The sequence below is a fragment of the Streptomyces sp. NPDC057939 genome, from assembly GCF_042887545.1.
Taxonomy (GTDB): domain Bacteria; phylum Actinomycetota; class Actinomycetes; order Streptomycetales; family Streptomycetaceae; genus Streptomyces.
Map to the genome: position 1 here is coordinate 1 of NZ_JBHVPG010000023.1, position 56,532 is coordinate 56,532.

The 56,532-nt window shown below is 71.5% G+C and carries 53 protein-coding genes and 1 pseudogene (1 of these 54 only partly in view); 26 read left to right on the forward strand and 28 right to left on the reverse strand.

Translation table 11 applies throughout. The features are described from left to right. Both ACFVS6_RS23770 and ACFVS6_RS23775 read right to left on the reverse strand, forming a co-directional pair. Nucleotides 1-781, reverse strand: a 781-nt coding sequence (locus ACFVS6_RS23770; protein ID WP_389706641.1) for a DNA glycosylase AlkZ-like family protein, incomplete at its 3' end; no start/stop codon positions are given. Nucleotides 782-1,068: 287 nt separating this feature from the next. Continuing rightward, a complete protein-coding gene (locus ACFVS6_RS23775) occupies nt 1,069-1,482 on the reverse strand; it encodes an arsenate reductase ArsC (RefSeq protein WP_389706643.1) in 414 nt (137 codons plus the stop codon). 87 nt (nt 1,483-1,569) lie between these two features. Here ACFVS6_RS23775 and ACFVS6_RS23780 point away from each other — a divergent pair, with 87 nt between their 5' ends. From ACFVS6_RS23780 to ACFVS6_RS23795, 4 genes are all read left to right on the forward strand, one after another. Further along, complete coding sequence (locus ACFVS6_RS23780; protein WP_389706645.1) at nt 1,570-1,878, forward strand: ArsR/SmtB family transcription factor; 309 nt, start codon at nt 1,570-1,572, stop codon at nt 1,876-1,878. After that, nucleotides 1,875-2,996: an ACR3 family arsenite efflux transporter gene (gene arsB, locus ACFVS6_RS23785; protein ID WP_389706647.1), complete on the forward strand. Its 1,122-nt coding sequence runs from the start codon at nt 1,875-1,877 to the stop codon at nt 2,994-2,996. Before ACFVS6_RS23780 ends, arsB begins: the two co-directional genes overlap by 4 nt. Nucleotides 2,997-3,147: 151 nt before the next feature. Further along, nucleotides 3,148-3,330: a hypothetical protein gene (locus ACFVS6_RS23790; RefSeq protein WP_389706649.1), complete on the forward strand. Its 183-nt coding sequence runs from the start codon at nt 3,148-3,150 to the stop codon at nt 3,328-3,330. Between the two features lie 3 nt (nt 3,331-3,333). Continuing rightward, nucleotides 3,334-4,125 (forward strand): sulfite exporter TauE/SafE family protein, encoded by a 792-nt coding sequence (locus ACFVS6_RS23795; protein ID WP_389706651.1) that lies wholly within the window; start codon nt 3,334-3,336, stop codon nt 4,123-4,125. Here the strand turns inward: ACFVS6_RS23795 and ACFVS6_RS23800 are convergent. Beyond that, on the reverse strand, nt 4,101-4,499 hold the full coding sequence (locus ACFVS6_RS23800; RefSeq protein WP_389706653.1) for an ArsR/SmtB family transcription factor: 399 nt from the start codon (nt 4,497-4,499) through the stop codon (nt 4,101-4,103). The two genes, ACFVS6_RS23795 and ACFVS6_RS23800, sit on opposite strands and share 25 nt — an antisense overlap. Nucleotides 4,500-4,614: 115 nt before the next feature. Here ACFVS6_RS23800 and ACFVS6_RS23805 point away from each other — a divergent pair, with 115 nt between their 5' ends. After that, nucleotides 4,615-5,976, forward strand: a complete 1,362-nt coding sequence (locus tag ACFVS6_RS23805; protein ID WP_389706654.1) for an NAD(P)-binding domain-containing protein — start codon at nt 4,615-4,617, stop codon at nt 5,974-5,976. Nucleotides 5,977-6,121: 145 nt separating this feature from the next. Here the strand turns inward: ACFVS6_RS23805 and ACFVS6_RS23810 are convergent, their stop codons facing one another. Continuing rightward, complete coding sequence (locus ACFVS6_RS23810; protein ID WP_389706656.1) at nt 6,122-6,502, reverse strand: hypothetical protein; 381 nt, start codon at nt 6,500-6,502, stop codon at nt 6,122-6,124. Further along, nucleotides 6,499-7,086, reverse strand: coding sequence for a TetR/AcrR family transcriptional regulator (locus tag ACFVS6_RS23815; RefSeq protein WP_389706658.1), 588 nt, complete (start codon nt 7,084-7,086; stop codon nt 6,499-6,501). Before ACFVS6_RS23815 ends, ACFVS6_RS23810 begins: the two co-directional genes overlap by 4 nt. Before the next feature lie 186 nt (nt 7,087-7,272). Here ACFVS6_RS23815 and ACFVS6_RS23820 point away from each other — a divergent pair, with 186 nt between their 5' ends. Continuing rightward, entirely contained in the window at nt 7,273-8,604 is a 1,332-nt protein-coding gene (locus ACFVS6_RS23820) for a hypothetical protein (RefSeq protein WP_389706660.1), read from the forward strand. A 115-nt stretch (nt 8,605-8,719) separates the two neighbouring features. On the opposite strand, the gene ACFVS6_RS23825 is transcribed toward ACFVS6_RS23820, so the two are convergent. Next, on the reverse strand, nt 8,720-10,774 hold the full coding sequence (locus ACFVS6_RS23825) for a transglycosylase domain-containing protein (protein WP_389706661.1): 2,055 nt from the start codon (nt 10,772-10,774) through the stop codon (nt 8,720-8,722). A 346-nt stretch (nt 10,775-11,120) separates the two neighbouring features. On the opposite strand from ACFVS6_RS23825, the gene ACFVS6_RS23830 reads away from it, so the two are divergent. Continuing rightward, on the forward strand, nt 11,121-12,260 hold the full coding sequence (locus ACFVS6_RS23830) for an amidase domain-containing protein (RefSeq protein WP_389706662.1): 1,140 nt from the start codon (nt 11,121-11,123) through the stop codon (nt 12,258-12,260). Between the two features lie 101 nt (nt 12,261-12,361). On the opposite strand, the gene ACFVS6_RS23835 is transcribed toward ACFVS6_RS23830, so the two are convergent. Next, complete coding sequence (locus ACFVS6_RS23835) at nt 12,362-12,640, reverse strand: hypothetical protein (RefSeq protein WP_389706664.1); 279 nt, start codon at nt 12,638-12,640, stop codon at nt 12,362-12,364. A 492-nt stretch (nt 12,641-13,132) separates the two neighbouring features. After that, a complete protein-coding gene (locus tag ACFVS6_RS23840; RefSeq protein ID WP_389706666.1) occupies nt 13,133-14,011 on the reverse strand; it encodes a SigB/SigF/SigG family RNA polymerase sigma factor in 879 nt (292 codons plus the stop codon). Nucleotides 14,012-14,277: 266 nt separating this feature from the next. On the opposite strand from ACFVS6_RS23840, the gene ACFVS6_RS23845 reads away from it, so the two are divergent. Continuing rightward, nucleotides 14,278-15,153 (forward strand): alpha/beta fold hydrolase, encoded by an 876-nt coding sequence (locus ACFVS6_RS23845; RefSeq protein ID WP_389706667.1) that lies wholly within the window; start codon nt 14,278-14,280, stop codon nt 15,151-15,153. A 41-nt stretch (nt 15,154-15,194) separates the two neighbouring features. After that, complete coding sequence (locus ACFVS6_RS23850) at nt 15,195-15,608, forward strand: TraR/DksA family transcriptional regulator (RefSeq protein WP_389706669.1); 414 nt, start codon at nt 15,195-15,197, stop codon at nt 15,606-15,608. Nucleotides 15,609-15,633: 25 nt separating this feature from the next. Here ACFVS6_RS23850 and ACFVS6_RS23855 read toward each other — a convergent pair whose 3' ends face one another. The 5 genes from ACFVS6_RS23855 to ACFVS6_RS23875 form a co-directional block, all read right to left on the reverse strand. Beyond that, complete coding sequence (locus tag ACFVS6_RS23855; RefSeq protein ID WP_389706671.1) at nt 15,634-16,680, reverse strand: fatty acid desaturase family protein; 1,047 nt, start codon at nt 16,678-16,680, stop codon at nt 15,634-15,636. 258 nt (nt 16,681-16,938) lie between these two features. Next, a complete protein-coding gene (locus tag ACFVS6_RS23860) occupies nt 16,939-17,211 on the reverse strand; it encodes a GlsB/YeaQ/YmgE family stress response membrane protein (protein ID WP_389706673.1) in 273 nt (90 codons plus the stop codon). A 150-nt stretch (nt 17,212-17,361) separates the two neighbouring features. Continuing rightward, nucleotides 17,362-18,081 (reverse strand): hypothetical protein, encoded by a 720-nt coding sequence (locus ACFVS6_RS23865; protein ID WP_389706675.1) that lies wholly within the window; start codon nt 18,079-18,081, stop codon nt 17,362-17,364. 139 nt (nt 18,082-18,220) lie between these two features. Beyond that, the gene (locus tag ACFVS6_RS23870) at nt 18,221-18,640 is read right to left on the reverse strand and encodes a hypothetical protein (protein WP_389706677.1); all 420 of its coding nucleotides are present in this window, start codon (nt 18,638-18,640) and stop codon (nt 18,221-18,223) included. 197 nt (nt 18,641-18,837) lie between these two features. Then, nucleotides 18,838-19,011 carry a CsbD family protein gene (locus ACFVS6_RS23875; RefSeq protein ID WP_389706678.1) on the reverse strand — a complete coding sequence of 58 codons (174 nt, stop codon included), beginning with the start codon at nt 19,009-19,011 and terminating at the stop codon, nt 18,838-18,840. Nucleotides 19,012-19,219: 208 nt separating this feature from the next. Between ACFVS6_RS23875 and ACFVS6_RS23880 the strand changes: the two genes are divergently transcribed. The 9 genes from ACFVS6_RS23880 to ACFVS6_RS23920 all read left to right on the forward strand — a co-directional run bounded on the left by ACFVS6_RS23880 (nt 19,220) and on the right by ACFVS6_RS23920 (nt 29,125). Continuing rightward, nucleotides 19,220-19,381 (forward strand): hydrophobic protein, encoded by a 162-nt coding sequence (locus ACFVS6_RS23880; protein WP_389706679.1) that lies wholly within the window; start codon nt 19,220-19,222, stop codon nt 19,379-19,381. Between the two features lie 145 nt (nt 19,382-19,526). After that, nucleotides 19,527-19,880, forward strand: coding sequence for a PRC-barrel domain-containing protein (locus ACFVS6_RS23885; protein WP_389706681.1), 354 nt, complete (start codon nt 19,527-19,529; stop codon nt 19,878-19,880). A gap of 164 nt (nt 19,881-20,044) precedes the next feature. Beyond that, entirely contained in the window at nt 20,045-20,482 is a 438-nt protein-coding gene (locus tag ACFVS6_RS23890) for an ATP-binding protein (RefSeq protein WP_389706682.1), read from the forward strand. A gap of 658 nt (nt 20,483-21,140) precedes the next feature. After that, nucleotides 21,141-21,638 carry a hypothetical protein gene (locus ACFVS6_RS23895; protein WP_389706684.1) on the forward strand — a complete coding sequence of 166 codons (498 nt, stop codon included), beginning with the start codon at nt 21,141-21,143 and terminating at the stop codon, nt 21,636-21,638. Nucleotides 21,639-22,036: 398 nt separating this feature from the next. Continuing rightward, nucleotides 22,037-23,611 carry an FG-GAP-like repeat-containing protein gene (locus ACFVS6_RS23900; RefSeq protein WP_389706685.1) on the forward strand — a complete coding sequence of 525 codons (1,575 nt, stop codon included), beginning with the start codon at nt 22,037-22,039 and terminating at the stop codon, nt 23,609-23,611. Between the two features lie 187 nt (nt 23,612-23,798). Further along, entirely contained in the window at nt 23,799-25,355 is a 1,557-nt protein-coding gene (locus ACFVS6_RS23905) for a GDSL-type esterase/lipase family protein (RefSeq protein WP_389706687.1), read from the forward strand. After that, nucleotides 25,352-26,971 carry an FG-GAP-like repeat-containing protein gene (locus ACFVS6_RS23910; protein ID WP_389706689.1) on the forward strand — a complete coding sequence of 540 codons (1,620 nt, stop codon included), beginning with the start codon at nt 25,352-25,354 and terminating at the stop codon, nt 26,969-26,971. Before ACFVS6_RS23905 ends, ACFVS6_RS23910 begins: the two co-directional genes overlap by 4 nt. 345 nt (nt 26,972-27,316) lie before the next feature. Continuing rightward, nucleotides 27,317-27,838: a hypothetical protein gene (locus tag ACFVS6_RS23915; RefSeq protein WP_389706691.1), complete on the forward strand. Its 522-nt coding sequence runs from the start codon at nt 27,317-27,319 to the stop codon at nt 27,836-27,838. A gap of 135 nt (nt 27,839-27,973) precedes the next feature. After that, nucleotides 27,974-29,125 carry an RICIN domain-containing protein gene (locus ACFVS6_RS23920; RefSeq protein ID WP_389706692.1) on the forward strand — a complete coding sequence of 384 codons (1,152 nt, stop codon included), beginning with the start codon at nt 27,974-27,976 and terminating at the stop codon, nt 29,123-29,125. A gap of 125 nt (nt 29,126-29,250) precedes the next feature. Here the strand turns inward: ACFVS6_RS23920 and ACFVS6_RS23925 are convergent, their stop codons facing one another. Then, nucleotides 29,251-29,676 carry a hypothetical protein gene (locus ACFVS6_RS23925; RefSeq protein WP_389706694.1) on the reverse strand — a complete coding sequence of 142 codons (426 nt, stop codon included), beginning with the start codon at nt 29,674-29,676 and terminating at the stop codon, nt 29,251-29,253. 740 nt (nt 29,677-30,416) lie between these two features. Between ACFVS6_RS23925 and ACFVS6_RS23930 the strand changes: the two genes are divergently transcribed. Together ACFVS6_RS23930 and ACFVS6_RS23935 are read left to right on the forward strand one after the other, a co-directional pair. Then, nucleotides 30,417-33,761 carry an ALF repeat-containing protein gene (locus tag ACFVS6_RS23930; RefSeq protein ID WP_389706696.1) on the forward strand — a complete coding sequence of 1,115 codons (3,345 nt, stop codon included), beginning with the start codon at nt 30,417-30,419 and terminating at the stop codon, nt 33,759-33,761. Nucleotides 33,762-33,991: 230 nt separating this feature from the next. Then, nucleotides 33,992-34,473, forward strand: a pseudogene (locus ACFVS6_RS23935) (nucleoside deaminase). On the opposite strand, the gene ACFVS6_RS23940 reads toward ACFVS6_RS23935, so the two are convergent. Together ACFVS6_RS23940 and ACFVS6_RS23945 are read right to left on the reverse strand one after the other, a co-directional pair. After that, on the reverse strand, nt 34,433-34,762 hold the full coding sequence (locus tag ACFVS6_RS23940; RefSeq protein WP_389706698.1) for an STAS domain-containing protein: 330 nt from the start codon (nt 34,760-34,762) through the stop codon (nt 34,433-34,435). The pseudogene ACFVS6_RS23935 and the gene ACFVS6_RS23940 sit on opposite strands and share 41 nt — an antisense overlap. A 401-nt stretch (nt 34,763-35,163) precedes the next feature. After that, on the reverse strand, nt 35,164-35,481 hold the full coding sequence (locus ACFVS6_RS23945; RefSeq protein ID WP_389706700.1) for an STAS domain-containing protein: 318 nt from the start codon (nt 35,479-35,481) through the stop codon (nt 35,164-35,166). A 306-nt stretch (nt 35,482-35,787) separates the two neighbouring features. On the opposite strand from ACFVS6_RS23945, the gene ACFVS6_RS23950 reads away from it, so the two are divergent. Next, complete coding sequence (locus ACFVS6_RS23950; RefSeq protein ID WP_389706702.1) at nt 35,788-36,693, forward strand: CDP-diacylglycerol diphosphatase; 906 nt, start codon at nt 35,788-35,790, stop codon at nt 36,691-36,693. Between the two features lie 46 nt (nt 36,694-36,739). Here the strand turns inward: ACFVS6_RS23950 and ACFVS6_RS23955 are convergent, their stop codons facing one another. Then, nucleotides 36,740-37,126 (reverse strand): ASCH domain-containing protein, encoded by a 387-nt coding sequence (locus tag ACFVS6_RS23955; RefSeq protein ID WP_389706704.1) that lies wholly within the window; start codon nt 37,124-37,126, stop codon nt 36,740-36,742. Between the two features lie 226 nt (nt 37,127-37,352). On the opposite strand from ACFVS6_RS23955, the gene ACFVS6_RS23960 reads away from it, so the two are divergent. Continuing rightward, entirely contained in the window at nt 37,353-40,184 is a 2,832-nt protein-coding gene (locus ACFVS6_RS23960) for a LuxR C-terminal-related transcriptional regulator (protein ID WP_389706706.1), read from the forward strand. A 146-nt stretch (nt 40,185-40,330) separates the two neighbouring features. Here the strand turns inward: ACFVS6_RS23960 and ACFVS6_RS23965 are convergent, their stop codons facing one another. After that, on the reverse strand, nt 40,331-42,076 hold the full coding sequence (locus ACFVS6_RS23965) for a putative Ig domain-containing protein (protein WP_389706708.1): 1,746 nt from the start codon (nt 42,074-42,076) through the stop codon (nt 40,331-40,333). Nucleotides 42,077-42,530: 454 nt separating this feature from the next. On the opposite strand from ACFVS6_RS23965, the gene ACFVS6_RS23970 reads away from it, so the two are divergent. Further along, complete coding sequence (locus ACFVS6_RS23970; protein WP_389706710.1) at nt 42,531-43,379, forward strand: aldo/keto reductase; 849 nt, start codon at nt 42,531-42,533, stop codon at nt 43,377-43,379. Nucleotides 43,380-43,467: 88 nt separating this feature from the next. Here ACFVS6_RS23970 and ACFVS6_RS23975 read toward each other — a convergent pair whose 3' ends face one another. Then, nucleotides 43,468-44,001 carry a DUF4232 domain-containing protein gene (locus ACFVS6_RS23975; RefSeq protein ID WP_389706712.1) on the reverse strand — a complete coding sequence of 178 codons (534 nt, stop codon included), beginning with the start codon at nt 43,999-44,001 and terminating at the stop codon, nt 43,468-43,470. Nucleotides 44,002-44,252: 251 nt separating this feature from the next. On the opposite strand from ACFVS6_RS23975, the gene ACFVS6_RS23980 reads away from it, so the two are divergent. The 3 genes from ACFVS6_RS23980 (at nt 44,253) to ACFVS6_RS23990 (ending at nt 48,723) form a co-directional block, all read left to right on the forward strand. Continuing rightward, a complete protein-coding gene (locus ACFVS6_RS23980) occupies nt 44,253-45,422 on the forward strand; it encodes a 4-hydroxybenzoate 3-monooxygenase (RefSeq protein WP_389706829.1) in 1,170 nt (389 codons plus the stop codon). A 186-nt stretch (nt 45,423-45,608) separates the two neighbouring features. Further along, nucleotides 45,609-47,399, forward strand: coding sequence for a methyltransferase (locus ACFVS6_RS23985; RefSeq protein WP_389706714.1), 1,791 nt, complete (start codon nt 45,609-45,611; stop codon nt 47,397-47,399). 292 nt (nt 47,400-47,691) lie between these two features. After that, entirely contained in the window at nt 47,692-48,723 is a 1,032-nt protein-coding gene (locus tag ACFVS6_RS23990; RefSeq protein ID WP_389706716.1) for a hypothetical protein, read from the forward strand. Nucleotides 48,724-48,813: 90 nt separating this feature from the next. Here ACFVS6_RS23990 and ACFVS6_RS23995 read toward each other — a convergent pair whose 3' ends face one another. The 9 genes from ACFVS6_RS23995 to ACFVS6_RS24035 form a co-directional block, all read right to left on the reverse strand. Further along, nucleotides 48,814-50,265: a cytochrome P450 gene (locus tag ACFVS6_RS23995; protein ID WP_389706718.1), complete on the reverse strand. Its 1,452-nt coding sequence runs from the start codon at nt 50,263-50,265 to the stop codon at nt 48,814-48,816. Further along, nucleotides 50,262-50,885 carry an ATP/GTP-binding protein gene (locus ACFVS6_RS24000; protein WP_389706720.1) on the reverse strand — a complete coding sequence of 208 codons (624 nt, stop codon included), beginning with the start codon at nt 50,883-50,885 and terminating at the stop codon, nt 50,262-50,264. The genes ACFVS6_RS23995 and ACFVS6_RS24000 overlap by 4 nt, the downstream gene beginning before the upstream one ends. Next, nucleotides 50,866-51,222, reverse strand: coding sequence for a DUF742 domain-containing protein (locus tag ACFVS6_RS24005; protein ID WP_389706722.1), 357 nt, complete (start codon nt 51,220-51,222; stop codon nt 50,866-50,868). The genes ACFVS6_RS24000 and ACFVS6_RS24005 overlap by 20 nt, the downstream gene beginning before the upstream one ends. Then, entirely contained in the window at nt 51,219-51,626 is a 408-nt protein-coding gene (locus tag ACFVS6_RS24010) for a roadblock/LC7 domain-containing protein (RefSeq protein WP_281204722.1), read from the reverse strand. The genes ACFVS6_RS24005 and ACFVS6_RS24010 overlap by 4 nt, the downstream gene beginning before the upstream one ends. A 1-nt stretch (nt 51,627) precedes the next feature. Beyond that, complete coding sequence (locus tag ACFVS6_RS24015; protein WP_389706724.1) at nt 51,628-53,034, reverse strand: sensor histidine kinase; 1,407 nt, start codon at nt 53,032-53,034, stop codon at nt 51,628-51,630. Nucleotides 53,035-53,677: 643 nt separating this feature from the next. Next, the gene (locus ACFVS6_RS24020) at nt 53,678-54,103 is read right to left on the reverse strand and encodes a DUF6003 family protein (RefSeq protein WP_389706726.1); all 426 of its coding nucleotides are present in this window, start codon (nt 54,101-54,103) and stop codon (nt 53,678-53,680) included. Between the two features lie 129 nt (nt 54,104-54,232). After that, a complete protein-coding gene (locus ACFVS6_RS24025; RefSeq protein ID WP_389706728.1) occupies nt 54,233-55,375 on the reverse strand; it encodes a serine/threonine-protein kinase in 1,143 nt (380 codons plus the stop codon). A gap of 109 nt (nt 55,376-55,484) precedes the next feature. Next, on the reverse strand, nt 55,485-55,640 hold the full coding sequence (locus ACFVS6_RS24030) for a hypothetical protein (protein WP_389706730.1): 156 nt from the start codon (nt 55,638-55,640) through the stop codon (nt 55,485-55,487). A gap of 249 nt (nt 55,641-55,889) precedes the next feature. Further along, a protein-coding gene (locus tag ACFVS6_RS24035) for an AI-2E family transporter (protein ID WP_389706732.1) crosses the window boundary here: on the reverse strand, nt 55,890-56,532 show its 3' portion. Its footprint extends 455 nt past the window's final position; 643 of the gene's 1,098 nt are visible here — the last part of the coding sequence; the start codon falls outside the window, past its right edge — the gene reads right to left on this strand; its stop codon occupies nt 55,890-55,892.

Here is a 56,532-nt window from a genome sequence, read left to right on the forward strand (position 1 = left end):
CGGTGGCGCCGGCGGGGGCGAGGGACTTGCGGGTGTAGGTGAGGGTCGAGCCGGACCACGAATTGACGTAGTCGGTGGTCGCCGGGCCGATGGCCCGCAGGTAGTGGGTGGCGAGCTCGGCGCGGGCGTCGTCGGCGGCCGGTTCGGGGTGGGGTTCGGCCGCGGTCCAGCGGAACTGGGAGGAGGCCCAGGTGCCCAACGGGCGGCCGCGGCGGATGCGGCTCTGGGCCGCCATGACGCCCAGGACGCGGGTGGTGATGCGGGGCGTGGCCGCGTAGGGCTTGCCCGGTGCGACGGTGAGCCGCGTCCTGAGGGCGGGCACGGCCTCGGCGAGCTGGGCGGCGGTGGCCTCGCCGAGGTCGGACAGGGCGGCGAGCACGGACCGCTCGGTGTCGGCCAGCCAGGCTTCGCCGTACCCGTGCTGTTCGCCCAGCACCTTGAGGAGGTTCCTGCGTTCCCGGACGGCGACGGCTCGGGCGGTCGACGCGTCCACGACGGGGGCGAGGTGGTCGGGGACGACGAACATGGTGCGGCGCATGCACAGCATCCGCACCAGGGACCGCTCCTCGTACAGGGCCCGCTCCAGCCGCGCCGGGGCCGGATCGACCGTGCGCGCCGCCACCGACAGGTGGACGGTGGCGGGGTCCGTGGCGTGCAGGGCGAGCAACGCGGCTACGACCTGCTCGGGCGTGTCCGCGCGGGTGGCCGGTGTCAGCAGGTGGGCGGCGGTCAGGCGGGTGCGCCGCTGCTCGTCGGTGATCTTCGGTCGTCGGCTGCTCATCAGGTTGGGCGGCGGCGCGCTGCCGCCGGATCCGTCCTTTCGCTGGTGCGGGCGGGAGGCGGGACGAGGTCGCGCCCCGGGCCGTGGGGAGGGTCCGGGGGCGGACCATCATGCTGCGATCGGACGGCGCGCGCCCGGCGGCGCGCCCGACAGCGCACCGGGGACGCGGACGGGCCCGCGTTCCTGGCCGCGGCTCCTTGCCGACGCCTTCAGACTGCACCCCATCGCGGACAGGATGTGTCCGCAATTCCGATCCCTTCAGCGGCCACGGTCGACTACCGTCCCCCTCACACCGTCTCCCCCGGGGCGATGTCGGCGATCAGACCCTCGACCAGGGTCTTGATCCCGTCGCGGATCGGGCGGACGGCCTCGACGCCCCGGCCTGCCGGGTCCTCCAGTTCCCAGTCGAGGTAGCGCTTGCCGGGAAGGACGGGGCAGGTGTCACCGCAGCCCATGGTGATGCAGACGTCCGATTCCTTGACCGCGTCCATCGTGAGGACCTTGGGAACCCGGGTGGAGATGTCGATGCCGACCTCGGCCATCGCCTCGACGGCGGCGGGGTTCACGGCCCCTGCGGGGTCGGAGCCCGCGGAGCGGACCTCGACGCGGTCCCCGGCCAGGTGGGTCAGCCAGGCGGCGGCCATCTGCGAGCGGCCGGCGTTGTGGACGCAGACGAACAGGACGGAGGGCTTGTCGGACACGGGCGTCTCTTCTCCGGGCGGGCAGACATGCGAATACGCATCAGCTTGTGCTGGTGTCAGTCATCACTGATGTGAAAGTATCAGCCCATGATGACGTCAGTCGACACTGATCTGCTCCGCGTTCTGGCCGACCCGCTCCGGCTGAGGATCGTGACGCTGCTCGCCCGCGAGACCCTGTGCACCACGCACCTGGTCGAGGAGACCGGCGCCAAGCAGACCAACCTGTCCAACCACATGAAGGTCCTGCGCGAGGCCGGCGTGGTGGACACCGAGCCGTGCGGCCGGTTCGTCTACTACAGGCTGCGCCCGGAGGTGCTGGCCGGGCTGTCCGAGCAGTTCGCCGCGCTCGCCACCTCCGCCCGCACCGCGGCCGGTAACAAGAGGGCCTGCGCGTGACCGCCGCCGAGCCCGTGACCGTCCCCGCCCCGGGCGGCGGACCGGCGGACGGTGACGGCTCGATCGTGCGGAAACTGTCCACCCCGGACCGCTACCTCGCGGTGTGGATCCTGCTCGCCATGGCCGTCGGACTGGGCCTGGGTCGATTCGTCCCCGGGATGAACGACGCGCTCGCGGCGATCGAGATCGGCGGGCTCTCCCTGCCGATCGCGCTCGGCCTGCTGGTGATGATGTATCCGGTCCTCGCCAAGGTCCGCTACGACCGGCTCGACCGGGTGACCGGCGACCGGAGGCTGATGATGTCCTCGCTGGTCGTCAACTGGGTCGTCGGCCCCGCGGTGATGTTCGCGCTGGCGTGGATCTTCCTGCCGGACCTGCCCGAGTACCGAACCGGGTTGATCATCGTGGGGCTGGCCCGCTGCATCGCCATGGTCATCATCTGGAACGACCTCGCGTGCGGGGACCGTGAGGCCGCCGCCGTCCTGGTCGCGCTGAACTCCGTGTTCCAGGTGTTCGCGTTCGGGCTGCTGGGCTGGCTCTACCTCGACCTGCTGCCCCGCTGGTTGAACCTGGGCGACGGACAGGGCCTGGACGTGTCCGTCCTGAACATCGCCCTGAACGTCGTGGTCTTCCTCGGGATCCCACTGCTGGCCGGCTTCCTCACCCGCCGCATCGGCGAGCGGAGGATGGGCCGCGAGGGCTACGAGGCGAGGTTCCTGCCACGGATCGGACCGTGGGCGCTCCACGGGCTGCTGTTCACGATCGTCATCCTCTTCGCCCTGCAGGGCGGGACCGTCACCTCGCAGCCCCTGAACGTCGTCCGCATCGCGGCGCCGCTCCTGGTCTACTTCGCGATCATGTTCTTCGGCACGTTCCTCCTCGGCAAGGGCCTGGGGTTGGCCTACGACCGCACCGTCACGCTGGCGTTCACCGCGGCGGGCAACAACTTCGAGTTGGCCATCGCGGTGGCGATCGCCACCTTCGGCGTCACGAGCGGCCAGGCCCTGTCCGGCGTCGTCGGCCCCCTCATCGAAGTCCCCGTCCTGATCGGCCTGGTCCACGTCGCGCTCGCCTGGCGCAGGAGGTTCCCCACCGACTCGGTAACCACGGCCGCATGACGACGGGCTGCCAAGCCACCGGCCTCCGCCCCGCCGCCGGCGGCTTCCGCCCCGTCGCCGGCGGGCCCGTCCGGTCGCCGATCTCGCGCCGCCGTCACACCGGTGGCGCCCCCGTCGAACGGCCCGAGGGGCCGCGCTTAGGGTGATCCCCATGGAGTCCAACACGACGGGTCAAACGCCCGAGCCGCCGGGCGGGCGCGCCGGGATCCAGACGGGTCCGCGTCGGGTGGTGTCCCCGCCGGCCCTGGAGGCCATCGAGGAACCGGGGTTGGCGCCGGGCCCGCAGGTCACCGCACGGGTGAGCTCGACCGGCGCGCACATCGGACGCGGCTGACCCGTGGAGTGGGGGACGGGACTGGCCGGGCTGGCCGCAGGACTGCTGATCGCGATCGTGACCGCGCCGGTCGGGGTGTCCGGGGCGGTGTTCCTGCTGCCCGTGCAACTGAGCGTGTTCGCCGTGCCCAGCCCGGCCGTCACCCCGACGAACCTCCTTTACAACGTGGTCGCGGGCCCCGGCGCGCTCCTGCGCCATTCGCGTTCCGGCGCGCTCCGGGGCCCGCTGGTGCGCCGCCTGGTGCTCGGCACCCTGCCGGGCGTCGTCCTCGGCGCGGTCATCCGCGTGTTCGCCCTGCCCGGCCCGGCCGTCTTCAAGGCGCTGGTGGCGGTGTTCCTGCTTCCGCTGGGACTGTGGCTGATCGCCCGGACCCTGTTGCCCTCGCGGCAGCCGAAGCCGTCCGGGAAGGACGGGCCCTCGGGGCGCACGGTGACCGGGCTGGCCCTGGGCGTGGGGGTGATCGGCGGGATCTACGGCATCGGCGGCGGCTCGCTGCTCGGCCCGATCCTGGTCGGCCGCGGCATGCCCGTGGCGGTGGTCGCCCCGGCCGCCCTGGCCTCGACCTTCGCGACCTCGCTCGTCGGCGCCGCCACGTACGCGCTGCTGTCACTGGCCGACTCGGGCAGCATCGCTCCCCACTGGTTCCTCGGCCTGGCCTGCGGTGTGGGCGGACTCATCGGCGGCTACCTCGGCGCGCGCCTCCAACCCCAGCTCCCCGAGAAGGCCCTGCGGCTTCTGCTCGGCGCGCTGGCGGCGGGCGTCGGATCCCTCTACGCGGTCGAAACCCTCGGCTGACCGTCCGCGCGGGTGAGGAGCTGCCCCATGGCGGCGAGAACGGACGGCTCTACCCGGTAGTACACCCACGTCCCGCGCCGCTCGGAGGACAGCAGGCCGGCTTCGCGCAGCTTCTTCAAGTGGTGGGAGACCGTCGGCTGGGAGACACCCACGTCGGAGATGTCACAGACGCAGGCCTCCCCACCCTCATGCGACGCCACCAGCGAGAACAGTCTCAGCCGCACCGGGTCCCCGAGCGCCTTGAACATGACCGCGGTCCGTTCGGCCTCGTCGGCCGTCAGCGGCCGCTCCGACAACGGCGGGCAGCACGGCGTCACGGGCCCCGACTCCGACTCCGACTCCGACTCCAACAGCGGCAACACCTTCGTGGTCATGGCTCCCATCATCCCGGCAACTTCGACAGATGTCTATGTTGACGAACGTCGATATAAGGTGCCACGCTGGAGCCGTCAGAACATCGACAACTGTCGAATCAATGGGGAGATCGTCGTGAACGCACCCACCGAAGCCCTGCCCGTCGTCGTGATCGGCGCCGGGCCGATCGGCCTCGCGGCAGCGGCCCGACTCGTCGAGCGGAACATCGAGCTCCTCGTCCTGGAAGCCGGACCGCTCGCCGCGTCCGCCGTGCGGGAGTGGTCGCACGTACGACTGTTCTCCACCTGGTCCGAGGTCGTCGACCCGGCCGCCGAGAAGCTCCTCGCCCCCACCGGCTGGGTACGGCCCGCGAGTTCCGACTACCCCTCCGGCGGCGACTGGGCGGAGCTGTACCTCCAACCCCTGGCCGATGTCCTGGGCGACAAGGTCCGCTACGAGGCCACCGTCACCGGCGTCTCCCGCGCGGGCCGCGACCGCACCGTCGACGCCGACCGCGAGGAGCAGCCCTTCGTCGTCCACTTCACCGGCGCGGACGGCGTGGAGGGCCGGCTGTACGCGCGGGCCGTGATCGACGCCTCCGGCACCTGGTCCACTCCCGGCCCGGCCGGCGGCAGCGGTCTGCCGGCGCTCGGCGAGAAGGCCGCCACCGACCGGATCTCGTACCGCATCCCGGACCTCAAGGACCCGGCCGTCCGGGCCCGGTACGCCGGCCGGCGCACCGCCGTCATCGGCGCCGGCGCTTCCGCGTTCACCGCTCTCGCCCAACTCGCCGACCTGGCCGCGGCCGACGACGGCGCCGGCACCCACGCCACCTGGGTCCTGCGCCGAGGCATCTCCGGCTCGACCTTCGGCGGCGGCGCCGCCGACCGGCTGCCCGCCCGGGGCGCCCTCGGTCTGGCCGCGAAGGCCGCCGTCGACGAAGGCCACGCCGATGCCGTCACCGGCTTCCGCACCGATGCCTTCGAACGCGACGGCGACGGGCGCGTGATCGTCGTCGGTGACGACGACCGGCGCCTCGACCCGGTCGACGAGGTGATCGTCCTCACCGGACTGCGCCCCGACCTCTCCTTCCTCGACGAACTCCGCCTCGACCTGGACGAACGCCTCCGGGCCCCGTCGGCGCTCGCGCCGCTGATCGACCCCAACCAGCACTCCTGCGGCAGCGTCCGACCCCACGGCGCGGGCGAGTTGTCCCACCCGGAGAAGGGCGTCCACCTCGTCGGCATGAAGTCCTACGGGCGCGCCCCGACCTTCCTGGCCATGACCGGCTACGAGCAGGTGCGTTCGGTCGCGGCCGCCCTCGCAGGCGACCACGACGCGGCCGGACGCGTCGAACTCACCCTGCCCGAGACCGGGGTCTGCGGCGGCGCCGGCCTCTTCGACGAGCCCGTGTCCGAGGGGACCGTGGGCGGCGGCTGCTGCGCGGCCCCCGCCGACCTCACCCTCGACCCCGCCTCCCCATCGGGCGGCTGCTGATCGCCGCCGTACGCCAACCGGCCGGCGTACGGACCGCGCCCGGGAGCCGGTGCCGGACGACTTCGCCCGTCCGGCACCGGCTCCGCGCCGGCGGCGTCCACGGGGAGGCCGCCGACATCCGCGCGCCGCCCCTCCGGGGCCGTCGCTACGCGGCGCCCGCCGCCGCCAGGACCGCGACCGGCAGGAGCAGCATCCACTGCGGCAGCCGGAGCAGTGGCTTCGTCCAGCCGACCGACAGGGTGACGACCAGGAAGGCGATCGCATAGGCGACGAAGTGCGCGGCCACGAACCACGCCATCGCTCCGGTCGCCGACGTCCCGTCCGCGAGGGCGAGGTGGATCAGCACCGCCGCGGAGAGCAACAGGTCGACGCTCACCATGTGCCACACGGCATGCAGGACGCGCTTGGGTTCGTCGGCGAGTCCGCAGGTCAGCAGCGGGCGCACCACATCACGGTGGCCGCCGACGACGTGCGCCACGGCCACGCCGAACGCGGTGATGCCCGCGGCGAGAAGCCATCCGTTCATCGGACCTCGATCCCCTGGAGGATGACTGCGGCCAGCCGGACGGCCAACCGGGGGTCGGGCTGTTCCCCGACCAGACCGACGTGGAAGAACACGGCTCCCGCCATCGTGTCCAGGACCAGGTCAACGGGGGTGCCGGCCTCGATCTCGCCGCGCGCTCCGGCACGTTCGAAGACGATCAGCAGTCTCTCCTTCGACGGGGCCAGGAACTCGCCGCGGATGCGCTCCTTCAGCACCGGATCGGCGGCGAAGTCGGCGAGCAGCCCCGGGAGGGCCGCCGCGGCCGCGGGTGCCCGGAACTCGTCCACCAGGCCCCGCAGCAGTTCGGTCAGGTCCCCGGCCAGCGTTCCGGTGTCCGGGACGGGGCTTTGGTCGGTGGTCGTGAACACGGCCTCGAAGACCAACTCCGGCTTGCCCCGCCACCTTCGGTACACCGTGTCCTTGCCGACACCGGCACGGGCTGCCACCGCACCGATCGACGTCGCGGCGTAGCCGACCTCGATCACCAGTTCCGTGGCCGCGTTGACGATCGCCTCGTGCGAGCGGGGATCCCGTGGACGTCCCCTGGAGGACGGGAAGGAAGTCATGTCATTTACTTTACGGGTCGACCCGTTTGGTAACAACCCCGATCGGCGCTCCACCACGCGGGAAGGGTCCGTGCGCGGATCAGCCGCGGACGGATGAGCCGCGTGCGGATGAGACGTCAACACGTTCTATATTCATACGAATCACCCACGCGGCCCGGCTGCGGCGATCAGGAGGAGACGACGGCTATGGCCGAGACCGAAACCGATGGCGAACCGGGCACCCGGAGCGGATCGCGGAGGGCATCGCGCAGCACCCGCAAGGTGCGCCGCAAGGCGCGCAACCGTCGTCGCATGGGCATCGCCGCGGCCGTGGTCGCGCTGGGCGGAGCCGCGGCCGGGGCGTACGCCCTCGGGTGGGGCGGTGCCACGGGGTCCGAGGCGGAGCTGGCCCCGAAGGGGGGCGCGGCCGGCGGGGACAACGCCGGGAAGAAGCCCGCGGAGTCGTGGGACGGCAAGGTCAAGGTGCTCGGCGACGGATCCACCTCGTACACCGGGCCGAACCCGGGCCAGCTCAAACCGGAGCGGTTGAAGCCCGGCGAACAGCCGCCGCAGTTCGTGGTGTTCTCCTGGGACGGCGCCCTGGAGGGCGAGGACCACCTCTTCTCGCACTTCCGTCAGGTGGCCAAGGAGAGCAAGGCGCACATGACCTTCTTCCTGACGGGCATCTACCTGCTGCCCGAGAGCAAGAAGGCGCTCTACAACCCGCCCCAGCACGGCCAGGGGTCGGCCGCCATCTCCTATCCGACGGTTCCGCACATCAAGAGCACCCTGACCCAGCTCCGGGGCGCCTGGACCGACGGCAACGAGATCGGTTCCCACTTCAACGGCCACTTCTGCGGTCCCAAGGGCGGCGGCGACTGGAGCCCCGAGGAGTGGAAGAGCGAGATAGACCAGACCTACTCGTTCCTCAAGAACTGGAAGACCAACACCGGGTTCACCAAGGAGGCGCCGCTGCCCTTCGATCCCACGCGTGAGGTCGTCGGCGGCCGGGCTCCCTGCCTGGAGGGCCAGAAGAACCTGCTGACGGCCATCAAACCGTACGGCTGGCGCTACGACGCCAGCTCCTCCGGCGATTTCCAGCTCTGGCCGGCCAAGCAGAACGACATATGGAACTTCCCGCTGCAGTTGGTCCCCCTGCACGGCAAGGAGGTCCAGGTCCTCTCCATGGACTTCAACTTCCTCTACAACCAGTCGGGCGACAGCACCCAGGGCGACCCGGCCAAGTTCCCGGCGTGGCAGGCGCAGGTCCGCGGCTCGTACATGAACGGCTTCAACCGCGTCTACAACGGCAGCCGGGCGCCGATGTTCATCGGCAACCACTTCGAGGACTGGAACGGCGGCATCTACATGAAGGCCGTCGAGGACATGATGAGGGACGTCTGCCCGCGCCAGGGGGTGCGCTGCGTGTCGTTCCGCGAACTCGCGGACTGGCTCGACGCCCAGGACCCGCAGGTCCTCGCACGACTGCGGCAGTTGGACCCCGCGCAGGCACCCGACTGGAAGGACGTCGTGCGGTAGGCACGTTCCCGGATCGCCGGGCGACCGGACCGCCGGGCGACCGTACGACCGACCGCCGGGCGAACCGTACCGCCGGGCCACGGGCGGCTGCGGCGGTACGGGAGCGGCGCCGCGGCTACTTCAGGGCCTTGGCGTAATCGCTCCACAGCCGCACCGCGCGCTCACCGGCGGGAGTCCCCGGGGCGTCGCCGCCCAGCCCCGTCAGGGGCAGGGGGGCGAGGTCGGTCAGCGCCATCCGGTAGACGACCACCGCCGTGGACTCCTGCTCGGTGCTGGCCACGAACCAGCCCGCCGTGTTGGCCGCCGTCGTTCCCGTCTTGCCCACGGCGCCGGCCCGCACCTTGGCGGCCGTCTTCGCCGAACCGTCGGTCACCGCCTGCCGCAGCGCGTCCGTCACCGCCCGCGCGGTGGGTGCCGATACGGCTCGCGCGGGCTTCGGCGGGTCGAGCGGCACCGCCGCGCCGCCGCGGGTGACCGACCGCACCGAGTAGGGGTCGGTGTGCATGCCGCCCGCGGCGAAGGTCTGATAGGCGCCGGCCATGCGGATCGCGCTGGGCTTCGAGTTCTCCCCGAGGGCGAACGTGGGGATCCGCGGCCCGAGGCTGGACGCCAACAGGCCCGACCGCTGGGCGAAGGCCTCCACCCGGTCCAGGCCCACGTCCAGGCCGAGCTGGAGCATGGGCGTGTTCACGGAGTCGGCGACGGCCTGGCGCAGGGGAACCTGCCCCCAGCTGCGCCCGCCGTCGTTGCTGCCCTTGAGCACCTTCCCGCTGCGGTCCCAGTACGGGCCTTCGGGGGTCTGCACGGTCGCCTGGTCGTTCCCGTCGTACGGGGTGGTCGGGGAAACGGGCGTACGGGCCTTGCCCCGGGTGCGCACCACCCCCTCTTCGAGGGCTGCGGCGTAGACGATCGGCGTGAACGCCGTCCCCACCGGGATCGTCGTCGCGTTCGACTCGTTGAAGCCCTGCTTCAGGTAGTCGGGGCCGCCGTAGACGGCGAGCAGCCGTCCGTCGGGCGCGACGCTCGCGGCGCCGATCTTCACGTGTTTGTCGGTGTCGGGGCGCTTCTCCGGGTCGAAGCCCTTCTGCGTCTCCTGGACGGCCGCGGTCAGGGCCGTCATGCGCGCCTTGTCGAAGGTCGTGTAGATCTGGTAGCCGCCGAGGTCGAAGTCGGACTCCTCGATGTGTCCGGCCTTGACCGTGTACGCCTTGGCCATCTCGACGAGGTAGCCGGTCTGCGCTCCCGGGATGCCGGCCAGGGAAGTGGCCGAGGGCTCCGGGAACTTCGTGTAGGTGGCGCGCTCGGACGCCTTCAGTTGTCCGGTCTCGACCATGCGGTCGAGGATCCACCTCCACCGCTCCTCGGCCCGCTCACGGTTCTTGGGGCCGATGGACGGGTCGTAGAGGCCGGCGCCCTTGAGCAGGGAGGCGAGGAAGGCGCCCTCGCTCGCGTTGAGTTGCGAGACGTCCTTGCCGTAGTACGCCTGGGACGCGCGCTGGATCCCGTAGGTGCCGCGCCCGAACCAACTGCTGTTGAGGTAGTCCTGGAGTATCTGGTCCTTGTCCCTCTGGTTGTCCAGTTTCAACGCCAACAGGAGTTCGGTGAACTTGCGCGACATGGTGCGGTCCTGGCTCAGGTAGGCGTTCTTCACGTACTGCTGCGTGATCGTGGACCCGCCCTGGGTCTCGCCGCCCGTCACCGCCGCGCCCAGGGCGCGCAGGACGCCGGAGGGGGATACTCCGGGGTCCGAGTAGAAGCTCGCGTTCTCCGCCGCGAGGACCGCTCCCCTGACCTTCGGCGGCACCTTGTCCAGGGGCATCTCCTGGCGGCTCACCCAGCCGGTGCGGGCCATGGTGGAGCCGTCGGACCAGTAGTAGACGTTGTCCTGCTGCGTGGCGAAGGAGTTCAGGTCGTCGGGTATGTCCGTGACGGCGTAGGCGAGCGCGACGAAGCAGGTCATGCCGGTGAGCGCGTACAGGCACGCCCCCAACCACTGGCGCCAGGAGGGCACCCAGCGGCGCCAACCCGTCCGGCCGGGTCGCGGATAGGCGGGGCGCAGACGCCGTAGGTGGGGGCGCACGGCGGCGAGGGCCGCGCCCGCGCGACCACCGCCACCGGTCCTGCCGCGCCGGCGCGCACCGGCCTTCCTGCGGCGCCCCGGCGCGGCCACACCGGTGGTCTTCGGAGCCGCCCGCCTGCCCCGCGATCGCCCTCTTCCCGACGTAACCTGCCCGCCCACTCCGAATGTCCCCTCTGCTGTGCTTTCCCGCACACCTTAGAGGCACATCCTGTGCGATCAACGAACTGAAGTGCGTGTACGTCGAAGTGCTGCCGTGAGCACGGCCGGTGACGAAACGGAGGGATTTCGCGCCTCTCAGGGACCTACTTCTGCCCTGTCGGCGTCCGAGAACCCGTCATCCCATGGGGCCCGGACCGGAACGTGACGAAAGTGTGGTCGAGTTGTGCGAGGATGCGGTCCCCCGATTCGTGCGGATCGGGTGACAAGGGGATACACAGTGATACCGAAGAGGTTCAGGCCCGCCTTCATCGCGGCCCTGACCGTGGCCCTGACGTCCGGCAGCTTCCTCGCCTACTCCGCGAGTGCCGGTTCCGGGCCCGAGGCGGCCGACCGCGCCGCCACCGACGCCTTCGCCCGCATAGCCGACGACGTGCTGTCCCGCCGTTCCGAGGCTCTCGTGGAGGAACAGCAGGGGCGCCGCGGAGCGGCACCCGGCTCCTCGAAGGCAGGGCTGTCGGCCAAGTTCAAGAAGGACGAGGACACCGCGCTGTCGTCGCTGCGCTCGCGCAAGACGCGTCTCGCGGAGCTCGGCGAGGCCTACAGCGGCGCCGATACCCGGGTGACCGTCGAACGGGCCACGGTGACGGGCGGCAGGGCGACGGTACTGGTGACCGAGGACACCAAGCTGACGTACAAGAAGCTGCGCGGGGACGAGCCGGAGACGACCGACTTCCGGACCCGCTACGAGCTGAAGCTCACCAGCAAGAAGGGCGGCCGCTGGGAACTGGACTCGGTCAAGTCCCAGGAGAACGGCCCCGTGGCCGTCAACGAACCCGTCGCCGCCAAGGTGAACACGGTCAAGGACGACGGCAACCAGTACCCGGACGGTACGCCCGCCGCCACCAAGTACCCGGCCACGCCGAAGCCCAAGGCGAAGACCGGCGGCGCGTACGACTACAACGCAATGGCGAAGTACGCCGAGAAGTACTGGAGCAACTACAACCCGCAGTACCGCAAGTTCAACGGTGCGGGCGGTGACTGCACCAACTTCATCAGCCAGGCGCTGAAGGCGGGCGGTTGGAAGCCCGTTCCGGGCTCCTCCTCCGACTACCGCAACTGGTGGTACGACGGCAGCCGCCAGAGCGACTCCTGGGTCGGCGCCAACGAATGGGCCTGGTTCACGCTGTCGAACAAGCGGGCCGCCAACCTGGCCAACGTGTACCAGATGGACGTCGGCGACGTGCTCCAGGTGGACTTCAACAAGGACGGGTCCAAGGACCACTCCATGATGGTGACGTACCGCAGCGGCAACGGCATGCCGTACCTCACCTACCACTCCACCAACACGTACCGGAAGTCGCTCGCGAGCATCCTCGCGTCCTACCCGGACGCGCGCTACTTCGCGTACCGCACCTGACAGGTGCCGGGTCCGCCCCGTCCGCCGTTCGGCGGGCGGGGCGGGCCCGTCCGCCGTTCGGGCCCCGGGCCCGCGGCAGGCCGGGAGGAAGGCCGCCGGTGTCACCGGTCCTTCCACCGGTCCACCAGGTGCCGGCAGTAGGTCATGGCGCCGATCGACAGCGCGATGAAGACCAGCTGTCCCCATTCGGACTCGATCAGGTACCCGTTCGCGTTCACCATCGTCGCGGTGCTGTTCACGGCGGACGTGGCCGCGCCGCTGATCACGGTCAGCGCCGGGGCGTTGCAGATCAGCGCCGACAGTGCCGGTGCGCGGGAAGCGGCCCGCACCATCCGCAGGCTGAGCACCGCGACCCTGCGGGAGCTGCGCCAGATGGTCACCCTGCTACGCGCCTCGCGGGGACGAACCGATTTCCCGGCCCCGCAGCCTGGCCCGACCCTGCTTCCCGGGCTCGTCGCGTCCAGCGGTCCGGACGCGCGTCCGGTCGGCGAGATGCCCGACGACGCGAGCGTCGCGGTCCGGCGCGCGGTCCACCGCATCGTCCAGGAGTCCCTGACGAACGCCCGCAAGCACGCGCCCGGTGCCGCGGTCGTCGTCGAACTCGGCCGCGCGGGGCCCGGTCTCGGCGTGACCGTCACCAACTCGCGCCCGGCACGGCCGGCCCTCGGGCTGCCCGGTTCCCGGCACGGGTTGATCGGCCTGCGGGAGCGCGCGGAGCTCCTCGGGGGAGCTTCTCCAGTGGCCCGGCCCACGACGGCGGGTATCGGCTGCACGTCCACCTGCCGCGCGCGCACCGACCGGTGTACGGCCGCGGTCGCCGGCGGTGGGTCCGGCTGCCGGCGGTGCGGTTCCGGCGCGCCCGGGAGGGACCGTCAGTCGGCGAGCATGCCTTCCCGGAGCCGGTTCAGGGTGCGGGTGAGGATGCGGGAGATCTGCATCTGGGAGATGCCGAGGCGTTCGCCGATCTGGGCCTGGGTCATCTCCTGGCCGAAGCGCATCTGGAGGATGAGCCGGTCACGGCCCGCGAGGTCCTCCAACAGCGGGGCGAGGGTGCGGAAGTCCTCGAAGAGCTCCATCGCGGGGTCCTCGTTGCCGAGGACTTCGGCCAGCGGCCGCACTGCCCTCTCGGAGGACTCGTCCGAATCGTTTTCGAGGGGCTGACTGGAGTGGCCGTTGGCGGCGACGAGGCCCTCTATGACTTCTTCGTCGGTCAGTTCCAGGTGCTCGCCCAGTTCGCGGACGGTCGGCGCGCGGTCGAGGACCGCGTGCAGTTCCTCCTTGCCGCGCGCCAGCTCGATGCGCAGTTCCTGGAGGCGTCGCGGGACGCGGACGGCCCAGGTCGTGTCGCGGAAGTGCCGCTTGATCTCACCTGTGATGTACGGCAGGGCCAGGGTCGCGAACTCGTTCCCGAGGGACGGGTCGAAGCGGTCGATGGCCTTGATGAGGCCGATGGTGCCGACCTGGATGATGTCCTCGATGTCCGTGCCGTCGGTGCGGTTGCGGAAGCGACGCGCGGCGAACTGGACCAGGGACAGGTTCATCTCGATGAGCGTGTTGCGGACGTACTGGCGCTCCTGGGTGCCCTCGTCCAGGGTGCGGAGCCGCTCGAAGAACGTCTTGGACAGGGCCCTGGCGTCCTCGGGGGCCACCTCGCGGGGCTCGGCGATCCGGGGCAGCCGCTCGGGGAGCTGCGGGGTCCGCGTCACCGCCTCGGTCGCTGCGACCGCTGCGTGCGTGGTGAGGGTGTCCATCTCATCTCCCCAAGTGCTCGGCTCCGTCGCCCGGGTCACCCGGACGGCGCTGTCTGTGTGCTGCCCCCAGAGCATCGCGCCCAGCACCCACACCCGTCAAGCAATACGCGAAACAAGTTTCGTGAGTCGTGTTGCTGTTCATCGACGCGTCATCAGAAGGCCGACGGGACGGGGCGGTACGGCCGGGTCGTGCCGTGGACGGAAGGCATTGGCCCTCGGACGAAAACCCTTGGCCCTCGATCGTCGCCGCGGCTAGCTTTGCCGCCATGCGCGAGATGATCACCGACGACGGTCGGACAGTGGCGGTCGAGGAATGGGGCGACCCCACCGGGACGCCCGTCGTCTACCTGCACGGCAGCCCGATGAGCCGGCTGGCCCGGTACCCCGACGATTCCCTGTTCCACGAGCTCGGCGTCCGACTGATCACCTACGACCGGCCCGGGTTCGGAGGTTCCACGCCGCGACCGGGGCGACGGGTCGTCGATGCCGCAGCCGATGTCGCCGCCATCGCCGACGCACTCGGCCTGGACCGCTTCGCCGTGTTCGGGGTGTCGGGAGGCGGCCCGCACGCCCTGGCGTTCGCGGCCCGGCATCCCGAGCGGGTGACGCGGCTGGGGGCGCTGGCCTCCCTGGCCCCGCGCGACGCGGCCGGACTGGACTGGACCGCCGGCATGAGCGAGGGGAACCGTCACAGCGCCGCCATGGCGGTGACCGGCCGGGAGGCCGTCGCACGACATCTGGCGAACCTCGGAACGGCCAAGTTCCCGCCGCTGCCGGAAATCGAGCAGGCCGTCCTCTCCCGACCCGAGATCAGCGCGATGATCGGCCCGGCCTTCGCCGAGGCGGTCCGGCCCGGACTGGACGGCTGGGTGGACGACGTCACGGCGCTCTTCGGTACGGAGTGGGGGTTCGATCCCGCGGACATCACCGTCCCGGCACGCATCTGGCACGGCGGCCTCGACACCCTGGTCCCCCCTGCGCACGGCGAGTGGCTCGCCGCGCGCATGCCGACCGCGACCCTGATCAGACAGGATGACGCCGGGCACGGAGGGCACTTCGACGCCACGCCCGCCATGCTCGGTTGGCTGGTCGGCGGCATACGGGCCACACCCGCCGGGGACGCGCACCTCCCCGAGGGCTGACCTCGGGGAATCGAAGGCCGCGACCCCGCGTTGTCGCCGACATGGACGATGTCTCACGGCACGCCGGCCCTGACGTGACCGGACCGTCCGCTGCCGCGACCGTCCGGGCCCGGCTCGCGGCCGACCGCGCCGACACCCTGGCTCGGACGGCCGCGTTGGGACGCGAATTCGACGGCATCGTCGCGGCGAACGCCCTGGTCGCGATCGACGACGAGCACGACCCGGAGGGCGGCAGCACCGCCTTCGAACGTGCCCATGTGGCCGCCCTGATCAAGCGGGGGCGGGAGCACCTGGAAGAGCTGGACCGGGCGCTGGAACGGCTTGAGCAGGGCGAGTACGGGCGGTGCGAGGACTGCGGCGGCACGATCCCGCCCGAGCGCCTGGAGATCCGACCGGCCGCGACCACCTGCGTCCACTGCGCCGGGTCCGAGCACCGCCGACCGTCCTCGACCTGACCCGTACGACCTGCCCCGGGGGGCGTCAGGTGGGCCGCGGCCTCCTGAGCGGGGCTCCCGCCGCGTGGAGGCTCGCCAGGGTCTGCCGGTAGGAGTCCACCAGGCCGGTCTCCAGATGGCTGACCCCGAGTTCCTGGCAGTACCCGCGGACGATGGCCTGCGCCCTGCGCAGGTGCGGGCTGGGCATGCTCGGGAAGAGGTGGTGCTCGATCTGGTAGTTGAGACCGCCGAGGACGATGTCGATGAACGGACCGCCGCGCACGTCGCGCGAGGTGAGGACCTGGCGCCTGAGGAAGTCGGGCCGCTCGTCGCCCCGCAGGATCGGCATGCCCTTGTGGTTCGGGGCGAAGATCGAGCCGAGGTAGACCCCGAAGAGGCACTGGTGGACCAGGAGGAACGCGACCGCCTTGCCGGGCGGCAGTACCAGGAAGAGCGCTCCGAGGTACACGGCCACGTGTACGGCGAGCAGGGTCGCCTCCCAGGCGCGGTGCTTCAGCGAGCGGTCGAACAGCGACCGCACCCCGGACACGTGCAGGTTGAACCCCTCCAGGGTGAGCAGGGGAAAGAACAGGTAGGCCTGCGAGCGACCGAGCAGCCGCGGCAGCCCCCCGGCCCTGCGGGCCTGTTCCTGCGTCCAGACGAAGATGTCCGGGTCGAGGTCGGGATCGAGGTCCTCGTGGTTGGGGTTGGCGTGGTGGCGGGTGTGCTTGTCCTGCCACCAGCCGTACCCCATGCCGATGCCGAGGTTCCCGGCGACGCGCCCGGACACCTCGCTGGCCTTGCGCAGCCTGAAGACCTGCCGGTGGGCGAGGTCGTGCGCGAGCAGGGCGACCTGCCCGAACACGAAGGCGAGGAACGCGGCTGTCGCCAGGGTCCACCAGCTGTCGCCGATGAGGAGGAAGGCCGTCCACGCGGCGGCGTAGAGGAGCGTCACGGCCGCGATGCGCAGTGCGTAGTATCCGGGGCGCCGGGCCATGAGCCCTGCGTCCTGGATCTTCCGGGAGAGCCGGGCGAAGTCGCTCCCCGTATCCGCCCTTACGGGAGGGGGACGCACCGTCTCGGAGTAGTTCATGATCAGAAGTCACTTTCCGTAGTCCGCCGGACGAGGAGCGGCCACGGAGTGGGCGGACAGGCGGAAACGGCCTGCCGGGGGCCTCACCCGCATGCGAGTGCCGCTCCCCGTACCGCGCCTACCCGGGATATCGACGTTGACTTACGGATCGGCGGGGCGGCGACCCACGGATGAACGGGGCGGCGCCGGCGGGGACGACGGAACGGCTCCGCCTTCCGGAGGAAGGGGAGCCGTTTCGGTCCGGGCCGTGCGTGCCGCTCAGGCGTGGCGGCGCTTGTTCCCGGTGATCAGTCGGTAGACGGCGAGCAGGATCAGCGAGCCGACGATGGCGGCGATCCACGTGGAGACGTCGAAGAAGCCGTCGATGGAGTCGACGCCGAAGATGACCTTGCCGAGCCAGCCGCCGAGCAGGCCTCCGGCGATGCCGATGAGAACGGTGATGATGAGGCCGCCCGGGTCCTTGCCCGGCATGAGGGCCTTGGCGATGAGACCCGCGAACAGCCCTATGAGGATCCAGGCGAGAATGCCCATGATGCGTCTCCTACCTCGGTGAATAAAGCCGGTGTTAACGCTCGTCTTCACCGAGGAGAGGATTCCAAACGCCCTTGTTTCTTGATCCTTTCAGGCAATCCGCCCGCGCCGGGCAGCAGTACGCCTGCGACCGGGGCGGCCGTCCGGGTTTCAACGGGGCGGTTCGCACCGCGCGGGCAGCTTCACGGTTCCGGGGCGGTGCTCGAAGGTGTCCATCACCAGCCACTCGTCCAGCTCGGGGTCGTAGAGGTTCTGCACGCCGAACTGCAGCACCTGCCAGAACGTTCCCCGGTCGTCCTCGTCGACGTAGATGTCGCCCAGGGCGAGCGGCAGCCGTGGGTAGTTGCCGGGCGGCAGGTTCGGGAGGACCACACCCACCCGCCAGTGGTTCACCTTCCGGTGCGGTGTGCCCCGCAGGGTCTCCGGCCCGACGAATCTGGCGTTCTCGAATCCCTCGTTCAGCGCCTCCAGGTCGAAACCCGGGATGCGGGAGCAGGGGTGCTCGGTCAGGCCGGGCCATTTGTACGTCAGCGTGTAGAGCGTGTCCCGGTAGATCAGGTTCGTGAACCAGATCGGGTACTGCGGGCCCCCCGCGGTCATCTGGCTGTTGCCGTCCCTGCCCTCCCACGTGAACGGCACCGTGATGTCCAGGTCGCGGACGATCCACTTGCCCTTGCCCCGGAAGTCACGGGGAAGGCGCGGCGGGGGCGGCGTCGCGGAGGCGTCCCGCTCCGCGGTCACGGCGCCGAACGGCGACGCGGTGCCGGTCCGCTCCGCGGCGGCGACCGGGAGCGGAGCTGCCAGGACGAGCGCCACCACGGCGACAAGTGCGGCCGACGTCCCCACCCGGGATCTGCGTTTCCAACCCATGGTCTCCCTCGACTGTCCTGCCAGGCGCCGGCAGGGCGCGAGGACAATTACGGCGATGCTGGGACACCGTCCCCGGAATCAAAGATTCCGAAACCGGCCGCCGCTGGTCCTGTGGCCGAACGGTCCCCCGCCGGGTCGATCACGGACGGGGGTAGACGCCGCACGACGTCACGGGCTTGCCCTTCGCGTCGTCAAGGCAGACGCCGACGTACGAGCCACCACCGACGACGTTCGCGGGCAGGGTGGCGGGCACCGAGGTCATCGTGTTGCAGTGCGTGCTGCTGCTCCTGGCGCCGAGCGGATTGGCATAGCCGTCGAACACGCTGTACCACGCCCGGCGACACCCGACCGACTTCAGCGTCCCGGTGAAGGTCGCCGACCGGTTGTACCAGGTCAGCGTGCCCTTGATGTAGCTGCCCGCACCGTCGGCGACGTAGACCGGCGTGGTGGGGTAGGCGGTTGCCGCGGTCGGGACCGCGGCGACGGCCGGTGCGGTGAGGGGCGCGGACATGGCCAGGCCCGCCGCGGCGAAGAGGGTGAGAGCGGATCGACGCAACACGATGAACGTCTCCTTGGGGCGCGGGTTTGCGGTACGACGCCACAAGGTTGCCCGCCGCCGTTGCCGTCAACCCCGTCGCGGCGACGGGGCGGGCCGCGCCGGAGCGCTGCTCCCAGGGGTACCGGCGCGCATCATACGTGTGGGTGGGTCCCCAACCGATGGTTGGGGACCCACCCACACGTACGCGGACTCCGCGGTCAGCGCTTGAAGGCGTCCTTCACGTTCTCCTTGGCCTGGCGGACGTCGCCCTTGGCCTGCTCGGCCCGGCCTTCGGCGGTGAGGCGCTCGTTGCCGACGACGCGGCCGGCGGCCTCCTTGACCTTGCCCTTGGCCTGCTCGGTCTTCGCCTGGGTCTTCTCGTCGGCCGACATGACCATCACTCCTCGTCATAGGAAATCGCCTTGCTCGCACTCGCCTGTCCCGTCCCGGGGACTTGAAACGGGCGGATCGCGGATCCGTCGAGTGAAGGGCTCCGCGCGGCGGGACTCCGACTTCCCGCCCGCGACGACAAGAAACGAGCGAATTCCGCGCGCATGGTTCGAAGGGTTCCGGACACAAGGCGCCTCGGAGGTAATAACCATGATTCCCCTGCTTCTTGTTCTTCTGCTCGCCCTGATCCTCTTCGGCGCCGGCTTCGCGGTGAAGATCCTCTGGTGGGTCGCCATCGTCGTACTGGTGCTGTGGCTGGTCGGGTTCGTCGCCCGCCCCAAGGGCGGCAGCGGCCGCTGGTACCGCTGGTAGGCGTGCTCCGATCGAGGCCCGTACCCGCCGGGGCGGCGACGGCCTTTCGGCGCATCAGAGTTCTTCGAGGTGTCGCGCTCCGCGGATACCTCGCCGGAGCCCTCCGCACGGGGCGGGCACCGAAACCGATCAAGGGGCATTTCGTATGACGGACAACGTGTGGGGCTACCGCGAGGCCTCCGGCCATTTGGCCGGCGCCGACCTGACGGGTTACAAGGTCGAGGCCACGGACGGTTCCATCGGCAAGGTCGGCAAGCACTCCGAGGACATCGGCTCCGCCTACGTCGTGGTCGACACCGGTCCCTGGATCTTCGGCAAGGAGGTGCTCATCCCCGCCGGCACGGTCAGCCGTGTCGACACCGATGAGCAGAAGGTCTACGTCGACCGGACCAAGGAACAGATCGAGGCTGCTCCCCCGTTCGACCAGAACACCCACCTCGGCGACGAGGACTACCACCGCCAGGTCGGCGGCTACTACGACAAGCCGCACGCATCCTGATGGGCATCCCGCGGGCACGGGCCGGGGCGGCCACACGGTTGCCGCCCCTGGCCCGGCCGTACCCGCAGTCACACCGCGGCCGCGGGCGCGCCCTCCCCGTGGTCGCGCGAAGGGCGGTGTGCGAGGATCGCGTGGTCGATTCGGCACCGGGCGGACGCGGAGACATGGAACGGTCACGAGGGAGCGATGAGTCGGGTGGGCGAGCGCCCCTCACGGAAACCAGCCCCACGACGCCGGGTGTCTCGCTCCCCTCGACGGCTGCCGACGCCCGCGACCGGGTCGCGGCGCTGCTGCGGCGATCCGGACTCCCCCACGACGCGGACGCCGTGACGGACGCTCTGATGGTGACCACCGAACTCGTCACCAATGCCATCCGGCACGGCGGCGGCCTCGCCGGCTTCCACGCCGAGGTCCACGACGACGCACTGCGGGTGTCCGTGGCCGACCACAGTCACGAAGCACCCGTCGCCCAGACCAGTCCACCCGCCGGAATCCGCATCGGCGGCTACGGCTGGCCACTGGTGCGGAGTCTCGTCGACGACCTGACCGTCACCCCGCACCCCAACGGCAAACAGGTCACCGCGTACCTGAAACTTCGCTGAGCCAAGCGCCCCGTCGCGGCCCCCGGCGGCCGGCGACGACGACACGACCCGCCGCCGCGGCCCTTCGACCGGTATCGGCGGGCGGGTTTCAGAGACGGGGCAGGCGGGTGAACGTGCCCGTCGTTCCCGACTCGTTCGCGCGGACCGAGGCGACCCGTGAGCGGTCGTCGTAACGCGGCTCCCGCGGCGAGGGACGGATCGAACGCCGGCGACGCGTGGAAAACGAAACGGTTTGAGACAAGACAGAAAAAGGAACTCAACCGTCCGATTTCTGGGTTCCAAACCGAATTCCTCACCCCGCACGGACGAGACATCCTCCGCGTGACGCAAGTCACCCACGGCGCGTGCGACTTGGTCCGGTTTGCACCCTGAAAATCGTTGGACGGCCGTCCGCGTGATGTGTTTTCCCGCGCGCGAACCGTCGAAACGCTCTCCCGGCACACATTGATTCACCACCGGCCTGTTTCTGGCCAGTCTTTTCGAGGCTCCTGACCAGCGGATACGATCCGACGGGAAGTGGGGGCTTTCGGTCGTGAACCGACTCGTGGGCGAGTCGTTTACCGCCGATCGAATAGAGGCCTTCACCTTCGACGTTGATGCATGTTTCGGAACTTCTCCGAAACCGACGACTAGGACAACGATGAAGGCACGTAAGGCAATGGCGCGAACCCTCGGTGCGGCAGCGGGTGCCGGCGCCCTCGCGTGGTTCGCGATGGCGGGCGGCGTGACGGGGGAATCCGTTGCGGACACCCCCTCCGTGCGTGCGGTCGCCGACGAAGGCCCTGGCTACGCCATCGAGGACTTCGCCTACCCGAACGCCGACAAGATCCTCGCGGAGCAGCACATCACGCTCAAGCGCGGGGACGGGAACATCCTCCTCGCCGACTGCGCCGGCTCGGCCGACGTGCTTGAGGTCTGGGGACGCCAGAACGAAAAGATCTGCTTCACGGTCACGGGGAACAGCGGCTACCTGTCCCTGGAGATTCCCGCCGTCTACACCATCAAGGGAAACAGCTACAACACCCGGGTGGCCATGTCGGCCGGCGCCGAGGAGAAGACCTTCGAGGTGACGAAGAACACCTGGAGTCCGGTCGGCGAGAGCGCCGACGAGCAGGGCCGCGATTTCATGCTCATGGAAATCAGGACTGTCAAGTAGGCCGTAAGGGGGGCCACATGGAGTTGCTCATGCCCGCCCTTGCACGGAGCGGCCATTCCCATTCGCCATGTGGTGTACGCGCGAATCACGAACCACGAACCACCGACTCCACGCGGCCCTTCTCCTTGCACCCCGCAGCCCCCCTCGGGATTGCGGCGGCGGTCCATAGGAATGAATCAGGCTGAGGCGACCAACGGCCGACAGCCGTAACGGCGTTGAGATCCGGGCCGCTCGATCACCGGCCGCCTGTTCCGAACCGCCCCGAGGCCGTCACCCGGCCGGTCGGAACTCCCGAACCCACGTGTGGTGCGCCTGAGCAGGCACTCCTCGGTTCGCCGACCCGCCGTTCCACACGCTCGCCCGCCGAACTTGGAATCCGTACCCGAAGGATGCTCTGCATGTCTCTTCTCCGCTCACGCACAACCCGGATGACCGGCCTGCTGGCGACGGCCACCGCCGTCGCCGCCGGCCTCACCGCCGTCGTCCCGGCCCACGCCCTCACCGGCCCCGAGGCCTCCGCCGGTCAGCACGCCGCCGTCGTCAAGCTCAGCATCGGCGACGAGGCGAACGCTCGTTCCTGCACGGCCACGCTCGTGGACGAATGGTGGATCGCCACCGCGGCCAGCTGTTTCGCGGCAATCCCCGGTCAGCAGGTGCCCGCCGGCAAGCCCGCGTTGAAGGCCACCGTCACGCTCGCCGGAGGCGAGACCCGGGAGGTCGCGGAGCTCGCTCCCCGTACCGATAGGGACATGGTCCTGGCCCGGCTCGCGCTGCCCGCCAGGGGCGCCACCACGGCCAAGGTCTCCCGGTCGGCCCCGACGGCCGGCACGGACCTCACCGCCGTCGGCTACGGACGGACGAAGACCGCGTGGGTGCCCGGCAAGCTCCGCACCGGCACGTTCACGCTCAACGCCGCCGACGCCACCACCCTCAACATCACGGGCAAGGGCACCGACGCCATCTGCAAGGGCGACACCGGTGGTCCCCTGCTCAACTCAGTGGGCGAACTCGTCGGCGTCAACAGCCGTTCATGGCAGGGCGGCTGCCTCGGAGCCGCGCCCACCGAGACCCGCACCGGTGCGGTTTCCGCCCGTACCGCGGATCTCGGTGCGTGGTTCGCCGAAACCACCAAGCCGCGGCGCTCCGCCGCCGCGAACGAGGCCGGCGCCGGCGAGCGGATCCGCTGGGCCGACTTCGACGGTGACGGCAGGCCCGACTACATCAACGTCGCCGACAGCGGCGCGGTCTCCGTCTGGCTCAACCGGGGCGGCAACCCGGCCGGCCCCAACGGCTGGCAGCCCCTGGGACAGGTCGCCACCGGCCTCACGAACGACCGCAACCGGGTCCGCTTCGCCGACTTCGACGGCGACGGCAAGGCCGACTACTTCCTGATCAACACGGACGGTTCCGTCGAGGTCTACCTCAACCAGGGCGGAGATCCGGGCAACGGGTGGAAGTCCCTGGGCAAGGTGGCGGTCGGCACCACCAACGACCCCAGCAAGGTCCGCTTCGCCGACTGGGACGGCGACGGCCGCTCCGACTACCTGGCCTTCAACGACGCCGGTGAGGTGCACGCCTACCTCAACCGTGGCGGGGACCAGTCCGGCAACGGCTGGCCCGCGGTGGGCAAGGTCGCGTCCGGTGTCACCAAGGAGCGCAACCGCATCCGGTTCGCCGACAACGACGGCGACGGCAAGGCCGACTACCTCTTCGTCAAGCCCGACGGCAAGGTGGACCTCTACATCAACCGCGGCGGCGACCCCGTCCCCAACACCGGTTGGCTCACCGTCGGACAGATCGCGAGCGGCTTGACCACCGATCACACCAAGGTGCAGTTCGTCGACTTCAACGCCGACACCCATGCCGACTACGTCCTCGCCGGAGCCGGCAACAGCGCCACCGTCTTCGCCTGGAACGGCGGCGACAAGGGCAACGGCTGGATCGATCTCGGCAAGGTCGCGAGCGGTACCTGACCAGGACGGGGTTCCCGGCACACCGGGAACCGGCAGCAGGGCTCGACGTGACCGACCGCCTCAGGCCCTTCCTCATGGGAACGGTCCTGGGGCGGTCGTCCGTTGCGCCGGTGTCCCGTCCTCCCGGTGAGGCTCTCCCGCAGTCCGGAGCCCCACCTTCCGTCACTTGCGAAAGCGACCCAGCACCATGAATCGCACCGTATCCGCGACCTCCGTCCTGGCCCTCGGCGTCGCCGCGCTCGGCCTGGCCTGCACGCCGACCGTCGCGGCTCCTCAGCCCGCGCCCGCATTGACGCGGATCATGCCGCTCGGCGACTCCATCACCGCCGGATTCGGCAGTGACGGCGAAACCGGCTACCGCGCACCCCTGTGGAACCTGCTCTCCGCGCAGAGCCGCTACACACCCGACTTCGTCGGGTCCGGGTCGTTCGGCGGGGGCGGTGATCCAGACAACGAGGGCCACAGCGGCTACACCATCAAGAACATCAGGGACGGCATCGACGGCTGGCAAGCGGCCGCGAACCCCGATGTCGTACTGCTCCACCTCGGCATCAACGACCTCAACTCCAACAAGGTCGATCCGCATGTCGCGGCAGCGGAGCTGGCCTCGCTCATCGACCGTGTCCAGGCCAACAGGCCCGGCACGGCCGTGATCGTGCAGGGCCTGCTCCCGGACACCCGCGGCCAGCACGACCGTGTCAACAGCTTCAACGCGGACCTGCGGACCGCCGTCTCGGCCCGGGCCGCGGGGGGTGCGCACGTGCGGTACGTCGAACCCCCTCGCCTGGACGGACCCACGGAGCTTCCCGACGGGCTCCACCCCAACGAAGCCGGCTACCGGAAGATGGCCGCCGCCTACCACCATGGACTGGAGCAGGTCGTCACCGACGGCTGGGCGTCCCGCACCGCCGCACGGCGGACCGGAACCGAGTCGGGCGGCACAGGGAGCGTCCGCTGGGCCGATTTCGACGGCGACGGCCGGCCCGACCGGCTCACCATCGGCGCCGGCGGCGAAGTGCGAGCCGCTCTGAACCGCGGCGGGGAGGGCGCGGGGACGTGGCAGGACATCGGCCGCATCGCCACGGGGATCACCTCCGACCGCACCCGGGTACGTTTCGCGGACTACGACGGCGACGGCCGGGCCGACTACCTGCACATCGCCCCGAACGGCAACGTGACCGCCTACCTCAATCAGGGTGGCGACGTCAGCGGCCCCAACGGCTGGAAGCACATCGGCCGCGTCGCCTGGGGCACGACCACCGCCCACGAGCAGGTCCACTTCGCCGACCAGGACGGAGACGGACGCACCGACTACTGGACCATCGCCGACAACGGGGCCGTCAACGTCCACCTCAACCGGGGCGGCGACCCTGCCGGAGCCACCGGCTGGATCGACCTCGGCCGCATCGCCACCGGCACCACGGCCGAGCACAGCCGCGTACGGCTGGCCGACTACGACGGAGACGGACGCGCCGACTACTGGACCCTCGGCAAGGACGGTGGCGTGACGACCCACCTCAACCGGGGCGGTGACCGCCACGGAGGCTGGAAGTCGCTCGGCCGGACCGCGGCCGGTGTGACCACCGACCAATCCCGCGTCCAACTGGCTGACGTCACCGGCGACACCCATGCCGACTACCTCCTGCACGAATCCGACGGTCGCACCACCGTGCACGCCTTCAACGGCGGAGACCCGACAGGCGGGGGCTGGACCGACCTCGGCAGCATCCCCCGTACGTCATGACCGCGCCTGCTCCACGACCGCAGGCGCCGGACCTGACACCGCCGAGCACGGTCGAACACGACAAGAAGGCCTCACCCCGCATGCTGCACAAGATCATCACCCTGACGACCGTCACGGCAGTCGGCGTCGGCGGCCTCCTCGGGGCCGCGGCCGCCCCCGCGTCGGCCGCACCCGATCCCGCTCCGCCCGTTCTTCGCGTCATGCCGCTGGGCGACTCGATCACCGACGGATACCAGGGCACGACGGGCCTCGGCTACCGCCTGCCCCTGTGGCAGAAGTCCCTGACCCACGCCCGTTTCCGGGTCGACTTCGTCGGGTCCCGTCAGGGCGGGCCGACCGGTGACTCCGACAACGAGGCACACAGCGCCACCATGATCAACGACATTCGGGCGGGAGCCGCCGGCTGGGTGCGGGCCGCGGAGCCCGACGTGGTCCTGCTCCACGAGGGCGTCAACGACCTGGACCGCGGAACGGACAAGGCCGATGCCCCCGCACGGCTCGCGGCGCTCACCGACGAGATCCTCGCCGCGCGTCCGGGCACCACCATCGTCGTGATGGGCCTTATACCGACATCGAACGTTCCGGGGATCCCCGCCTTCAACACCTCGGTGAGGAGCTGGGTCTCGGCCAAGGCCCGGACGGGCGCCAAGGTGCGGTACGTGGACGCGCCCGCGCTGGGCCCCGGCGAGATGGCCGACGGCCTGCACCCGCGGGACGCCGGCTACGCCAAGATGGGCGACGCCTTCTTCGAGGGCATCGACAAGGCCGTACTGGACGGTGTTGCCGTCCGTACGCACCGGGGCAGGGCGGGCACCGAATCGGGCGGCACCGGCCCGCTGCGCTGGGCGGACTGGGACGGCGACGGCCGGACGGACCGGATCCACGTCGCGGACGGCGGCGCCGTCCGCGTGGCGCTCAACCGGGGCGGTGACGACCGCGGAGGCTGGACCGACCTCGGGCAGATCGCCTCCGGGCTCACCACGGACCGCAAGCGGGTCCGGTTCGCCGACTGGGACGGGGACGGCCGGGCGGACTACGTACTGGTCGCCGAGGACGGCAGCGTGTCCGTCTACCTCAACCGGGGCGGCGACGGCCACGGCGGCTGGGACCTTGCCGCGTCGGTGGCCCGCGGATTGACGCGGGACGCCGATCAGGTCCGCTTCATCGACTTCGACGGCGACGGCCGTACCGACTACGCCCTGCAGCGCCCCGACGGCCCCGTCTCCGTCTTCCTCAACAAGGGGGGCGACGGGCACGGCGGTTGGCAGGACCGCGGCACCATCGCCACCGGGGCGACGACGGATGTGTCCCGCGTGCGGTGGACGGACTTCGACGGGGACGGCTACGCGGACTACACGGTGGTCGCGGCCGACGGTTCCGTGCAGACGTACCTCAACCGCGGCGGCGACGGCCACGGCGGCTGGTCCGTGCCCGCGAACCCCGTTTCCACGGGTGCGCCCACCGACCCACGTCAGGTGTCTTTCGCCGACTTCGACGGTGACGGCCACAGCGACCACATCCGGAGCGGCGCGGACGGCTCCGTCCGAGTCCTGCTGTGGAACGGCGGCGGGGCGGACGGTTGGAGCGACCTCGGCCGGGTGGCGGCCGGATCCTGACGGGGAGGCCCTCCGACCCTTGCGAGTCGGAGGGTCCGCCGGCCCGTCGAGCCGTGGAACACGCCGGCGCGCCCCGCCCCTCGTGGCCGCGCGATCGGCCCGCCCGCAAACCGGAGGAACACCACGGACCGTCACGGAGAAAATGCGTATCCCAGATCAAATATGTTATCGAATAACGGAGTTGACGATACATGGGTCCTGTTACGATCGGTCCGGAAGTGGGGGGACTTCCAAGGGTCGGCGACTCGGACTTTCGAGCACGTCCATCCTCATTCGGAATGCTTCCTTCACCTCCTCATTGACGACAGTTTCGGCTATTGGCCGAAACCGACGACTGGGAAAGCGATGAAGGTACGCAAGACGATGCTCCGCGGTGTTGGCGCGACCTTGGGTGTCGGCGCCCTGGCCTGGCTCGTGGTCGGTGGTGGGGTTTCGGCCGCGCCCGTTCCTCCCGTTGGGGGGTCCGCCATGGCGGCGGTCGCTGATGAGGGTCCCGGTTATGCCGTGGAGGACTTCGGTTACCCGGATGCCGACAAGATCCTCGCGGAGCGGGGCATCACTCTGAAGCGCGGCGACGGTCACATCGTGCTGGCCGACTGCGCGAGTGCGACCGACCTGCTGGAGGTCTGGTCCCGTGCGAACGACAAGATCTGTTTCCGCGTCACGGGTACCACCGGGTACCTGAGCCTTGAGATACCCGCGGTGTTCGCGGTCAAGGGCAACAGCTACTCGGCGAAGGTCGACATGACCACCGGTCCCGAGGAGAAGCAGTTCGACGTGAACAAGAACGCCTGGACACCGGTCGGCGAGAGCGCCGACGAACAGGGCCGCGACTTCATGCTCATGGAAATCCGAACGGCCAAGTAACACACGCCGTACGCGGGGCGCGCTCATCACGCCCCCAGCACTGCTCCGTTGAATCCGTCGGCCCAGCAGCCGACCCGCGCCGCGGCGTTCGCGAGGCATGCCCGTCCGCCGCTCCCTGACTTCGAAGGAAGAAACGTGTCCGCACTCCCTCCGCGCGCTGCGCGGATATCCGGCCTGCTCGCAAGCTCCGCGTTACTCTCGACGACCCTGCTGGCCGCCACCCCCGCCGCCGCGCTCACCGGCCCCGGGGCTGCCGTCGGCGCTCACACGGCCGCCGTCCGGCTCGCCATCGGTGACGAATCCAACTCCCGTGCCTGTAGCGGCACTCTGGTCGACCGCTTCTGGGTCCTGACCGCAGCGAGTTGTGTTGCCACCAATCCCGGAAGCACGGTCCCGGCCGGCAGGCCGGCCCTGAGGACCATCGCGACGCTCGGTGGCGGCAGGGCGGTCGAGGTCACCGAGGTCGTGCCTCGTGCCGACCGGGACGCCGCATTGGTGCGGCTCGCCTCCCCCGTCACCGACATCGCCCCCGCCGCGCTCGCCACCGCGGCCCCGACGGCCGGCACCGAACTGACCGCCGCGGGGTTCGGCCGTACGAGGACGGAATGGGTACCGGAACGGATCCACACCGGCACCTTCACCCTCGGCTCCGCGACGCCCACCACGCTCGCCCTGACCGGAAAGGGCACCGACGCCATCTGCAAGGGCGACACCGGTGGCCCGCTCCTCAACTCCTCCGGCCGGATCGTCGCGGTCAACTCCCGTTCCTGGCAGGGCGGCTGCCTTGGAGTTCCAGCGACGGAGACCCGTACGGGCGCGATCTCCGCCCGCACCGACGACCTCGCCGACTGGCTTCGGGAGGTCCGGTTCACGACCGCCTCGATCCAGAACGCACTGAGCAACCGCTGCGCGTACGTCGGTTGGCGCACTCCCGACAACGGGGCGCAGGCACAGCAGGTCGACTGTGACCCTCAGTTCTCCGACCAGCTCTGGAAGCTGGAACCGGTCCCGGGCGGGTATCAGATCCGGAACCACCACAACAACCGCTGTCTCGTCGTCTCGTGGCGTACTCCAGAGGACGGCGCGCCCGTGACGCAGTACGACTGCCACCCTGAATTCGCCGATCAGGTGTGGAAGCTCGAACCAGTCGCCGGGGGTGGCTATTCCATCCGGAACTCGGTGACCAACAAGTGCATGTACGTCTCCTGGCGCACTCCGGAGTGGGGAGCTCCCGTGACACAGGTCAGCTGTGACTCGCGGTACATCGACCAGGTGTGGAAGATCTGAACGATCTGCCAATACGCGCGGAGGTTGCCCTCGGCGAGCGCCCGGGGCAACCTCCCTTGCGCCTTCACGCCACTGGATCGAGCCGGCCGGCCCCATGTTGCCGCGCGCAAATCGGCTGCCTGGTGTCAGGGGAGTTGGATCGCGTTCCAGTTCCAGCCGGCCGAGGCCGGCACCACTGCACTGGAAGAGAACGGCTGAATGTGACCGGCCGCATCGGCCAGACCCGTGCACATCTTGATCGAGCCGTCCCCGAACCGATACGTCATCCCGACATGGGCACGACGGGCACCATTGAAATCAACGGAAACCAACTTCATCGAGCCCCGGTCCCAACTACTGACGGGAACCGCGTACCCCGCCGTGAATTCACCGAAGCCACCCGCCGCATTGAGGAGCGGGCCACCGGTGTCGCCCTTGCAGAGAACGTCGGAGCCCTTGCCGGTCAGGGTGCAGGTGGTCGCACCGATCCCATCGAGCCTGAAGACGCCGGAGTGGAACTTGTCCGGTACCCATTCGGTCCTGGTACGGCCAGATCCGGCGCCGGTGAGCACCGCTCCCGTGGCCGGAGCGGCGGTGGCGCGCGCAATACCCGCGAGGCCGACGGCGAGCGGGAGGAACTGACGCGGCCGAAACCCCACCGCCGACCACGAGCAAGGCCAGGGCGCCGACACCCAAGGCCGTGCCAACACCGCGGAGCATTGTCTTGCGTACCTTCATCGCTGCCCTATTCGTCAATGCGGGAATAGCCGAAGCGATGGACCCGGGACGCAGGAGTACGCCGCTTCACGGCGCGGGGAAACGAGCATCGACGCGAGCCGACCCCCGGATCTCTGACCTACTCGCCCGAAGAACCGTTCGGTCCTCGATGCCCTTCCGGGGAAAGGCCGGGTTGCGAGCATGCCGACGGGCGGAGGTGCCGCCGCGATCCCACCGTATGTAAAAGCCTGGGGGAGTTCTCCCCCCTCACGACACCGAAGTGATGTGCACCACAGTCGACTTTGCGCGCACTCCCGGAAGAAATGGTTCCGGAGCTCTTGATTCCACATCTGGCTGAAATTGGATTCCGTATCGACATTGCTCAAAAACAGTGTTTTCCCTCTGCGGATTTCAACGTAGTGTCGCGCTGACCGGCCGTCCGAGTCCCTGCCCGACTCCCTTACAACGCGCAGGACATGGACGCCACCCAAAACAACTCGCCCTCCAGCCCTGTGCCGTCACGTGTGGACGTGGCCCGCCGGGCGCTGATCCCCGAAGGACCGTTTTGGATACCACTTATTGGAGTCGGCGTCGTGTGCTGGAGGCCGTCGCGGCAACCACCGTCGTCGCCGCCACGTCCAGCCTCGTACTCAACCCACTGTCCGCCTGGGCGGACGACGCCCCACCGGCCGGCGGTGATCCGCTACGCCTGCCGGACACCGAGCGGGCGAAGGTGGTCAGGGCCTGGCTGCTCGGGGGCAGGGCCGTTCGCGCCGCCGCGGCGGCCGCGCTCATAGGATCCGATGCCGACGTACAGACCTTCCTCACGAACCGGTTGGCGAGCGACACGGCGCAGGACAACCGCGTCGCGCTCATGAGTGGCTTGGCGGCCGCGGGCAAGGGAACCCGTCGCGACGCCACCAGCGCGCTCAACAACGGGGATTCGGCCATCGCCGCGTTCCTCGGCGGCGGCTTCAAAGCCGCCATCATGGAGGACCTTCGGGTGGCCACGGCCACCGTCATGACGGTGGGCGGCAAGGCCGTGAACCGGGCGGGCAATGCCGCGCTGAACAACGGCGGTCAGCCGGCGCTGGAAGCGTTCCTGGTGGACGGCCAGTACGCGGCGCGACTTGAGGACATGCGCGTCGATGCCTCCAAGCTGATGGTGCAGGCCGGTCCGGAGGTACAGAAGTACGCCAACCGGGCCCTGTCCGGAACGGCTGACGACATCGCCTGGTTCCTGGACACCGGGCAGCACATCGCCCGGGCGCGCGACCAGGAACGCGTGAAGATCGAGGAACTCGTCGCCGTGGTGCAGCGCGAGGGCAAGAACGCCGAGGCCAAGACGCAACAGGCGGAGGAGTCGGCCGCGCGCGCCGTGGCGGCGGCGGCCAAGGCCAGGGAGGCCGCGGAAAGGGCTGCCGCCGAGGCGCAGGCGGCTCAGAACGACGTGGCCGCGGCCGGCCGGGCGGCCCGCAAGGCCGGCGATGCGGCGAAGGGCGCCGCCGACGCGTCGCGTGTCGCGATCAACGCCTCCCACGCGGCCATCACGGCATCCCGTCGCGCCGCCTACGCCGCTGCGGCCGCGAGCCAGGCAGCGGCCAGCGCGGGCTCTGCCGCTGCGGTGGCTTACGGCGCGGCCATCGCCGCGTCGAAGGACGCCTCCCGCGCGTCCGCGGCCAAGGACGCGGCCGTCGCCGCCCGCAACGCCGCGTCGAAGGCCCGTAGCGCGGCGCAGGCCGCCGACAACGCGGCCAACGCCTCCGCCCAGGCCTCGGGCGCCGGTGCCGCCGCCGCGTCCGCGGCGCGCAACGCCGCCGCTGCCGCCAACGCGTCGGCCCAGGCCGCGGACTCCGCCGGTGCGGCGCAGGCCGCCGCCGCCGAGGCCAGGCGCCAGGCGCGGATCGCCGGTGCCAACGCCACGATCGCCACCAACGCCGCCGGGACCGCGCAGACGCTGGCCAATGCCTCCGCGGCAGCCGCGCGAACCGCCCGGGACGCGGCGAACAGCGCCGCGGCACACGCGGACAAGGCCGCCGCGGCCGCGGAATGGGCAGCCCAGTACGCCGGTCAGGCGGTGGACTACGCCAACAAGTCCACCGAGTTCGCCAACGAGGCCACCAAGGCGGCGAACACCGCCACCGAGGCGGTCGACAAGGCCGTCGAGGTGGAGAGGGCCGCCCGCGAGGCCGAGTGGCAGCGCCTGGACCAGGACACGCAGCGGGCGGTCGCCGAGATGGGTCTCCTCTCGGAGCTCGAAGCACAGGAACGCGCGGAGTACGACCGCAAGCGGACCCAGGCCGACCAGACCGCCCAGGCCACGAAGGAACTCATCGCTCAGGCCGAATCGGCCCTCAGGTCGGGGAACACCGCGAGTGCCACCGACCTCGGCCGCAAGGCCGCCCTCGCCCTGATGGAGTCGAAGGGCGGCTGGTCCCAGGAGGCCGCCCGGTACGCGCTGGCCGGTGCCGAAGCCGAGATCCATGCCTGGATCGATGTGGACCGGCATATCGCGCAGCGCCAGGACGACCGGGAGTCCGCCCTCTACCTCGCCCGGATCACCACTCCTGGTGTGGCGTCCGCCGCGGCCACCGCCCTCGGCAGCGCCGATCCGGACGCCGCCGGCAAATTTCTGGCCGCGGGAGCCGTACAGGCCGCCGCGACGGACAACCGCGTGGCGGTGGCCCGTGTACTGAGTGAGAACCCCGGCACCGCCGTGAAGAAGGCGGCGAACGCGGCGCTGGACGCCGGCACGGCCGACGGCCTGTACGAGTTCCTCGGCGCGGGCTTCCAGAAGGCGCTGGAGGAGGATGACGCGGTGGCCACCGCGACGCTCCTGAGGACCGGAGGTCCCTACCTCAAGGCTCACGCCCAGGCCGCGATGGAGGGTCCGGCCTGGATCCGCCGCAACTTCATCGCCGAGGTCCAGTACAAGAGCGCCCAGCTCGACTTCGACTCGGCCACCCACATCGCCGCCATGCAGGGCGCGATCGCCGCGGCGGCGAAGATCGCGCACAAGGCACAGGTGGACGCGGCGCGCGCCCAGGAGGCCGCGGCCAATGCCCGCAACGCGGCATCCGAGGCGGTGGAGTGGGCGAACAAGGCGGAGGCGTCGGCGGGCCGGGCCAACACCTACGCCGAGCAGGCGAACACCCTCGCGACCAGCGCCGAGCAGTCGGCGAAGGACGCACAGACCTCCGCGAACCGGGCTGCCCAGGCCGCCGTCAACGCCCGGTTCGCCGCCAGGTCGGCGAACTATTCGGCGTCCCGTGCCATCGAATCGGCGCGGAGCGCGGTCGCCTCGGCCAACGCGGCCCAGAACTCGGCCGCTTCGGCCCGGGCCTCGGCGCTGCAGGCCAACCAGGACGCGAACACCGCCGCGACCGCCGCCAGCCAGGCGTGGCAGATCGAGGGTGAGAAGCGGCGCGCGGAGGTCGTCGCCGCGGCCAGGAAGGCGGCCGAGGAGGCGCAGGCGGCCAAGGCCGCCGGCACCAACCAGTGCGACTCCACCGCCTACGACACCATCAAGGGCCCCACGATCGGGGACGCGAAGTGGTGGGCCGAGTACCTGCACACTGCCGGCATGGTCGCCGGCTTCGTGGGGGTGGGCGTCGGGATCGTCGGAATCGGTGTGGGGATCTTCTTCCCGCCCGCCGGTGCCCTGATCATGGCCGCGGGTCTCGGTATCGGTATCGGCGCCGCCGTCCTCGACTCCGCCAGCGCGATCTTCTACGGGATCGGATATGGCTGGTCCAGCAACGAGTTCAAGAAGCAGGCCGGAATCGCGGCGCTCAGCACCATCACGCTCGGCATGTCCGGCGTCATCGGCGCAGCCTCGAAGGGGGTCTCCAAGGGCGCACACGTCGTCGCCAAGATCTCGGAGGTGACACACGAAGCCGTGTCACCCATCGTCAGCTGGCTGAGCTCCAAGACCCACTGACGGCGCCGGGGGCCTCCGCGTAGCCCGACGACGCCACCGGGCCGTCCGCCCTGACTCGCGCCATCACCCCGGTGGGGTGCTCCCGGCCCGGGAGCACCCCACCGAACGTGACAGCCGCCCCGGCGCCGATACCGTGCTGCTCGACCCCCGGTCACGGGGATCCGGAGGAAACCCGCCGGCCCCGTGCGGCCGGCGGGAGCTCACGTGGCCACGCACCGGAGGACACCATCGTGATCACCACTACCGACAAGGAGCTCCTGCGGCGCGCGATCGGCATCGCGGCCCGCGCCATCACCCCCGGCGACGCTCCGTACGGCTCCCTGCCGGCGGCCCCGACGGCACCGTCATCGCCGAGGCCCACGACACCGTACGGAGCGACAGTGACGTCAGCGCCCATCCGGAGCTGAAGCTCGCCCGCTGGGCGGCGCGCGAACTCGACCCGGCGCGGCGGCACGCACCACCATGTACACCAGCTGCCAACCCTGCCCCATGTGCGCCGTCGCGGTATCGTGCGTCCCTGGCCCGGCCGTGTGGTCCACGCGTGCTCCACGAGCAGTTGGTCGAACTCGACCCGCGGTCGGGCGCTGGACCGACGGTGGAGCATGACGGACCGGCCCTGTTCGACGAGGCGCGCATCCCCATCGACCGCGACTACCGGGCCCAGCCCGCGGTCACAGGGAGCGCGCCGCCTCCACGCCGTTCGCGACCGTGATCACGGACCCCACCCCGGTGATGTCGAGGAGCCGCACCAGCTGAGGGGGGAGCGGGCCCGCCACCACCAGGCGGCCGGTGCGCAGCAGGCGCATCAGTTGGTTGAGCACCGAGGAGTCGGCGAACGTCAGCTGCGCGACGTCCACCACGATCCTCCGCAGGCCCGGATCCACGACGGCCTGATCGGTGGCGGTCCTGAGAGGTCCCACGGTGTCGAAGTCGAACTCCCCCGCGCACACGATCACACGGACATCGTCCACGTCGGGCAACACCCGTACCTGCGTCTCCACCCGGCACTCCCCATCGATCATCGGCAGGGTCCGAACCGGACGACCCTGCCCGCCAACACAAAGAACGGCCCACCCCACGCCGTTTCCGCGACGGCCCTCCCCCTCGTGGAGCGCGGCGGGGTGGTCGGGCGGGCGTCGCCGGCAAGGGCCTGTCCGTTGCGCGCGCGCAGGGGCCCGGACGCCGTCCGGCCCCCGGGCCCCGTAAGAACTGCCACGTCGTCGCACCGGGCCGGCGAGCCACCTGATCCGTCCGATCCGTCCGATGGTTCACCCCGGGCGAGCCGTGCGGTCTCTCCGGGCCACGCCAGAAACCATAACCACACCGGGACTCAATGTCTACTTCGGCCAAGACAGATTTTCGGGCGTTCATCGGCCACATAGTCGGCCCCCGCGAAGCCGGGTCAGCCGTCGTCCCCGGGAGCGTCGCGGAACTCGAAGAGGTGCACGGCCCCCGTCATCTCCAGCAGCCGCCGCAGCTGCGTCGGCAGTGGCCCCGCCAGCTCGACGGCGCGCGTGTTGCGCAGGCGGATCAGCACGTTCAGGAACGACGAGTCCGCGAAGGTGACCCCCGTGACGTCGAGCACCAGGAGCTTCGCGTCACCCTCGCGCTCGCAGGCGCCCGTCAGCGTTCCGGCCGTGTCCAGGTCGAACTCCCCCGTGCACACGACAACGCACACGCCGTCCGCCTCGTACCGGACGGTGACCTGCGGCGATTCCATACCTGCTACCTCCTGCGATGTACCTCGACGGGCCGAACCACCCGTCGTCGCGACCGTACCTCCTGCCCCGCCGAGACCGACGGCACCCGGCCACGCGCCCCCGCCGGGAGAGCGGCGCGGCGGCCGACACGACGTGACGGCCTTCTGGAGTAATACCTGGCGTTCCCCCCGTTCCCTTGCCGGGAAATGGGCCGACCACCCCCTAATTTGTGAGCGGATCAAAGCGGGTTCGAACGGGCGGGACCGTCGTCGTCACGCTCGGCACGGCCCGTCGAAGTGGCGGTCGTCGACCTTGGGAGCTCACACATGAATGCCGTCGGCGAGACGAACGGTATGCCCCGGCGTCAATTCGTGGCGCTCTCCGGCGCCCTGGGCGCGGGAGCCCTGCTGGCAGGCGCCGGCGCCGCGTCCGCCGCGACGGGTCCGTCGCCCACCCCCGATCCCTGTCCCACGGGGCCGAACCCTCCCGGCGGTCCGAATCCTTGTCCTCCGTCCGGTCTGCAGGGTCTCTGCGGGAGCCCCACCGACACCGATCCGCTGTGGCAGGACGTCCAGTACTGCACGCGGGGAATCGTCCCGCCGAGCGGGCAGAGGCCCACCTGCCTCAAGACGACCCCCAACCACGTGGTGCTGCACGGAAAGCCCGAAACCCAGCACAACTACCTCACCCTGCCGAGCTGCCGCGTCACGGGCATCGAGTGCCCGTACCTCGTGACGCCCAACGTCGCGAACTACTGGCACGAGGCATGGGAGAACGCCCGCGCCGGGGGCGACGTGCCCGTGCAGTACCCCAACATCGGGCTGGGGATCAACTCGCAGGGCGCCCGACGCCTGAACCAGTTGCACATCCACATGGCCGGTGTCCGGGACAGCACCCAACGGCGCCTGCAGGACCTTGAGGCGTCCTCACGCATCGCCGGCCAGCCGTCGAACTGGGGGGACCCGCAGTACCAGGTCGCCGTGACGGGAACGCAGGGTTCGGGCGACCGCACCTACCGTGTGCTGCGGCTCGGCGGTCTCACGCAGAACCTGTTCGCGCTGCTGAACGACAACGTGGTGCGGCGGTTCGGGCTGAACATGGCGGACCAGACGCTGATCGTCGTGCCGAAGATGACGGCGACGGGCTTCGCGGGAACCTTCTACGTCCTCAACAGCGACAGTTCGCTCCACGACGGGACGAACACCTGCGACCACCTGCTGGTGTACGGCTAGGACGTGCTCTGGAAGTCCCGCCGTCGGGTGCGGGCTCCGGCACCGTTCAGAGCGGCAGGGGCGGGCCGACGAGACGGAACGAGAGGCACACCAGCAATGTGTCCTCCTCCACCGGGGTCCCGACCGAGGCCCAGAAGCGGCTGTGGCCGGCCCGCCATTCCTCCAGTGAGGCATCGCCCTCGCCTTCGGCGGAAGCGTGCGCCCAGCTCACCCGGGCGAACGGCACGACCTCGACCGCCGTGATCTCGACGGTGGCGACCTGGTCCGACGCGTTGTCCAGCAGGGCCAACGTCTCGCCGACGAACTCCAGCCCCTCGGTCTCCGCCCGGTACTCGGCCAGCAGTCCCGTCGTCGCCCGCTTCCCACCGGCGAGCACCAGGGAGTTGAGGCGCGTACGCATCTCCCCGACGGTTCCCAGCTCCAGCGCGCGCATCCCGTTCACCCTCGGCCACATCGTCCCGTCACCCCTCGCCCGCCGCACGTCGCGCTCCGATGCGCGCACCCCGTCGGGATCGTATCCGGGCGCCGACCCGCCCGCGGCGCGTCGGGCCGGGCCTCGGGGGATCGAGGGGATGGGGGGATCGGGGAGATCCCTCGTACTCGTGGGGAGCGCGGCAGGGGGCTTGGTCGCCCGGGCCACGGGACCTAGCGTGCACCGGGTGAACGCAGCGGCATTCGGGGGCCGGGCCCCGCACACCCCCGGCGGCGACGGTGACGGGCCGGATGACGGTCACGGTCCCGGATCCCGCGGTGACGGCTGGGAGGCCCTCGTCGACACGGCCGTCCGGCTGGTCGGGCTCCACGGCCGGGTCGCGGTCCACGGGGGCTGGGGTTCGGGGAAGTCGACCTTGCTCGGCGCCGTGGCCGGGCGTTGGACGGGGCGGGTGGTGCCGCTGCGCAACCGGCCCGGGGACGAGCGACTGCCCTGCTCGGGGCTGATGCGGCTCGATGAGGCGCTGGTGACGGACGGCGTCGCCGTGACGTCTCCCGCCGACCTGTTGCGGTTGCGTGCGCGGGTCGCGCGGATGCTGCGGGAGATGTCTCCCGTCCTGTTGGTGGTCGATGACGTCCAGTGGCTCGACCCGGTCAGCGCCGACGTACTGGGGTACGCGCTCGGATCGCCGGAGCGGGGGGCCCTCGGTGTGGTGACGGCCGAGCGGACGGTCCGCCGGCCCGAACGGTCGGCCGAGCTGTTGGGCGGTCACCCGCCGGTCCTGCGCGTGGCTCCCGCCGGGCAGGAGGAGGTCTCGGACCGGCTGGAGGCGCTCGGCCTGTCGGCGCGTTGGAGCGGCGCCGTGCTGCACCACAGCGGCGGCAACCGTGCTCTGCTGGCCGCCTGTTGCGAGGGACTGTTGGAGCGGCCGGTGACGGACCGGCCTTCCGGGCGTGGCCTCGACGGGCCGGGGCCGGTCGAGGGCCTCGCCGATGCCTGGCTGGGGACCGTGCCGGCGGGCGCGCGGAAGACCTTGCGGATGGCCTCCCTGGCCCACCGGCCCGACACGGACCTGCTGCACCGGGCGGGGTGCCCGGAGGCTCCCGAGCACCTCGTGTACGCGGTGCGGGCGGGCGTACTGGTCGCCCCGGAAGGCACGGATGACGCTCGTTCCGGCGCCGTCCGCTTCGCGGCGCGGGCGCTGGCCGACGCCGCGGCCAGGACCGGGTCCGCCGCCGAGCGGCGGGGGGATCACGCGGCCCTGGCCGTCGCCGTCACCGACCCGGTACGCGCCGCCCGGCACCGGGCCATGGCGGTGGAGGGGCCTGACCGGTGCACGGCGCAGGACGCGGCGCGGGCGGCCGCGACCGCGCGGGAGGACGGTGACCGCGGGCTGTCCGCCGAACTCATGCTGCTGGCGGCCCGCCTGACCCCGCCCCGGCTCGCGGACCTGAGGTCGCGGCGGCTCGCCGACGCCGCCCAGGAGGCGGCGGCCGCCGGTGATGTCGACACCGCGCGCCTGGCGGCCCGACGCATCGTCGACGACCACGGCCGTCCCGCCGATCGGGTACGGGCCCTGATGGCGGTCGTCGACGCCTGCGGCCAGGACCTCGCCGCGGCCGAGTCCTTCCTCGCGGCGGCCCGCGGCGCGGCGCGCGACGATCCGCGGCTGCTGGCCGCCATCGAGTTGAGGGCATCGGTGACGGCCAACGTCGCCGCCGCGGACTTCGACCGGTCCTTCCTGCACGCCACACGTTCCGCCGCGCTGGCGCGGACCGCCGGGGACGACGGCCTGCGGGCGGCGGCGCTGACCATGGCGGCCCGTACGGCGCGCCTGCTCGGCAGGCCGGGCGAGGCCCGGACCACCCTGGAGTCCGCCCTCGCCCTGGGCGTGCCGCCCGCCTCGCTCGGTGTCTCCAACAGCCCCGAGTACCTGGCCGCCCGGCACGCCGTCTTCGACGGGGACCTGGCGGCGGCCCGGGCCGCACTACTGGAGCTGCTGCCCCTCGCCCGGGCCGCCGGAGGCGCCGAGGGCCTCACGGACCTGTGCCGCAGCCTCGCCGAGGTCGAGGCGGGGCTCGGTGCGTGCGCCGGCGCCCTCGCCTGGGCGGCCCGCGCCCGTTCCCACACCAGGGAGGCCGATCTGTCGCCGGGGCCCGCCTGGTACACCTCGGCGCTCGTGCAGAGTTGTGGTGGTTCGTTCGGCCGGGCCCTGGAGTACGCGCGGCGGGCCCTGGACGTGTCCCGTGCCGAGGGGGACGTGCTGCACACGAGCCGCAGCCTGTGGGTCACGGGAGCCGTGTACCTGCACAGCGGCCGGATCGAACCGGCCGTGGCGGTCTTCGAGGAGATCGGCGACATCGAGGGCCCTTCGAGGGCCGGGGATCCGGCGGTCCTCCGGTGGCAGCCCGACGCGGTCGAGGCGTTCGCGACCGCCGGGCTGCAGGCGCGGGCCCGCGCGCTGTTGGCGGCGCTCGACGAGACCGTGACCTGCGACCCGTCGCACGCCATGGTGCGGGTCACCGTCGCCCGGGCCCGCGCCGTGTGCCTCGCGCGGGAGGGGGACCCGGGTCGGGCCGTCGAGCTCCTCGGTGACGCCGCCGCGACCTTCGCGGCGATGGGCCGGCCCGTGGAGCAGGGCCGTACCCTGCTTGCCCTGGGGCGGATCGAGCGGCGCCGGCGGCGGGTGGGCGCGGCCAGGGCCGCGTGGGAGCAGGCCGCCGCCCTGTTCGCGGCGGCCGAGGCCCGTCCGTGGACCGCGCTCGTCGGCGGCCACCTCGACCGGCTGTCGGGTGCGACGGCGGAGCCGGTGCACGGGGCACGGGGCGCGGGTGGGGAGCCCGCGTCGCGCGGGAACGGGACGCCGGCGGTCGTACTGACGGAACGCGAACGTCACCTCGTCGACCTGATCGCGGGCGGCAGCAGCAATCCCGAGGCCGCCCACCGGCTCTTCGTCTCCCGCAAGACGGTCGAGGCGATGCTCAGCCGGATCTACCGCAAGGTGGGTGTCCGCAACCGCACCGAGTTGGCCGCTCTCGCGCGTTCCCGGGGCACCTGACGGGACCGGGCCGTTCCCCCGTGTCGCGGTCCGCCCGCGCCCCGCGTGGACGGCCGCTCGGTTGCCCGCCGCCGGGGTCCGGACGCGGGCAACGGCCGGGGCCTGCGGTCCCGCCCCCCGGCGCCGGGACCGCAGGCTCGGGCCGGTCAGGACCAGACGGTGAAGGTGGCCGTGGCCGTGGACTTCCTGCCGGCCGCGTCGGTGACCGTCAGGGTCACGTTGCGGAAGCCCCAGGCGGTGGGGGTCCCGGAGATGACGCCGCCGGCCGCGTTGATCGTGAGACCGGCGGGCAGGTTGGTCGCGGTGAAGGTGTAGGGAGCGCTGCCGCCCGTCACCGTCAGCGGCAGGTTGACGGGGCGTCCGACGTGGAGGTTCTGGTTGCCGGGGCCGGTGAGGGTCGGGTTGCCGGAACCGGCGGGCGTGATGGTCCAGGTGAAGGAGGCGCTGCCCTTCTTGCCGGCGCTGTCGGTGGCCGTCACGGTGACGGAGTGGGTGCCGTCGGCCGTCGGGGTCCCGGAGACCGTGCCGGTGGACGGGGCGATGGACAGGCCGGCCGGGAGGCCGGTCGCCGACCAGGTGTAGGGGGCCGTACCGCCTTCGGCGCTGTTCTTCAGTTCGACGGGGCTGCCCGTGGGGTGGGACTTGGCGGAGACCGCGGCCACGGTGACCGCGCCGGGCTGGGGGGTCGACGTGGTCAGTGCGGCGCCGAACCTGGAGAGGGCCTCGTTGACGGGCTGGAAGATGGTGAACTTCTCTCCGCTCCCGCTGCTGCAGGTGGCGCTGCCGCCGCCGGAGTGCAGGCCGACGGCCTTGCCGCCGGTCGCGGTCACGTAACTGCCGCCGGAGTCCCCGCCGGCGGAGCAGGCGTTGGAGTAGGAGAGGCCGTTGATGACGACGTTGCCGTAGTCGACGCTCTGGTTGGTCTTGGTGACCTCGCCGCACTGGAAGCCGGTGGTTTGGCCGGAACGGCAGATCGCGCTCCCGACGACGGCTTCGGCCGTACCCGTGAGGGTGACGTCGCCCTTGCCCCAGCCGGACACGGTCGGGGTCGGCTCCCAGCCGGCCTGGTCGACGTCGACGATGCCGAAGTCGCCCTCCGCCGCGTTGACGCTGCCGGTGCCGTTCTTGTTGGAGGTTCCGACGCGGGTGCCGTCCTTGCCGTAGGCGGCCTGGTTGACGTCGTTGGTGCAGTGGCCGGCGGTCAGGAAGGCCTTCGTGCCGCCGCTGGTTCGGGTGACGGGGAAGCCTATCGAGCAGGGGCTCTCGCTGCCGGGTACCCACTTCTCGCCGCCGACGACGTTGCCGCCCTGCTGGCGGGGGGCGTCCGTGGACTCGGTGACGTCCACGAGGTCTTCGAGCGCGGCGAGGCGGGTGCGGAGCTCGGTGGTGGCCCGGGTCGGATCGAGGACGACGGCGACCCGATTGGCGCGGGCGTCGGGGCCCCAGGCCAGGAGCCCCGGAGTGTGCCCGGCCCACTCCCCGATCTGCCGGGTCACGGATTCGAGCCGGTCCGCGGAGTGATCGACCCGCTCGGCCACCGCTCCGGCGCGACGGACCGCGTCGGCGTCGGCGGAGGTGGTGACGGCGGCGTGCAGACGGCCGTCGGCGGCATCGAACCAGACTCCCGCGACACGGTCGCCGACCGTGGCTCGGACGGCCGTCGCGGTCCGCTCCGCCGCCTGCTCGTCGGCTATCCGACCGCGGACGCCCTCCGCCGAGAGGCCGAGGTCCCGGGCCATCGCCGCCCGCACGCCGGCCGGTACGGACGTCGCCGGATCCGGTGACACCGGGCCCGGGGACGATCCGGCGTGGGCGGGGAGCGCGGCGAGCCCCAACAGGGCGGCGGCCGCGGCAACTCCCGTGAAGACGTGATGGGTTCGTGCTGTGCGCATGGGGGTCGTTCCCTTTCACGGAGGGGGCCGGTGTGGAGGGCACCGGGGTGGATCCGTCGGAGGGCCGCTTCGCTCGGGTCGGCGATCGACCGGCCGCTCGGCGACGTCGCACGCCGACCTCGTGGGTCGCGGATGCGATGTCCCGAGGGGCCGGTCGACGGTGGGTGGGCCGCCGGACCCGCTCGGGACTGGGCACAGCCTCGGGGGTCGGTCGGGGCGGTGAACAGCGGGGAGCTCCCTCGCATCGCTCCGGCCCCGTCGAGGGAGGTGGCGCCGCTCCGGGGCGGCGGCCGGGTCGACGCGCGGCGGACCCACGTGGAGTACGGGGCGGGAGGCGGCGTCCGGCAGCGGGTAGGCGTGGACGAGCACGGCCCCGTACGGCCGGCGGGGTCCCTCGCCGGATCGCACCGGGATCCACCCGGCCCCCGACGTGGACAAGGACAAGGACCCCCACATGCACAACGTCACCCTGAACAACGGCGTCGAGATGCCCGTCCTCGGCTTCGGCGTGTACCAGATCCCGCCCGAGGAGACCGAACGGGCCGTCAGCGACGCGCTCGCCGCCGGCTACCGGTCGTTGGACACCGCGGCGGCCTACGGCAACGAGGAGGCCGTCGGCCGGGCGATCGGGTCGAGCGGCATCCCGCGTCAGGAGCTGTTCGTCACCACCAAGCTGTGGGTCTCCGACGCCGGTGAGGACAGGGCGGCGCGCGCCTTCCACACCTCACTGCGCAAACTCGGCCTGGACCACCTCGACCTGTACCTGATCCACCAGCCCTACGGGGACGTGTACGGCTCCTGGCGTGCCATGGAGGCCCTGCAGGGTGAGGGGCTCGTGCGGGCCATCGGCGTCTCGAACTTCCACGGCGACCGGCTCGTGGACCTGATCGACCACAACGAGATCACCCCGGCCGTCAACCAGGTCGAGACCCACCCCTTCCACCAACGCACCTCCGACCAGGAGCTGATGCGCGAGCGCGGCGTTCAGATCGAGTCCTGGGGGCCCTTCGCGGAGGGCCGCAACAACCTCTTCGGCCATCCGGTGCTCAGTGCGATCGCGGCCGCGCACGGCAGGTCGGTGGCTCAGGTCGTGCTGCGCTGGCTCGTCCAGCGCGGTGTCGTGGTGATCCCCAAGTCGGTGCGGCCCGAGCGGATGGCGGAGAACCTCGACGTCTTCGACTTCGAACTCACCCCCGATGAGATGGCGGCCGTCGCCGCCCTGGACACCGGGGCGTCCGCGTTCTTCGACCATCGTGATCCCGCCGTGGTCGGCCGGCTCGGCACCCACGTCCTGGGCGACTGACCGTCGCCTGCGCGCCCGGCCGGCGTCCTCGGGAGGCCGGCCGGGCGTGGAGGTGGCGGGGCCCGGGGAGGGAGGGGGAGGGCCGGCGTCAGGCTCCGGGCCGGACGGGGCCGATGAGGGTGCCGGCGGCCACCTCGAAGGGGCCTTCGGCGACGGAGGTGCCGGGGATCGCACCGCCCGGGGCACCCAGCGTGAACGACGCCTCGTCCGCCGGGGTGCCGTGGTCCTGGTGGGGAACCCGGATGTCGAAGTGGACGGGGTGGCCCGGCCCGAAGGTCACGACGGCGTTCTGGTCGCCGTACCGTCCGGTCGTGATGCCGAGCGGGGTGCCGTGGTTCGCGAAGGCCACGTCGGTCGGGGAACCGGCCAGCCGACACGGCGCGTATCCCTTCGGGGCGGTCAGCGTGACGCGGAAGTGGAGGTGCCCGGATTCGGCGCGGTCCGGTGCGATCTTCGCGAGGTGGTTGGCCGGGCGACAGGCCGAGGGGGCGGCGAGGCCGCTCGCGGGGGCGGCTTGCGCGATTCCCACGGCGGCGACGGCCGCCAACGCGCCGGCGAGGAGGGGAGCGGACCTGCGACTGGTGTGCATGCTGAACTCTGCCTGTCTTCCGACCGGTTCCATGACGCCCTCCACGCAACCACGGGCCGGGGCGAATGCCGACCCGACGCTCCGTCGGCGGCGTCCGCACGGTCCGCCGGGGCCGGGGCGCGGCCCCGCCCTCGGCCGGGCCCCGTTCGCCCCTACGGAAGAATCCTTTTCTCTTCGGCCGGGCCATACGGGTGATCTTCGACGGTCCGTCCCCCGAACAGTCCCTAAGATCCACATCCGTGACAGAAAGTGAGCACGCCCGGGTTCCGCGGAACTCGGCCGATGTGGTGATCGTCGGCGCCGGCCCCGCCGGCCTGGTGCTGGGGAACCTCTTACTCGACAACGGGATCGACTGCGTCGTCCTCGAACGCGCCGAACGCGAACACCTCCACAACCGGGCACGGGCCGGCTACCTCGCCGCCCACACCGTGCGCGTCCTGGCCCGCAACGGCCTCGACGAGGGGCTGCGTCGGCGCGGGCGGGAGCACGGCGTCTGCGAGTTCCGCACCGAGGAGGGACGCTTCCGACTAGACTACGGCCGACTCGGCCGCGGCGAGCCGCACACCGTCTATCCCCAACACGAGCTGGTCGGGGACCTGTTGGGGCAGTTCCTCGACGCCGGCGGCCAGGTCCGGTTCGGCACCGGCGCCACCGCCATCACCGACGCGGACGGCCCGAATCCCTCGGTGGCGGTACGTGACAGCGACGGAAGGACCGGCCGTTGGCAGGCCCGGTACGTCGCCGCCTGCGACGGCCGACACGGTGCGGGGCGGCGCTCGCTCCCGGCCGGGGCGGTCCGCCGTCACCACCGCGACCACGGGGTGTCATGGCTGGGCCTGCTCGCCGAGGCACCGCCGAGCATGGACGCCGTCGGCTACGCGGTCCACCCGCGCGGCTTCGCCGGGCACATGGCGCGCTCGGCCGAGAACACCCGCTACTACCTGCAGTGCGAACGTGGGCACGATCCCGGGACGTGGAGCGAGCAACGGATCTGGGAGGAACTCGCCCTGCGCATGGGTGCGGCCGAGTACGGCGCCCTGCGGAGCGGGAGGATCCTCCAGCGGGCCGTCGTCGATCTCGAATCCGACGTCCTCGAACCGCTCCGGTACGGCTCGTTGTTCCTGGTGGGAGACGCGGCGGCGCTGATCAGTCCCGCGGCCGCCAAGGGGGCGAACCTGGCGGTGCTGGAGGCGGAGATCCTGGCCCGCGCCCTGACCGACTCGCTCGTCCACGGTGATCCGGAGGCGCTCGACCGCTACTCGGACCGGTGCCTGGACCACATCTGGCGGGCACAGGAGTTCTCCCACTGGATGATCAACCTCCTGCACGGTGCGCCCGGACCGGAGGGGACCGCCGCGCCCTTCCAGGAGCGGCTGCGGTCCTCCCGCATCGCCTCGCTGCGCGACTCCCGGACGACCCAGGACTGGTTCGCCGACCACTACGTCGGCATCTGACCCTCCCCCACCACCGGCCCCGACCCGGTCGGGCCGGTCGGCACGTCCTCAACGCCCCTTCGGCGCCCATCGGCACCCGTCCGCACTCCGTCGCGAACCGCGAACCGCGAACCGCGACCCGCGACCCGCGACCCGCGACCCGCGCCGAGAATCCAGGGCGCCCTCCTCCTTCGACAGGGACACCGCATGTACTCCGACGACCGCTCCAGCACGCCCGCCACCGGCGCGACCCCCCTGCTCCTCGACGACGCGGCGCGGTTGCGCGCGGCGGCCGATTTCGTGCGCGAGCAGGACACGTCCGTCCTGCTCGCGCGCGTGCTGCCCGGCCTCGACGGCCCCGAACTGCGGGCCCTGACCGATCGGTGCCGCTTCGCGCACGCCGCCCTGCTCGTCTTCCCGGCCGACGAGCCCGCCCTGCGCGCGCAGCTCGCGGACTGCGGGCTGACCTGCGACTCCGCGGCGCAGCCGAGCGTGGTCGTCCGCGACCGCCTCGCCGCGCGCCACCACCGCGACCCCGCCGATCTTGACGTAAGGATTCTCCGGCCCGGGGTCATCGGCCCGTGCGGGGAGCAGCGGGCGGTCGAGGTGTTCGCCCTGGCCCTGACCCCGGGTTCCGGATCGGACCTGATCGCCGAGCGGGAACGTCGTCAGGACCACGAGGCCCACCTGGCGTTCGACGTCGTGCGTCCCGACCCGCTCGTACTGCGAGGGCTGTTGGCGAGCTTCGCGGGGCGCGGCGCCGCACCCGACGGTGGTGGCTACAACCCGCACGAGGACGGGACCGTGTTCTACTTCACCGCCCCCGCCGACACCAAGACGGTCTACGGGCGGGTGGAGTTGTACGCGTGCGGCGATCACCGCGACGTCCTGGGCGAGCACCTGGCCGGTGGGGCGCAGCCCGCGGAGGGGCCCGCGGAATCGCTCCTGCGGATGCTCACCGGGGCCTGGACCACCCAGGCCCTGGCCACGTGCGCGGAGCTACGGCTCCCGGAGGCCCTCGACCGGCGTCCCGGTGCAGGCGCCGCGGAGCTGGCACGGGAGGTGGGCGCCCGCCCCGAGTGCCTGGCGACCCTGCTCCGCTACCTCGCCATGGTGGGCGTGGTGGCCGTGGACGGGACCGGGTACCGCCTGACCGGCGTCGGCGCGCTCCTGGCCGAGCGGGCCCCTTCCTCGATGCGGGCCCTTGCCCTGATGTACGGCGGTCCCTTCTACCGGTCCTTCGGTCACCTGACCCACACCGTACGGACCGGGCAGCCGGGTTTCGAGCACCTGTACGGCGAGAACCACTTCGACCACTTCGCGGGACGGCCCGAGCTGTCCGCGCTGTTCGACCAGTCCATGGCGGCCTCCGCCGCCATGTTCGACCCGCTGCCCGATCACCCGGTCCTCACCGCCGCCGCCGGCGCGCCCGGTGGCGGCCGCACCGTCGTCGACATCGCGGGCGGGACGGGGGAACTGCTGGAGCGGGTCCTGACGCGTCACCCCGACCTCCGCGGCACGCTCCTCGAACGCCCCCAGGTCCTCGCCGCGGCCAGGGCCCGGCTCGCCGCGGGCCCCGTCGGTGCCCGGTGCGCCTACCTGGCCGGTGACTTCGCGGACGTGCCGCCGGAGGGTGACGTCTACCTGCTCTCCCGGGTCCTCCACGACTGGGACGACGACCGCTGCCGGAGCATCCTGCGGTACTGCGCCGAGGCGATGTCCCCGGACGCCGACCTGCTCATCGTCGAACGTCTGCTGCCGGCGGACGGCGCCCCGTCGCTCGCCACCGCCTGGGACCTGCACATGATGTGCAACACCGGTGGCCAGGAGCGCACGGCGGACCACTACGCCCGGCTGCTGTCCGACTGCGGCCTGCGGCTGGTCGGCCACGGCCCCCTCCCCCTCGGCGCCCGCACCCTGCACGTCCGACGGGCGGAACCCGTTCGCGCGGAAGTCCGAAAAGTCTCTCCTGGGGAATTCGTTCCGTTCGGGCGGTGAATATGCCCTGACCGCAGGTCAGGGGCCGTTGTGGGGTTGCCGGACGTTCGCGGCGGGCAGGGGTGGAGAGCTCCGGAATGGACACGATCCGGCCTCAAGAAGGGACGTTTCGACCACATGCGGGCACATGTGCGGCGTCCCGCATCCCTCAGCCATGCCGCCCCAAGGGCGCGCCCCAGCGCACAGCAGCCAGGTGAGTAGGACCGGGCGGCGGCCCGGCCTCCCCCGGTCCACCGCCCGCGTGGTGGTCCGCAGAGCCGTGCGGGCCGGAGAGAGAAGGAGTCTGGTCCCCATGACCGTGCGTACCGTCGAGCTCCCCCAGCTGTGGATGCCCCATCCACTGCGAGTGAATCCGCACCTGCCGGCCCTGCACGCGGAGAACGAGTCCTGGGCACGCGAGATGGGCATGCTGGAGGGCCACGACGGGCCGACGGGCGCGCGCCCGATCTGGACGCGGCCCAAGTTCCACGCCATGACCGTCGACCAACTGACCGCCTGGACCCTGCCCGACGCCTCGCTCGCGGACCTGCGGCTCAACCACCGCTTCAACGTGTGGGCCCTGGCCTGGGACGACTACTTCGCCACCACCTTCAAGCAGACCGGTGACCTCTCCGGCGCGGTGGTGTTCACCGCCCGGCTCCACGAGTTCCTGCGTACGGAGCCGGGCGCCCGGCCGCCGGAACCGACGAACGCCGTCGAGCGGGGCATCGCCGACCTTCAACGCTGCCTTTTCCCACCGAGGCTGGCTCACTGGCGGCGAGAGTTCAACCAGCACCTCGTGCGGTACGTCGACGCGGGAGTGGAGGAACTCGCGAACAGTCTCAGCGGGCGTGTTCCCCATCTGATCGACTACGCCTCGTTCCGGCGCGACAGTTTCGCCGCCCACACCGCGCCCTATTCAGTGGAGTTGGCCACCGGAGCGCGAATACCCGAACAGATCCGGCACAGCCGGACCGTCCGTGCCCTGCTCGACGCCTTCATGGACTTCATGGGGTTGGCGAACGACATCGCGTCCTACGAGCGGGAGGTGCACGAGGAACGCGACGTCAACAACCTCGTGCTGGTGGTCGCTTCGTCGCTGGGCATCGGTCTCCACGAGGCCGTGCCCGGCGCCCTGAACCTGGTGAACGCCCGATTGCGGGACTTCGAGCACCTGCGGCGGACGGACCTCGTCCAGCTCGTCCAGCGCACCGGACTGCATCGTGACGAGCGGGAGGAGCTGGAGGTGTGGCTCGCAGGCGCCTGCGGCTTCCTGTCGGGTCTGCACGCCTGGTACACCGGGGCGCCGCGCTACGCCTCCTCGGACGAGCCGTTCCCGGAGTGACGGCGCCTCGGCCGACATCGACGGAGGGGCGCCGACGGATGTCGGCGCCCCTCCCCCGTGCGTACGGTCCCGGTGCCCGGTCGTTTTCGCCTACCGCCCCCGCAGGAAACCGGTCAGGCGCGCCCACCAGGAGGCCCGGGGTGGGAGCCGGTGCGACACCACGGGCTCGGCGACGGGCCGCGGCGGCGCCGCCGCCGATCGGCTTGCGCCGCTCCGGACCGGAGCGGCGGGCAGCGGGGCCGGGGCGTCGTGCGGCTTCGGCGCGCGGGGCGCGAAGTTCACCGGCAGCGCCGTCAGATGCCGGGCCCAGGTGGAGGAACGCCAGGTCAGGGCCTCCTCGGGGACGGCCAGGGTGATGTCCGGCAGCCGGGTGAGCAGGATGTCGATTCCCGTGTCGGCGATGATGCGGCCGATGTCCTGACCGGGGCATTCGTGGGTGCCCGCGCTGAAGGCCAGGTGCGCGCGGTTGTGGTGCACGGGGGTCGAGGGATCCCTGCGGATGGACTGGTCGACGTTCCCGGCCGCCAGGCCCAGCAGGAGCATGTCCCCGGCCCTGATCTGCCGGCCGCCCAGGACGGTGTCGCCGTTGGCCCAACGACCCGGGCAGACCATCAGCGGCGGCTCGTCCCACAGGACCTGTTCGACGGCCTCCGGGAGCGTCATCTGGCCGCCGGCCAGCGAGCCGCGGAACCGGGGGTCGGTGACGACCATGCGCAGGACGTTGGACATGAGGTTGGCGGTGGTCTCGTAACCGGCGAGCAGGATGAGGCGCAGGTGGTGTTGGACCTCCTCGTCCGTGAGGCGGGCGGGGTGGGCCAGCAGCGCGGAGGCGATGTCCTGGCCGGGGCGGGTCCGCTTGGCGATGACGAGCCGTTCCAGGCTGCGCAGCACGTAGGCGTTGCTGGCCAGGGAGGTCTCGGTGGCCTTGAAGAGGTCACGGGCGGCGTGCACGAGCCCGGGGCCGTCCTCCTCGGACATGCCGAGCAGGTGGGTGAGGGTCAGCATGGGCACGTGCTCGGTGAACTGGCCCACGAGCTCGGCCTCGCCGCTCTCGCTGAACGTGTCGATCACCTGGTGGGCGAAGCGGGTGATGTGCCGGCGAACCCCGCGGTGGTCGAACTGGCTCAGGCCGGCCGTGACGGCGCCGCGCAGTCGCTGGTGTTCCTCGCCGTCCGCGCAGACGCAGTCGGGACGCCAGCCGATCATCGGGACCAACGGGGAGGTGGCGGGGTCGATCTCCCCGCTCCTCCAACCGTGCCAGACGCGGGGGTCGCGGGAGAACTGGGTGGGGCGGCTGGCCACGTCCCGGTTCTCCTGGTAGCCGAGGACGAGCCAGGCGCGCACGTCACCGTCGAGGAGGACGGGCGCCACGGGACCGTGCTCGGCCCGCAGTTTCTCGTACAGGCCCATGGGGTCCGTCTCCGCGGCGGGTCCGTACAGACGGGTGGCTCCGCCGGGTCCCGTGGCGGTGTGGGCCGGGCAGCCCGGGGGCGGGACCGAACCGCCGTACTCGATGGCGTGTTCGGGGGGTGGGAAGGTCATGCGGACTCCTGGGCGGCTGCAAGGGTGCACAGGTAGACCATCAGCGAGAGCAGGGCGTCGCGGCAGGACGCCCGGTCGCGTGCGTCACAGGTGACGATGGGCACGGAGTCGCTGAGGGCCAGGGCGGTGCGCAGGTCGGGCAGGGGGTACTGCGGTGCCTCGGGGAAGGTGTTGACGACGACGACGAACGGGACGCGGCGGTCCTCAAGTCGGGTGACGACCTCGAAGCAGACCTCGATCGTGCGGGTGTCGACGAGGACCACGGCGCCGAGGGCACCTTCGAAGATGCCGTTCCACAGGAACCAGAAGCGCTCCTGTCCGGGTGTTCCGAACAGGTAGAGGATCAACTCCTGGTTGATGCTGATCCGGCCGAAGTCCATCGCGACGGTGGTGGTGTTCTTGCCCGAGACGCCCGGGTTGTGGTCGATCCCGACGCCCGCCTGCGTCATCGTCTCCTCGGTGGTCAGCGGCGGGATCTCGCTCACCGCGCCGACCATGGTGGTCTTGCCGACCCCGAAGCCGCCGACGACCACCACCTTGACTCCCCTGGCGCCGTGGGGCAGCAGCATGCCGGCGTCGCGCCGGCCGGCGCCGGGCACTTCAGAGCTTGCGTAGTCCATGGATCACCGCCTCCAGCAGGCCGCGTTCGGGAAAGGCAGCCACCGGCACGGGTGCGATGGCTTCGAGCCGCTCTTCGTCGACGAGTTTGGACAGCAGTACGGTGACGACGCTGAACGGGAGGCTGAGGTAGGCCGACACCTCGGCCACCGAGAGCGGGTAGGTGCACAGGGAGAGGATGGCGGCCTGTTCGGGCTGCATCGAGGGGTCGGGCTCGGACCTCGCCGCGATGAGGGTGACGAGGTCGAAGGTCTTCGCCGCGGATACCGGGCCGCCGGTGATGACGTAGAGCGGAACGGGGGTGCCTTCATCCCACGGGTCCGGATTCTCTGATGTCACATCGCCTGCCCGACATCCTCACGGGGCGGGCTGGTCATGTGCTGACCGATCCGGACCACCAACGTCCTCATGCGGTCGCCGAGGAGTCCGGCGTCCACCTCCTCGTCGGCCAGCACCGCGAGGGCGGCTCCGGGGCCGGCCGCCATCAACGAGAAGTACCCGCCATCGGCCTCGATGCCGACCATCCGCGTCGAGCCGTCCCCGTGCGGGAACATCTGCGCGACGGCCCTCGCCAGGCTCTGGATGCCGGAGCAGGCGGCGGCGAGCGCGTCGGCGGTGTCGGGCGCCGTGTTCGCCTGACCGATGCACAGGCCGTCCGACGACAGGACGACCACGTGTCGCACGTAAGGGACACCGCCCACGAGCTCCTTGAGCATCCAGTCCATGTTGGGCAGTGGCTGCATGTTACTCAACCTCATCTGACGGCTCGCTGTGGGAAGTGGAAGGTTCGGCGCCCGATCGCCTCTCGCCGTTGAACGCCTCCCACATCAGCCCCGGCTGGCGGGTGCTGCCGGAGGTGCCCCAGGAGATGACAGGAGCGACGGGAGGTGTGGGGGTGGCCAGTACGACCGGTGTCGGGACGGGTGATTCGCGTCGTCGTTGAGGCAGTCCGCCCAGGGTCTTCCTGACCTCGGGAGTCTCCTCGACGGCGTCGCGCACCGGCATCGGGCGGGACAGCGCGGGGCCTCCCTGACGCTTGCGCACGGGTTCCTGGGGGCGGCGGACGATGGACTGCGGCACCGTGGTGATCAGGCGCCTGGGCACGAGCACGACCGCCCGTACACCGCCGTAGGCGGAGGTGCGCAGGTCGACCTCGCAGCCGTGCTCGTGGGCGAGCCTGCTGACGACCGGCAGGCCGAGTTGCGTGACCTCGCCGAGGCCCGCCAGGTTGATGCCCGAGACCGCCCGCGCCATGACGCGTTCGACGTGTTCCCGGACCTCCTCGGTGAGTCCGACGCCGCGGTCCTCGATCTCGATCGCGATGCCGGAGGGCACCTCGCTCGCGGTCACCTCCACCGGGGTGTGGGGCGGCGAGAACGTCGTGGCGTTGTCGAGGAGTTCGGCGAGCAGGTGGATCAGCGGTTCGGCGCCGGGGCCGACCACCGCGACCTCCGCCACCGACTGGAGTCGCACGCGGGGATAGTCCACGATGCGTGACATGGCGCCGCGCAGGACGTCGTAGAGCGGGATGGGCTTGGACCACTGTCGTCCGGGGCGGGCGTCGCCGAGGACCGCGATGCTCGCGGCGAGGCGGCCGATCAGCGCGTTGCGGTGGTCGATGTCCTGGAGGCCCCGGGAGACGATGACGTCCGTCCCGTGCATGATCTGCATGGAACGCAGGTCCCTGGCGAGCTGGTGCACGATCGACTGGACCCTGCGCGCGACGGCCACCAGAGCGCGCTGGGACGCGTCCCGCGTGTGCTCCTCGGCCTCCACGGCTTCCAGGAGCGTCTGGAGCGCTCCTTCGAGCGCTTCGGTGAACTCGGCGTCCAAATGGGTCCCGAAGCTCACGGCCTGCAGGATGTCCGATGCGGAGTCGCCCTTCTGCAGACGGGCGACGGCGGCGGGGAGCAGTTCCTCGGCGAGCCAGACGGTGGTCGCCCGCTGGTCCGCGAGGCGCCCGAGCAGCGCGGCCTCGCGTTGCCCGTACTGGGCCTCCGCCTCGGCCCGCGCCTGTGCCTGGCGGGCGACCTCGGCGGAGCGCAGGCGGCGCACGGTCTCGGCCGAGGTGATGACCGTCAGGAGGACGGCGGCGACGCCGCACCAGGCAACAGTCGTCCATATGTGTGCAGGGGAAAGGAGCAACGCCATCGCGGTGGCCCCGGCCAGGACGCCGGGAGGAAGCAGCCACTCCCGGACGACCGCGGTTGGCCGGGATCTGGAAATTGCACCTGCACGAACCATCAAGGTCCCCTACCAGTCTGATATGAGCGGACTGAGGTGATGCGATGCGCCGAAAGGGACACCGGACTCCACCCGCGCTCGCACGCGTGCTCGATGACGTCCCGGTCGGTCGCTCCGGGAACGCGCCGTCACCACTCCCCCGTGCGGCAACGGTCCTTCCGCAGCGCATCACAGCGTCCATGACTCGCTGTGAGCGCAGCGCAACACATCGGGGAGCATAGTCAGTTCGGGTTCGCCATGTGACCTTGCGGTAAGGACAGCCCGCACCGGTTATTCCGAGCCCATAAACGACCAATCGAGGTACCCAAGATGCTATGAAACGATCACGTTCTGGCGTCCGTTCGGACGGGTCCCGCCCCGGCCCCCGTACGCCTGGCCGGTCGGTGCACTGAAGGCCGAGCCGGTGCGTCGATCGCGCCGAGCCGGCGCGTCCAGCGCGCGCCCGACGGGGGCCGGGAGTACCCGGAGCGGGGGCGGCGTACGGGCGTACCGACATGGAAAAGCGGCGTCAGCACCCGCTGACGCCGCCCGCCGATCCTCCGTGGTGCGTTCAGTTCTCCGAGACGGAGGAAAGGGTGGTGGGGTCCACGCCGGAGAGTTCGACGATCCGATGGGCCGGTACTCCGGCGGCGAGTGCGCGGCGCAGCAGGTCGTCCCGGTTGTCCTCGGTGTCGCGGAACGCGGCCAGGTCCTCCTCGACGTCGGCGACGGTTTCCGTCGCCGCGGCGCGGCGCACTCGTTCCAGTTCCTCCGTTCCCAACGGGATCGGGAGCCGCTCGGCGTCCTCGGGGATCAGGGCCGTCTCCTCCGGGGGGACCACGCGGACTTCGGCGGACGCGGGACTGACGTCCTGGGCCGTGAACCAGGCCTGAACGGCCGGGGTGTCCAGGCACTCCAGCGGTCCGACGAGGATCAGGGGCGTCCCCTGCCAGCCGGAGGCGGGGTTCGCGAGGAACAGGTAGGCGTCGTCCGTCATCGTGGGTCACTCTCCTGGTACACGGGGCCGCACTCGATCGCCCACCGCCTACCCCGCGCTCCCGCGATCAAGCAGCCGTCGCCCGGACGGGTGCGGGGAGCTCGCGGGAACCGCGTCGGGGGCGCGGGGTCAGGGCGCGTCGTCCGGGGCGCCGGGGGCGACGCGATCGGCCGCCTCCACCACCTCCGGGGTCGGCGACCGATGGCGGAACGTCGCGTCGGGGAGGGTGCCTTCCCCGACCGGGACGCCGCCCGTCAGCAGGGTGCAGGCGCCGATCACGGTCGCGGCCGCGAGGCCGACGGCGGTCCCGCGCCGGCGGGCGGCGGGTTTCCTCGCCGCCGGGGCGGACCGCGCGTGGGAGCGGGCGGCCGCGCGGGGCGTCGACGGTGCGCGGCGCGAGGGGACCTCCGCGGGCCCCCTCGTGGCGGCGGTGCGGGAGGTGGGCGCTCGGGCCAGGTCCCTCAGGCCGAGATGGACGCGGGCGGCGTCGGGGCGTGCGTCGGGGTCGCGGTCCGTCATCGCGGTCAGCAGCCTGCCGAGGTCGCCCGGGAGCCCTTCCGGGACGCGGGGCGGGTGCAGGAGGTGGGCGGTGCCCACTTCGACGGGTGTCCCCCGGTACTCGCGGTGGCCGGTGAGTGCTTCGAGGAGGGTCAGTCCGAAGGCGTAGACGTCGCTGGCCGTGGTGGCGGCCCGTCCGAGGAGCTGTTCCGGGGCCATGTAGGCGAGCGTGCCGACGAGCGTGTCGGGGGCTTCGTGGGGCCGGTCGTGCACGGTCCGGGACAGCCCGAAGTCGGCCAGGAAGGGAGCGTCGCCGTCGCGGAGGAGGACGTTGGAGGGCGTGACGTCGTGGTGGATGATGCCGTGGCGGTGCACGTGGTCGAGGGCCGAGGCGAGTTCGGCGCCGAGCCGGGTGACCTGGGCGGTGTCGAGGGGACCGGCCTCCACGCGCGTGCGCAGGGTGCCGCCGTCGATCAACTCCGTGACCATGAAGGCCGCTCGGCCGTCGCAGCCGACGTCGTAAACGGTCACGAGCGCCCGGTGCGACAGCCGGGCCATGGTGCGGGCCTCGTCGCAGAAGCGGTCGACGCCGGCCGTGTCGGTGTCCGCCCGGAACACCTTGACCGCCACCTCGCGCCCCAGCACCTCGTCCGTACCGCGGAAGACGTCGGCCGTGCCGCCGGTTCCTATGGGCGCCCGGAGGCGGTAGCGGCCCCCGAGCAGGGTGTCGTGCTCGGGGCGTGTTCCGTACGCGGGGACGAGCCGGGCCGGCATGCGGGGTCCTCCTCCACTCGGGGCGGTGCCCCGCGCCTACCCCGGCACGCGGGGCCGACACCCCCGGGCTGCGGGACGCGGCCGGGTGGGTGTCGGGCCCGCGCCCGTGTCAGGAGGACCGGTGCGCCTCGGCTTCCCCCGCTCCCACGGGCGTGACGCTGTAGCAGCTGGTGTAGCACAGGGGGCGGTGGGCGGCCCCCGCCTCCGGCGAGGGGACGAGGGCGAGCTCGAAGGTGACGTCCTGTCGCTTTGCGGTCGTGTCCATGTCGTTGGCTCCTTCGTCGCTGGTGCCCGTTCCCGCCGGGGCGGGCCGGGCCGGACAGGACGAGCCTCGGCGGCCGGTGGGACCCGTGACGTCATCCGATCGGAGGAGCGTGAGGCGGAAGCCGCGGTGCGGCGGCGGCCGGTGGGAACGGCGAAGGACCCCGGTCGGGCGACCGGGGTCCTTCGCGCGTACGGGCCGGGGGCCCGGGATCGGGGCCGGTCGGGCGGCCGCCGGTCGCCGGTCGCCGGCTCAGCCCGCCGGCGCCGCCTCCACCGTCGGGGGCTCGGTTTCGGTGAGCTGCTCGCGCAGGTAGTTCCAGAAGACGGCGATGAGCGCGGCGGCGGGCACCGCGAGGAGGCTGCCCACGACTCCGGCCAGGCTGCCGCCCAGGGTGACCGCCAGGAGGACCACCGCCGCGTGGAGGCCGAGGCCGCGGCTCTGGATCATCGGCTGGAACACGTTCCCTTCGAGCTGCTGGACCACGATGATGATCGCCAGCACGATCAGCGCGTCCGTCAGCCCGTTGGACACCAGGGCGATGAGTACCGCCACCAGGCCCGCGAACAGGGCGCCGACGATCGGTACGAACGCGGACACGAAGGTCAGCACCGCGAGCGGCAGCACCAGGGGGACGCCCACGATCCACAGGCCGAGGCCGATGAACACGGCGTCGAGCAGCCCGACGAAGGCCTGGGAGCGCACGAACGAGCCCAGGGTGTCCCAGCTCCGGGCGGCCACGACGGGGACGTCGGTGGCGAACCGGCCGGGAAGTTGGCGGGTCAGCCACGGCAGGAACCGGGGGCCGTCCTTGAGGAAGAAGAACATCAGGAAGAGCGCCAGGACGGCGGTCACCAGGCCGTTGAACACGGTGCCCACACCGGTGACGACGGTG

Coding starts and splice junctions, on each gene's coding strand:
- ACFVS6_RS23955 (WP_389706704.1), bottom strand. CDS start 37,126: ATGCGCGCGCTGGAGCTGGGAACCGTCGGGGAGATGCGTACGCGCCTC.
- ACFVS6_RS23810 (WP_389706656.1), bottom strand. CDS start 6,502: ATGAACGGATGGCTTCTCGCCGCGGGCATCACCGCGTTCGGCGTGGCC.
- ACFVS6_RS23910 (WP_389706689.1), top strand. CDS start 25,352: ATGACCGCGCCTGCTCCACGACCGCAGGCGCCGGACCTGACACCGCCG.
- ACFVS6_RS23945 (WP_389706700.1), bottom strand. CDS start 35,481: ATGGAATCGCCGCAGGTCACCGTCCGGTACGAGGCGGACGGCGTGTGC.
- ACFVS6_RS23950 (WP_389706702.1), top strand. CDS start 35,788: ATGAATGCCGTCGGCGAGACGAACGGTATGCCCCGGCGTCAATTCGTG.
- ACFVS6_RS24000 (WP_389706720.1), bottom strand. CDS start 50,885: ATGGACTACGCAAGCTCTGAAGTGCCCGGCGCCGGCCGGCGCGACGCC.
- ACFVS6_RS23875 (WP_389706678.1), bottom strand. CDS start 19,011: ATGTCGGCCGACGAGAAGACCCAGGCGAAGACCGAGCAGGCCAAGGGC.
- ACFVS6_RS23840 (WP_389706666.1), bottom strand. CDS start 14,011: ATGGACACCCTCACCACGCACGCAGCGGTCGCAGCGACCGAGGCGGTG.
- ACFVS6_RS24015 (WP_389706724.1), bottom strand. CDS start 53,034: ATGGCGTTGCTCCTTTCCCCTGCACACATATGGACGACTGTTGCCTGG.
- ACFVS6_RS23900 (WP_389706685.1), top strand. CDS start 22,037: ATGTCTCTTCTCCGCTCACGCACAACCCGGATGACCGGCCTGCTGGCG.
- ACFVS6_RS23905 (WP_389706687.1), top strand. CDS start 23,799: ATGAATCGCACCGTATCCGCGACCTCCGTCCTGGCCCTCGGCGTCGCC.
- ACFVS6_RS23790 (WP_389706649.1), top strand. CDS start 3,148: ATGGAGTCCAACACGACGGGTCAAACGCCCGAGCCGCCGGGCGGGCGC.
- ACFVS6_RS23880 (WP_389706679.1), top strand. CDS start 19,220: ATGATTCCCCTGCTTCTTGTTCTTCTGCTCGCCCTGATCCTCTTCGGC.
- ACFVS6_RS23780 (WP_389706645.1), top strand. CDS start 1,570: ATGATGACGTCAGTCGACACTGATCTGCTCCGCGTTCTGGCCGACCCG.
- ACFVS6_RS23845 (WP_389706667.1), top strand. CDS start 14,278: ATGCGCGAGATGATCACCGACGACGGTCGGACAGTGGCGGTCGAGGAA.
- ACFVS6_RS24025 (WP_389706728.1), bottom strand. CDS start 55,375: ATGCCGGCCCGGCTCGTCCCCGCGTACGGAACACGCCCCGAGCACGAC.
- ACFVS6_RS23850 (WP_389706669.1), top strand. CDS start 15,195: ATGGACGATGTCTCACGGCACGCCGGCCCTGACGTGACCGGACCGTCC.
- ACFVS6_RS23885 (WP_389706681.1), top strand. CDS start 19,527: ATGACGGACAACGTGTGGGGCTACCGCGAGGCCTCCGGCCATTTGGCC.
- ACFVS6_RS23995 (WP_389706718.1), bottom strand. CDS start 50,265: ATGACCTTCCCACCCCCCGAACACGCCATCGAGTACGGCGGTTCGGTC.
- ACFVS6_RS23895 (WP_389706684.1), top strand. CDS start 21,141: ATGGCGCGAACCCTCGGTGCGGCAGCGGGTGCCGGCGCCCTCGCGTGG.
- ACFVS6_RS23855 (WP_389706671.1), bottom strand. CDS start 16,680: ATGAACTACTCCGAGACGGTGCGTCCCCCTCCCGTAAGGGCGGATACG.
- ACFVS6_RS23990 (WP_389706716.1), top strand. CDS start 47,692: ATGACCGTGCGTACCGTCGAGCTCCCCCAGCTGTGGATGCCCCATCCA.
- ACFVS6_RS23815 (WP_389706658.1), bottom strand. CDS start 7,086: ATGACTTCCTTCCCGTCCTCCAGGGGACGTCCACGGGATCCCCGCTCG.
- ACFVS6_RS24030 (WP_389706730.1), bottom strand. CDS start 55,640: ATGGACACGACCGCAAAGCGACAGGACGTCACCTTCGAGCTCGCCCTC.
- ACFVS6_RS23915 (WP_389706691.1), top strand. CDS start 27,317: ATGAAGGTACGCAAGACGATGCTCCGCGGTGTTGGCGCGACCTTGGGT.
- ACFVS6_RS23865 (WP_389706675.1), bottom strand. CDS start 18,081: ATGGGTTGGAAACGCAGATCCCGGGTGGGGACGTCGGCCGCACTTGTC.
- ACFVS6_RS23890 (WP_389706682.1), top strand. CDS start 20,045: ATGGAACGGTCACGAGGGAGCGATGAGTCGGGTGGGCGAGCGCCCCTC.
- ACFVS6_RS23970 (WP_389706710.1), top strand. CDS start 42,531: ATGCACAACGTCACCCTGAACAACGGCGTCGAGATGCCCGTCCTCGGC.
- ACFVS6_RS23965 (WP_389706708.1), bottom strand. CDS start 42,076: ATGCGCACAGCACGAACCCATCACGTCTTCACGGGAGTTGCCGCGGCC.
- ACFVS6_RS24010 (WP_281204722.1), bottom strand. CDS start 51,626: ATGCAGCCACTGCCCAACATGGACTGGATGCTCAAGGAGCTCGTGGGC.
- ACFVS6_RS23800 (WP_389706653.1), bottom strand. CDS start 4,499: ATGACCACGAAGGTGTTGCCGCTGTTGGAGTCGGAGTCGGAGTCGGAG.
- ACFVS6_RS23975 (WP_389706712.1), bottom strand. CDS start 44,001: ATGGAACCGGTCGGAAGACAGGCAGAGTTCAGCATGCACACCAGTCGC.
- ACFVS6_RS23860 (WP_389706673.1), bottom strand. CDS start 17,211: ATGGGCATTCTCGCCTGGATCCTCATAGGGCTGTTCGCGGGTCTCATC.
- ACFVS6_RS24020 (WP_389706726.1), bottom strand. CDS start 54,103: ATGACGGACGACGCCTACCTGTTCCTCGCGAACCCCGCCTCCGGCTGG.
- ACFVS6_RS23820 (WP_389706660.1), top strand. CDS start 7,273: ATGGCCGAGACCGAAACCGATGGCGAACCGGGCACCCGGAGCGGATCG.
- ACFVS6_RS23985 (WP_389706714.1), top strand. CDS start 45,609: ATGTACTCCGACGACCGCTCCAGCACGCCCGCCACCGGCGCGACCCCC.